This is a genomic window from Kitasatospora sp. NPDC049258, from assembly GCF_040678895.1.
GTDB lineage: Bacteria > Actinomycetota > Actinomycetes > Streptomycetales > Streptomycetaceae > Kitasatospora.
This window is the reverse complement of the sequence record NZ_JBFAQT010000042.1, coordinates 1-55,924: the sequence shown is the minus strand read 5'-3', so window position 1 is coordinate 55,924 and position 55,924 is coordinate 1. Positions and strand designations below refer to the sequence as shown.

The 55,924-nt window shown below is 74.4% G+C and carries 49 protein-coding genes (1 of these 49 cut by a window edge); 18 read left to right on the top strand and 31 right to left on the bottom strand.

The window, feature by feature from the left end:
• A protein-coding gene (locus AB0K43_RS26570; protein WP_363644004.1) for an MFS transporter crosses the window boundary here: on the bottom strand, positions 1-1,171 show its 5' portion. It extends 122 nt beyond the left edge of the window; only the first 1,171 of its 1,293 coding nucleotides appear in the window; the start codon lies at positions 1,169-1,171; the stop codon falls past the left edge of the window.
• Positions 1,172-1,331: 160 nt separating this feature from the next.
• Between AB0K43_RS26570 and AB0K43_RS26565 the strand changes: the two genes are divergently transcribed.
• Complete coding sequence (locus AB0K43_RS26565; RefSeq protein ID WP_363644002.1) at positions 1,332-1,892, top strand: MarR family transcriptional regulator; 561 nt, start codon at positions 1,332-1,334, stop codon at positions 1,890-1,892.
• Positions 1,893-1,958: 66 nt separating this feature from the next.
• On the opposite strand, the gene AB0K43_RS26560 is transcribed toward AB0K43_RS26565, so the two are convergent.
• From AB0K43_RS26560 to AB0K43_RS26515, 10 genes are all read right to left on the bottom strand, one after another.
• Positions 1,959-2,474 (bottom strand): nuclear transport factor 2 family protein, encoded by a 516-nt coding sequence (locus AB0K43_RS26560; protein WP_363644000.1) that lies wholly within the window; start codon positions 2,472-2,474, stop codon positions 1,959-1,961.
• A 285-nt stretch (positions 2,475-2,759) separates the two neighbouring features.
• A complete protein-coding gene (locus AB0K43_RS26555) occupies positions 2,760-4,574 on the bottom strand; it encodes a glycosyl hydrolase family 18 protein (RefSeq protein ID WP_363643998.1) in 1,815 nt (604 codons plus the stop codon).
• A gap of 301 nt (positions 4,575-4,875) precedes the next feature.
• Positions 4,876-5,385 carry a hypothetical protein gene (locus AB0K43_RS26550; protein WP_363643996.1) on the bottom strand — a complete coding sequence of 170 codons (510 nt, stop codon included), beginning with the start codon at positions 5,383-5,385 and terminating at the stop codon, positions 4,876-4,878.
• 532 nt (positions 5,386-5,917) lie between these two features.
• Complete coding sequence (gene cspC / locus AB0K43_RS26545; protein WP_363643994.1) at positions 5,918-6,127, bottom strand: cold shock-like protein CspC; 210 nt, start codon at positions 6,125-6,127, stop codon at positions 5,918-5,920.
• A gap of 108 nt (positions 6,128-6,235) precedes the next feature.
• The gene (locus AB0K43_RS26540) at positions 6,236-6,799 is read right to left on the bottom strand and encodes a DoxX family protein (protein WP_363643992.1); all 564 of its coding nucleotides are present in this window, start codon (positions 6,797-6,799) and stop codon (positions 6,236-6,238) included.
• Positions 6,800-6,996: 197 nt separating this feature from the next.
• The gene (locus tag AB0K43_RS26535) at positions 6,997-9,828 is read right to left on the bottom strand and encodes an ABC transporter permease (protein WP_363643990.1); all 2,832 of its coding nucleotides are present in this window, start codon (positions 9,826-9,828) and stop codon (positions 6,997-6,999) included.
• The gene (locus AB0K43_RS26530; RefSeq protein ID WP_363643988.1) at positions 9,825-10,547 is read right to left on the bottom strand and encodes an ABC transporter ATP-binding protein; all 723 of its coding nucleotides are present in this window, start codon (positions 10,545-10,547) and stop codon (positions 9,825-9,827) included. The genes AB0K43_RS26535 and AB0K43_RS26530 overlap by 4 nt, the downstream gene beginning before the upstream one ends.
• 166 nt (positions 10,548-10,713) lie before the next feature.
• Positions 10,714-11,322 (bottom strand): bifunctional 4-hydroxy-2-oxoglutarate aldolase/2-dehydro-3-deoxy-phosphogluconate aldolase, encoded by a 609-nt coding sequence (gene eda / locus AB0K43_RS26525; protein ID WP_363643986.1) that lies wholly within the window; start codon positions 11,320-11,322, stop codon positions 10,714-10,716.
• Complete coding sequence (locus tag AB0K43_RS26520; protein WP_363643984.1) at positions 11,319-12,911, bottom strand: D-aminoacylase; 1,593 nt, start codon at positions 12,909-12,911, stop codon at positions 11,319-11,321. Before AB0K43_RS26520 ends, eda begins: the two co-directional genes overlap by 4 nt.
• Positions 12,911-14,164: an alanine racemase gene (locus AB0K43_RS26515; protein ID WP_363643982.1), complete on the bottom strand. Its 1,254-nt coding sequence runs from the start codon at positions 14,162-14,164 to the stop codon at positions 12,911-12,913. Before AB0K43_RS26515 ends, AB0K43_RS26520 begins: the two co-directional genes overlap by 1 nt.
• 123 nt (positions 14,165-14,287) lie before the next feature.
• Here AB0K43_RS26515 and AB0K43_RS26510 point away from each other — a divergent pair, with 123 nt between their 5' ends.
• Genes AB0K43_RS26510 through AB0K43_RS26500 form a run of 3 tightly spaced genes read left to right on the top strand, consistent with a single transcriptional unit; the run spans position 14,288 to position 16,480 of the window.
• A complete protein-coding gene (locus AB0K43_RS26510; RefSeq protein ID WP_363643980.1) occupies positions 14,288-15,310 on the top strand; it encodes a sugar kinase in 1,023 nt (340 codons plus the stop codon).
• Positions 15,307-16,059 (top strand): IclR family transcriptional regulator, encoded by a 753-nt coding sequence (locus AB0K43_RS26505; RefSeq protein ID WP_363643978.1) that lies wholly within the window; start codon positions 15,307-15,309, stop codon positions 16,057-16,059. The genes AB0K43_RS26510 and AB0K43_RS26505 overlap by 4 nt, the downstream gene beginning before the upstream one ends.
• 19 nt (positions 16,060-16,078) lie before the next feature.
• Positions 16,079-16,480 (top strand): RidA family protein, encoded by a 402-nt coding sequence (locus tag AB0K43_RS26500; RefSeq protein WP_363643976.1) that lies wholly within the window; start codon positions 16,079-16,081, stop codon positions 16,478-16,480.
• A gap of 10 nt (positions 16,481-16,490) precedes the next feature.
• Here AB0K43_RS26500 and AB0K43_RS26495 read toward each other — a convergent pair whose 3' ends face one another.
• Positions 16,491-16,925 (bottom strand): Lrp/AsnC family transcriptional regulator, encoded by a 435-nt coding sequence (locus AB0K43_RS26495; protein WP_363643974.1) that lies wholly within the window; start codon positions 16,923-16,925, stop codon positions 16,491-16,493.
• Between the two features lie 181 nt (positions 16,926-17,106).
• Here AB0K43_RS26495 and AB0K43_RS26490 point away from each other — a divergent pair, with 181 nt between their 5' ends.
• Positions 17,107-17,937 (top strand): tryptophan 2,3-dioxygenase family protein, encoded by an 831-nt coding sequence (locus AB0K43_RS26490; protein ID WP_363643972.1) that lies wholly within the window; start codon positions 17,107-17,109, stop codon positions 17,935-17,937.
• On the top strand, positions 17,934-19,166 hold the full coding sequence (kynU, locus tag AB0K43_RS26485) for a kynureninase (RefSeq protein WP_363643970.1): 1,233 nt from the start codon (positions 17,934-17,936) through the stop codon (positions 19,164-19,166). The genes AB0K43_RS26490 and kynU overlap by 4 nt, the downstream gene beginning before the upstream one ends.
• On the opposite strand, the gene AB0K43_RS26480 is transcribed toward kynU, so the two are convergent.
• The 4 genes from AB0K43_RS26480 to AB0K43_RS26465 form a co-directional block, all read right to left on the bottom strand.
• Positions 19,141-22,239, bottom strand: a complete 3,099-nt coding sequence (locus AB0K43_RS26480) for a TIR-like protein FxsC (protein ID WP_363643968.1) — start codon at positions 22,237-22,239, stop codon at positions 19,141-19,143. The two genes, kynU and AB0K43_RS26480, sit on opposite strands and share 26 nt — an antisense overlap.
• Positions 22,229-23,236 (bottom strand): MoxR family ATPase, encoded by a 1,008-nt coding sequence (locus AB0K43_RS26475; RefSeq protein ID WP_363643966.1) that lies wholly within the window; start codon positions 23,234-23,236, stop codon positions 22,229-22,231. Before AB0K43_RS26475 ends, AB0K43_RS26480 begins: the two co-directional genes overlap by 11 nt.
• A 68-nt stretch (positions 23,237-23,304) precedes the next feature.
• Positions 23,305-25,182, bottom strand: coding sequence for a trypsin-like peptidase domain-containing protein (locus AB0K43_RS26470; protein WP_363643964.1), 1,878 nt, complete (start codon positions 25,180-25,182; stop codon positions 23,305-23,307).
• An 8-nt stretch (positions 25,183-25,190) separates the two neighbouring features.
• Positions 25,191-25,568 (bottom strand): CU044_2847 family protein, encoded by a 378-nt coding sequence (locus AB0K43_RS26465; protein WP_363643962.1) that lies wholly within the window; start codon positions 25,566-25,568, stop codon positions 25,191-25,193.
• 158 nt (positions 25,569-25,726) lie between these two features.
• On the opposite strand from AB0K43_RS26465, the gene AB0K43_RS26460 reads away from it, so the two are divergent.
• Positions 25,727-26,218, top strand: a complete 492-nt coding sequence (locus AB0K43_RS26460; protein ID WP_363643960.1) for a F0F1 ATP synthase subunit B — start codon at positions 25,727-25,729, stop codon at positions 26,216-26,218.
• 88 nt (positions 26,219-26,306) lie between these two features.
• On the opposite strand, the gene AB0K43_RS26455 is transcribed toward AB0K43_RS26460, so the two are convergent.
• Positions 26,307-27,683, bottom strand: coding sequence for a choice-of-anchor A family protein (locus AB0K43_RS26455; protein ID WP_363643958.1), 1,377 nt, complete (start codon positions 27,681-27,683; stop codon positions 26,307-26,309).
• Positions 27,684-27,958: 275 nt separating this feature from the next.
• Here AB0K43_RS26455 and AB0K43_RS26450 point away from each other — a divergent pair, with 275 nt between their 5' ends.
• From AB0K43_RS26450 to AB0K43_RS26440, 3 genes are all read left to right on the top strand, one after another.
• On the top strand, positions 27,959-28,654 hold the full coding sequence (locus tag AB0K43_RS26450) for a 4'-phosphopantetheinyl transferase superfamily protein (RefSeq protein ID WP_363643956.1): 696 nt from the start codon (positions 27,959-27,961) through the stop codon (positions 28,652-28,654).
• A 134-nt stretch (positions 28,655-28,788) separates the two neighbouring features.
• Positions 28,789-29,280, top strand: a complete 492-nt coding sequence (locus tag AB0K43_RS26445; protein WP_363643953.1) for a DUF2269 family protein — start codon at positions 28,789-28,791, stop codon at positions 29,278-29,280.
• Between the two features lie 28 nt (positions 29,281-29,308).
• Positions 29,309-30,529, top strand: coding sequence for a damage-control phosphatase ARMT1 family protein (locus AB0K43_RS26440; RefSeq protein ID WP_363643951.1), 1,221 nt, complete (start codon positions 29,309-29,311; stop codon positions 30,527-30,529).
• Between the two features lie 122 nt (positions 30,530-30,651).
• Here the strand turns inward: AB0K43_RS26440 and AB0K43_RS26435 are convergent, their stop codons facing one another.
• Both AB0K43_RS26435 and AB0K43_RS26430 read right to left on the bottom strand, forming a co-directional pair.
• Positions 30,652-30,867 (bottom strand): DUF2277 domain-containing protein, encoded by a 216-nt coding sequence (locus AB0K43_RS26435; protein ID WP_363643949.1) that lies wholly within the window; start codon positions 30,865-30,867, stop codon positions 30,652-30,654.
• 40 nt (positions 30,868-30,907) lie between these two features.
• Entirely contained in the window at positions 30,908-31,885 is a 978-nt protein-coding gene (locus tag AB0K43_RS26430) for an Lrp/AsnC family transcriptional regulator (protein ID WP_363643946.1), read from the bottom strand.
• 97 nt (positions 31,886-31,982) lie between these two features.
• Here AB0K43_RS26430 and AB0K43_RS26425 point away from each other — a divergent pair, with 97 nt between their 5' ends.
• A complete protein-coding gene (locus AB0K43_RS26425) occupies positions 31,983-32,768 on the top strand; it encodes an inositol monophosphatase family protein (protein WP_363643944.1) in 786 nt (261 codons plus the stop codon).
• A gap of 357 nt (positions 32,769-33,125) precedes the next feature.
• Here the strand turns inward: AB0K43_RS26425 and AB0K43_RS26420 are convergent, their stop codons facing one another.
• From AB0K43_RS26420 to AB0K43_RS26400, 5 genes are all read right to left on the bottom strand, one after another.
• Positions 33,126-34,013, bottom strand: coding sequence for an amidohydrolase family protein (locus tag AB0K43_RS26420; protein WP_363643942.1), 888 nt, complete (start codon positions 34,011-34,013; stop codon positions 33,126-33,128).
• Positions 34,010-35,635: an acyl-CoA dehydrogenase family protein gene (locus tag AB0K43_RS26415; RefSeq protein WP_363643940.1), complete on the bottom strand. Its 1,626-nt coding sequence runs from the start codon at positions 35,633-35,635 to the stop codon at positions 34,010-34,012. Before AB0K43_RS26415 ends, AB0K43_RS26420 begins: the two co-directional genes overlap by 4 nt.
• A 16-nt stretch (positions 35,636-35,651) precedes the next feature.
• Complete coding sequence (locus tag AB0K43_RS26410; protein ID WP_363643938.1) at positions 35,652-36,269, bottom strand: TetR/AcrR family transcriptional regulator; 618 nt, start codon at positions 36,267-36,269, stop codon at positions 35,652-35,654.
• A 124-nt stretch (positions 36,270-36,393) separates the two neighbouring features.
• Positions 36,394-37,227 (bottom strand): serine protease, encoded by an 834-nt coding sequence (locus AB0K43_RS26405; protein ID WP_363643936.1) that lies wholly within the window; start codon positions 37,225-37,227, stop codon positions 36,394-36,396.
• A gap of 116 nt (positions 37,228-37,343) precedes the next feature.
• On the bottom strand, positions 37,344-37,982 hold the full coding sequence (locus AB0K43_RS26400) for a TetR family transcriptional regulator (protein WP_363643934.1): 639 nt from the start codon (positions 37,980-37,982) through the stop codon (positions 37,344-37,346).
• Positions 37,983-38,077: 95 nt separating this feature from the next.
• Here AB0K43_RS26400 and AB0K43_RS26395 point away from each other — a divergent pair, with 95 nt between their 5' ends.
• Together AB0K43_RS26395 and AB0K43_RS26390 are read left to right on the top strand one after the other, a co-directional pair.
• Positions 38,078-38,230 (top strand): hypothetical protein, encoded by a 153-nt coding sequence (locus AB0K43_RS26395; protein ID WP_363643932.1) that lies wholly within the window; start codon positions 38,078-38,080, stop codon positions 38,228-38,230.
• 103 nt (positions 38,231-38,333) lie between these two features.
• The gene (locus AB0K43_RS26390) at positions 38,334-38,549 is read left to right on the top strand and encodes a DUF4190 domain-containing protein (protein ID WP_363644010.1); all 216 of its coding nucleotides are present in this window, start codon (positions 38,334-38,336) and stop codon (positions 38,547-38,549) included.
• A gap of 30 nt (positions 38,550-38,579) precedes the next feature.
• On the opposite strand, the gene AB0K43_RS26385 is transcribed toward AB0K43_RS26390, so the two are convergent.
• Positions 38,580-40,475: an RICIN domain-containing protein gene (locus AB0K43_RS26385; protein WP_363643930.1), complete on the bottom strand. Its 1,896-nt coding sequence runs from the start codon at positions 40,473-40,475 to the stop codon at positions 38,580-38,582.
• A gap of 403 nt (positions 40,476-40,878) precedes the next feature.
• Between AB0K43_RS26385 and AB0K43_RS26380 the strand changes: the two genes are divergently transcribed.
• Entirely contained in the window at positions 40,879-42,291 is a 1,413-nt protein-coding gene (locus AB0K43_RS26380) for an RICIN domain-containing protein (RefSeq protein WP_363643928.1), read from the top strand.
• Between the two features lie 390 nt (positions 42,292-42,681).
• Here the strand turns inward: AB0K43_RS26380 and gcl are convergent, their stop codons facing one another.
• A complete protein-coding gene (gene gcl / locus AB0K43_RS26375; RefSeq protein ID WP_363643926.1) occupies positions 42,682-44,463 on the bottom strand; it encodes a glyoxylate carboligase in 1,782 nt (593 codons plus the stop codon).
• Positions 44,464-44,762: 299 nt separating this feature from the next.
• Between gcl and AB0K43_RS26370 the strand changes: the two genes are divergently transcribed.
• Together AB0K43_RS26370 and AB0K43_RS26365 are read left to right on the top strand one after the other, a co-directional pair.
• Entirely contained in the window at positions 44,763-45,512 is a 750-nt protein-coding gene (locus AB0K43_RS26370) for a protein phosphatase 2C domain-containing protein (protein ID WP_363643924.1), read from the top strand.
• A gap of 194 nt (positions 45,513-45,706) precedes the next feature.
• Entirely contained in the window at positions 45,707-45,919 is a 213-nt protein-coding gene (locus AB0K43_RS26365) for a hypothetical protein (RefSeq protein ID WP_363643922.1), read from the top strand.
• 132 nt (positions 45,920-46,051) lie between these two features.
• On the opposite strand, the gene AB0K43_RS26360 is transcribed toward AB0K43_RS26365, so the two are convergent.
• The 3 genes from AB0K43_RS26360 to AB0K43_RS26350 all read right to left on the bottom strand — a co-directional run bounded on the left by AB0K43_RS26360 (position 46,052) and on the right by AB0K43_RS26350 (position 50,652).
• Complete coding sequence (locus tag AB0K43_RS26360) at positions 46,052-47,968, bottom strand: BTAD domain-containing putative transcriptional regulator (RefSeq protein ID WP_363643920.1); 1,917 nt, start codon at positions 47,966-47,968, stop codon at positions 46,052-46,054.
• A gap of 368 nt (positions 47,969-48,336) precedes the next feature.
• Positions 48,337-49,749 (bottom strand): hypothetical protein, encoded by a 1,413-nt coding sequence (locus AB0K43_RS26355; RefSeq protein WP_363643918.1) that lies wholly within the window; start codon positions 49,747-49,749, stop codon positions 48,337-48,339.
• A gap of 675 nt (positions 49,750-50,424) precedes the next feature.
• The gene (locus tag AB0K43_RS26350) at positions 50,425-50,652 is read right to left on the bottom strand and encodes a hypothetical protein (RefSeq protein ID WP_350636869.1); all 228 of its coding nucleotides are present in this window, start codon (positions 50,650-50,652) and stop codon (positions 50,425-50,427) included.
• Positions 50,653-51,095: 443 nt separating this feature from the next.
• On the opposite strand from AB0K43_RS26350, the gene AB0K43_RS26345 reads away from it, so the two are divergent.
• Complete coding sequence (locus AB0K43_RS26345; RefSeq protein ID WP_045694210.1) at positions 51,096-51,299, top strand: cold-shock protein; 204 nt, start codon at positions 51,096-51,098, stop codon at positions 51,297-51,299.
• A 209-nt stretch (positions 51,300-51,508) separates the two neighbouring features.
• Positions 51,509-53,029: a DEAD/DEAH box helicase gene (locus AB0K43_RS26340; RefSeq protein WP_363643915.1), complete on the top strand. Its 1,521-nt coding sequence runs from the start codon at positions 51,509-51,511 to the stop codon at positions 53,027-53,029.
• A gap of 527 nt (positions 53,030-53,556) precedes the next feature.
• Here AB0K43_RS26340 and AB0K43_RS26335 read toward each other — a convergent pair.
• Positions 53,557-54,183, bottom strand: a complete 627-nt coding sequence (locus tag AB0K43_RS26335) for a hypothetical protein (RefSeq protein WP_363643913.1) — start codon at positions 54,181-54,183, stop codon at positions 53,557-53,559.
• 90 nt (positions 54,184-54,273) lie between these two features.
• Positions 54,274-55,924, bottom strand: a 1,651-nt coding sequence (locus AB0K43_RS26330) for an RHS repeat-associated core domain-containing protein (RefSeq protein ID WP_363643911.1), incomplete at its 5' end; no start/stop codon positions are given.

The window sequence follows — 55,924 nt, the reverse complement described above, 5'->3', positions numbered from 1 at the left end:
AGGCGGCCATCGCGGCCAGGTACAGCGGCCAGGTGCCGGAGCCGACCAGCAGCACGCCGACGGCGGGGCCGACCGCGATCGCGATCTGCTTCACCAGCGCGTACCCGGCGTTGTAGGTGCCGAGCAGCCGGGTCGGGGCCAGGTCCGCGACGATCGGGCCCAGGGTGGGCGCGAGCAGCGACTCCCCGACGCCGAACAGCGCGTAGATGGCGACGATGGCGACCGTGGCGGCCATCGTCTCGGTCCGGATCAGCCCGGCGACCAGGGCCATCGCCCAGGCGGCCAGCCAGACCACGCCGGCGGCGGCCATCGCGGTGGTGCGCCGACGGCGCTCGGTGATCCGCACCACGAACATCTGCAGCAGCACGATGGTCAGCGCGTTGGCGCCGATGGCCAGGCCCAGGGTGGACGGCGCGGTGCCCACGGTGTCGGTGGCGAAGGCCGCGACCCCGGACTCGAACTGGCCGTAGCAGGTGAAGAAGATCAGACCGGCCAGCAGGCAGAGCCGCAGCATCGCCTTGTCGGCGACCAGCGCGCGCAGCCCGCTGGGGGCGTCCCGGCGCGCCGGCTCGGCCTCCTCGACGGCGGCCGGGATCCGGGCGGTGCCGGTGACGGCGGCCAGACCGAGGAAGGTGAGCGCCTCGATGGTGAACAGCCGGGTCAGGCTGGCCGGCTCGGCCACGTCCACGATCTGCCCGCCGACCAGCGCGCCGATGCCCATGCCCAGGTTGACCAGGGTGAACTGGAGCGCGAAGGCCCGGTGCCGGGTGGCCCGGGGCGAGCTGCGGACGATCATCGTCGCCAGCGCCGGCTGGCAGGTGGTGACCCCGGCGCCGAACAGGAACGAGGCGACCAGCAGCCCGGGGGTGCCGGTGGCCTGACCGAACGAGAAGGCCCCGACGGCGGCCAGCGCGGCGCCGGCCAGCAGCACCGGGCGCGGCCCGTACCGGTCGATGCCGCGGCCGGTGAAGGGCAGCACGGCGAGCGCGGCCAGCGCGAAGACGGTGAACACCATCCCGGCCGCCACCGAGCCCAGGCCCCGCACCTGGTCCACGTAGACGAACATGTACGGCATCGTGAAGCCGCTGCCGAACGCGCTGAGCGCGTTGCCGATCTGGACGCGGCGCAGCGGGCCGCCCGCCCCGTAACGCTGCTGCCTCTGCTGCTTCACCGTGCCGGTCACCGTGCACACCCCTTTGCTTGAGACTTCGGACCTGTCGTGTTTAGGCCAGAAGATTTAAGAGCTAAACTTTAGGCCTGAACTCTAAGCCTCCAAAGCTTGAGACGTCAAAGGCTTAACGGCTGCAGGGTTGCGTGGGACAATGGCCGGTATGAGTGCACGCAGACCCGCGCCGCCGGACGACGGCGAGCTGGGCATCGCCGAGCAGGTGGCCGTCTACCAGCGGGAATTCCCGACCGTGGACCCCCAGGTGGAGACCATCGTGTCCACCCTCTCCCGGCTCGCCCGGCGGATGAACGTCGCGTACAGCAGGCAGCTGGCTGTGCTGGGAATCACGTCCGCGGAGTGGGAGGTGCTCAAGGCCCTGGTGATCTCGGGCAGCCCGTACCGGCTCGGCCCCGGCGAGCTGGCCAAGCGGCTCGGGCTGACGCCGGCCGCGATGACCCACCGGATCGACCGGATGGTCAGCGACGGCCTGGTCACCCGGGACCGGGACGAGGCCAACCGGGTGCGCGTGATCATCGAGCTCACCGAGACCGGCCGCGACAAGTGGCTGGAGCTGATGCGGATGGCCGCCGTCTTCGAGGCCGACCTGCTCCAGGACATCACCGCCGAGGAGCGCCCGGCGCTGTCCGCCATGCTCGGCCGGATGCTCCGCCGCATCGAGGTCACCCAGCCCGACGCCCTCGGCCGCACCGAGGACCTGGACTGACCCCGGCCGAGCACGGCCGAGGGCCCCGGACGTCCCGTCCGGGGCCCTGCGTGTCCCGCCCGCCGGTCAGTGGCCGGGCGGGGTCCAGTCGGCGGGCAGGCCGGACTGGGTGAGGAGCGTGGCGAGGCTGTAGCGGTCCTGGTCGGAGGTGATCCGGCAGCTGCCCCGGTCGACCTCGAGGAGGGTGGTCATCGGCACCGCGAAGGGCTTGGGGGCACCCTTGAGGTGGCCGGCGTAGACGGCGTCGACGGTGATCCGGCCGCCGTCGCGGTGGGTGGCCCGCACGGTGACGTGGACCTGGTCGATGATGCTGTCGGCGCGGGCCTTCCACCCGGAGATCTCCTGGGGGCCGCGGAAGGTGATGCCCACGGCCTCGTCGGTGTAGGTGCCGTCGGTGGTGAACAGGGCGCCGAGCGCCTGGGGGTCGGTGCCGTTCCAGGCGCGGGCCCAGTCGGCGACGATCCTCGGCGGGCGGCGGGCGGCCTCCTGCGCGGCGTGGGCGGTCGTGGCGGCGCCGACGGTGGCACACACGGCGGCGGCGGCGGTCAGCGCGATCATGGCGCGGGACGGGCGGACGGTCATGGTGGTGCTCCTTCGGGTGCGGGCGCGGGCGCGTCGGAGGCGACCGGCACGGCACCCAGACTCGGGCCGGGCGCTGTCCACATTCCAGGCACCACCGGGGCGGGGGCTGTTCGATGCTGTCCACGCCCGTCCACCCGGCCCTGCCGGGGCGTCACGTGCCGTGCCCGGATCGACGGCCGCGAACGTACGACGCCCGGCCGGGAGACCCGGCCGGGCGTCGGTGCGACCCGCTCATGACCCGGTCGAACCGGCCACGTGGAGGCTTGCTACGGGGTGATCGGTGGTTCAGCAGGGGCCGTTGTCGGTCCAGACGCCCCACTGCCCGCTGAGGCTCGGGTCCTCGTTGGTGGTCCACCACTTGTTGGTGTAGCTGTGGCCCTTCCAGCTGACCTTGGTGCCGGCCGTGGCGTACACGGTGGCGGCGTTCCAGCTCGGCGCGGCGCAACCCGGCGTGCTCGGCGAGGCCGAGGCCGAGGTCGACGGCGAGGAGGACGGCGAGGCCGAGGTGCTGGGCGAGGCCGAGGAGGACGGCGAGGAGGACGGCGACGGCGAGGCCGAGGAGGCGGACGGCGACGGGGACGGAGCCGCCGGGCAGTCGGCCGCGGAGCCGTTGGTGGCGGTCACCATCTTGTCGAACAGGGCGGTCTTGGTGCCCATGTCGTACAGCGAGAAGGCGAAGGCGCCGCCGAGGCCGTTGCAGTGCGCGTAGTCGAGCTTGGCCTGGATGGACCTGGCGTCCTCACCGCTCCAGAAGGTGGTGCCGTCGTAGAAGTAGGTGGCCTTCGCCTGGTCGTCCCAGAAGGTCTTGGACGCGTTGTCGACGAAGCCCGCGAGCTCCTTGTACATCTGGATGCCGGCGACGCTGCCGGACATCGGCGCACCGGCGGCCGGCCCGGCGGCGGACTGGAACAGGCCGTTCTTGCCGTTGTTCGGCACGCCGGTCCAGCCGCGGTAGTAGAACGGCACCCCCATGTTGATCTTGTTGGCGGGGAAGCCGCCCGGAATGCCGTACTGCGGGTCGCCGACGGTCCAGGCCTTGATGGCGGCGTCGATCGAGTACTTGCCGGTGCCACCGGGGATCGGGGTCATCGGGTCGTTCGGGCCGGAGTAGAGCGGGGCCTGGTGGTTCGTCGGGCCCTGCGCCTCCCAACCGCCGTGCATGTCATAGGTCATGACGTCCAGGAAGGTCAGGTACTGGCCGACCTTGTCGGTCTCGATGTTCTTGATCTTGTCCTGGCCGGCCCCGACCGCCGCGGCGAGCGCGTAGGTCTTGTGGTCGGCGGCGCCCTGCGCGTCCAGCTGGGTGCGGAACTCGCCGAGCAGCTTGGTGAAGTTCTGCTTGTCGCTCGCGCTCTCGTGGTTGCCGAGGTGGCCGCCGCCGCCCGGGTACTCCCAGTCGATGTCGATGCCGTCGAAGACACCCGCGGCCGAGCCGGCGCCGCCGTAGCCCGCGTCCACCGGCAGGTTGCCCTTGATGAACATGTCGAGGCAGGAGGAGACCAGCTTCTTGCGCGAGGCGTCGGTGGCCGCCGCGTCGGAGAAGTACTTGGAGTAGGTCCAACCGCCGATCGACAGCAGCACCTTGAGGTTGGGGTTCTTCGCCTTCAGCTTCTTCAGCTGGTTGAAGTTGCCCGCGATCGGCTGGCCCCAGGCGTCCGCGACACCGTCGACGGAGATGTCCGCGCCGAAGCTCTTCTGGTAGTCCGCGAACGCGTCGGCCGCACCGTCACCCGCGTTGGGGTTGTTCTCGTCCTGCGAGGCAGCCTTGGTGGCCTCGAAACAGGAGAGCGTGGTGGGGTTGATGTTGGCGAAGTCGTAGATCAGGTAGTCCAGCTTCCCGGCCACGCCGGTGTCCTGGATGGTCTTCGGGTAGTACGCGTTGCCGTAGATCGACCACTGGTCGAAGTAGGCGACCTTGATGCCGCCGCTGGTCGCGGGGGCGCCGGTGGAGTTGGTGGGCGCGGCCTGGGCGGTGGCGCCCGAGGTCAGGGCGAGGGCCGTGCCGAGCAGTGCGGAGGCGGCGGTGCCGGCCACCAGAGCCGTCAGGCTCTTGGGCCGTCGCCGGCGCGCCGGCTGGGGCGCGGGGACGGAACGAAGCATGGCTGCGTGACTCCTGGTCGTGGGGGATCCCGCCGTGCCCCCGGGGTGTGACATCCGGGGTGGGGCCGGATGGTCAGGGGCATGACAGTGGAATCGAGCGGGGCCTTCGGTACTGCGTCAACCGATCGTGCCGGTGCCCGGATGAGCCGAACCGGCGCCGGAGGTCGAGACCTCCGGCGCCGGCCCAGGGGCTCCCTGCACCTGGGCATAAAAATGGACTAGACCAACTCCCCCGTCAAGAGCCAGATTTGCCCCTTGAGCCGCCCTTAAGGTTCCACCGATGCCGCCATAGGGGTGCCGGTCAGTAGCGGAGGGCCGAGGCGACCTCCGCCGTCACGTTCCCGGAAAGGGTCCGGTTGCTGGTCGCGGTGGCCTGCGCGGTGCCGCCCGCGGCCACGTCGGGGACGGTCAGCACCACCACGTCCAGCAGATTGCCGCTCTGGTCGTTGAAGTTGACCTGGATCGTGTACTTGTACGCCTGGGACCCGCCGTTCGTCACCGTCAGCGGCACCTGCAGGTGCCCGTCGGAGGCCGAGGTCACCCCGCCGAGCGAGATGTCGCTCTTCGCGTCCAGCCCGCCCTTCACGCTGGCCAGGGCCGAGGAGGCGGCCGCCGCCGCGGAGGAGGCGGCGGAGGCGGCCGCCGAGGCCGCCCCCGAGGTGGCGCTGGAGGCCAGGCTCCCGGCCGCCGAGGCCGCGGCCGACAGCCCGGACTGCAGCACCGAGGACACCGCCGGCGACGGCGAGCTCCCCGAGGAGCAGCCCACCAGTCCCGCACCGCCCAGCACGGCCGCCGCCACGGCCACCGCCACCGCCCTGAGCCGGGGCCCTGAGCCGATCCGAGGCCTTGAACCGATCCGACCACCCGGCACGATCCGACGCTGCATGACCACTCCTCGCTCGGCTGCCCCCGCCCCACCACCGTTGGCCCGCCCGGCCGCCGCGGCCACCCGGCAGGGCGGTTCGGGTGATCGGCCGGGCCGGGCGGGGCCGCCCGGGGCGCACACCATGGCGCGGACGGTTCGGCGGCCGGCGGAGGGGTACGGCGGTGGTGCGCGCGAGCTCGGCGAGCTGGAGGCGGAGCTCATGGACCGGCTCCGGGACCGGGGTCGCCCGGCCACCGGCCCCGGCTCGTACGACTGCTCCGGGCTCACGCTGAAGGCCTTCGCGGCTGCACCGACCTGCACCACGTCGGCATCTACCTGGGTGACGGCAGGCTGCTGCACGCCCCCCGCACCGGAACGAGCGTCGAGATCGTCGGCGTGGACGTGAGGCCGTACGCCGGCGCCGTCCGCCACTGACCGCGGCGGGCCGGGCGGGCGCGGGGGCCGCGGACGGCGGAGGTCAGACGGCGACCACGTTCACCGCGCTGGGGCCCTTCTGGCCGTCCTGGATCTCGAACTCCACGTTCTGCCCCTCGGCGAGGGTCTTGAAGCCGTTGCCCTGGATCGCCGAGAAGTGGACGAACACGTCCTTGCTGCCGTCCGCCGGGCTGATGAAGCCGAAGCCCTTCGCCTCGTTGAACCACTTGACCTGGCCCTGGATCTTCGCCATGTCGCTCTCCTCGTAGGCTTGTTGGCATGGCCCTGCGGCCGCACTGGGGTGATCATGCCCAGCGGGGCCCCGGCTAACCCGGGGCCCCGGACCGCGCGCGCGGCCGCCTCAGGACAGCCCGGTGCCCGCCTGGTCGGCGGCCTCGTCGGCGGCGCGGGCCGCGCGGCGGCGCACCACGTCCTGACGGCGCGCCACCACGGCGACCGCGCCCAGCGCGGCCGCGGTGAAGGCCAGCAGTCCGTGCCACGGACGGTCCACGGCGTGGCCGAAGGCGTGGTCGAGGGAGTAGCGGCCGGCGCCGGCGACGCCGAGCGAGAGGCCGCAGGCGCCCAGCAGGGCCGGGTACTCGAAGCCGCCGCTGGTGACGAAGAAGCCCGCCGGGGCGTGCACCGAGATCGCCCCGGCCATGGTGCCCGCGACGATCGACCCCGCGACCGGGGTGGCGAGGCCCAGCACCAGCAGCGCGCCACCGCCCGCCTCGCCGAGACCGGAGGCGATGGCGCTCTCCCGGCCGGGTTCGAAGCCCATGTGCTCCATGGCTCGGGCCGTGCCGTCGACACCGCCGCCGCCGAACCAGCCGAACAGCTTCTGCGTCCCGTGCGCGATGAGCACCCCGCCGACGGCGGAGCGCAGGGCCAGCAGGCCGAGGTCCTTGCGGTTCAGACTGGTCATGGTGACGCCCCTGGGGTCCGGTGACGCGGCTGACGCCGCGTTCGAGCTCAATCCCAGCCCAGCCGCCCCGCACGCTCGACCCGGGGACGCCATCCGGGCGAATCCCGCCCCGCGCCGGACGCGCCGGCACGCCGAGCGGGGGCTGGTCGGCCCACACCGACCCGCCCCCGTTCACCCCTTGGCTTACCCGCCCCGGATCAGTCCGTCCGGCGGGCCAGCACGACCCGGGAGCGGGTGAATCCGGCGGCAAGCGCCCAGGAGAGCAACGGCAGGCCCACCACCACGACCGCCAGGTACGTCCACGGCACCACCAGCGGGTGGGTCCCGAGGTCGATCGCACCGGTCGGGTCGACGAACGGCACCTTGCCCAGGTTCTGCACCCGCTGGATCGCGGCGGCGGGCACGAATCCGGCCGCCGCCCCCAGCAGGACGCCGATCCCGGCGATCACCGCGCACTGGAAGCCCGACAGCCTGCGCCGGATGCCCGGCGCGGCGCCGACCGCGGCCAGCGTCGCCAGGTCCCGCTGGGAGTCCGCGGCCGCCAGTCCGGTGGCGATGCCGGCGGCGGCGACGGCCACCACCGAGGCCGCGACGGCCAGTCCGAGCACCACGACGCTGTCGCTGCCGGACCGGTAGCCGGTCTCGACGGCGAAGATGCTGTGCGCCCCCGCCGTGGTCACCGCGGCGGCGCCGCGCTGCACGGCCTCCGGGGTCGGCGGCTGCGCCGGTCGCCACACCGAGCCCGCGCTGCCGAGGTCAAGGCCGGCCTTGGCCACCGCGGCCGGCGACAGCACCGCCCGCGCCACCGGCAGCTCGGCCTTCACCGCCACCGCCGGGAGGGTGATGGTGCTGGTGGTGTTGCCCTCGGGCCCGTTGGCCCCGAAGCGCACCAGCCCCAGGGTGACGGCGCCGTCCTTGACCAGACCCGGATCGAGCACCACCACCTTGCCCTCGGCGAGGGCCCGGGCGGCCTCGGGCGAGTCGGCGCCGAGGAAGTTGTGCAGGACGGCCGCGTCACCGGCGATCAGCTCGCCGAAGGTGTAGGCGGGCGCCCTGCCCTCGTGGCAGCGCGGATCGGTCGCGAGCAGCCGCTGCGCCTCCTCCGCCGAGATCCGGGTGCCCCAGCCGTCCTCCTTCTGCCCGCCCAGCGCCGGGCAGGCGCTCCCGGCGGCCGTCCGGAGCGTGATGCGGCCGCAGAAGCTGCCGGGCTTGCCGTCGCAGACCCCGTAGTCGACGGCGTTCAGGTCGGCGCGCGTCCCGAGGCCGGTGAGCGCGTGCTCGACCGCGCCCCGCAGGTCGCCCTTGTCCCGGCTGTCGATCTGCAGGGTGACGGCGCCGGCCGGCGCGGACGGGACGTACTGCTCCCGCTCGCCCGCCTCGCTGCTGCTCTGGAAGGTCAGCACCGCCACCGCACCGGCCACCGCGGCCATCACCGCCGCGACCGCGGGCGCGGTCCGGCTGCGGTGCCGGGTGGCGTCGCGCAGGGCCAGCCGGGGCCCGAGCGGCAGGAACCGCGCGAGCCGGCCGAACAGCGTCACCAGGTACGGCGTGCAGGCGACCAGGCCGAGCTCCGCGAGCATGGAGCCGACCGTCACCACCCTGGTCCGCGCGCCGCTGGTGGCCCCGAGCAGCGCGAGCGCCGTGCCGGCCAGCACCGCGGCGGCGCCGAGCAGGGTGAACCACCGCGCCGGCGGCCGGATGGTGCCACGGCCGGTGAGGGCCGCCACCACGTGCTGCCGGGCCGCCTGGAAGGCCGGTACCACTGCCGCGAGCAGGCCGGTCAGCACACCGATCGCCAGGATCACCAGCAGGTCGGCGGGTTCGAGGCCGAAATGGCCGAACCTGGCCCCCGTCCTGGCCTCCAGCCAGGGCCTGCCGAGCGCGACCGCGACGACGCCGAGCACCATGCCGACCGCCGCTCCGGCGCCGCCCAGCACCACACCGCCGGCCAGCACCACGGCGCGGATGTGCGACTGGTCGCCACCGCCCGCGGCGATCAGCCCGAGCTGCCGGCGGGAGCGGCGGGCACCGACCGCGAAGGCCGGGCCGGCCAGCAGAACGATCTCCAGCAGCGCCATGCCGACCACGGTCGCCAGCACCGTGGTGCGGTTGAGCCCGTCGGCCTGCTCCGCGCCGAGCGTGTCGGGGTGGTCGCGGTAGAGCGGGACGGCGCTGTCCGGCGGCGGGTCGGCGAGCACCGCACGGGAGGCGACCGAGAAGCCGTACTCGTTGGCCCGCTGGACCGCGTCCCAGCCGAATTCGGCGTGCCCGGGCAGCGAGACCAGCCAGCTCGGGGTGTCGGGCTCGCCGGTCCGCTCGGTCGGGTCGGAGCCCGCCGCCAGCAGACCCGAGAGCTCGCCGGGGCGGCCGATCAGCCGGTCGGCGTCGAGCGCGCCCGGGTACTCGACGGCCGCGGTGATCCGCAGCGGGCGGTCGGTGCCCACCAGGGTGGTGGTCCGGCCGACCTCGAGGCCGGAGTCGGCGAGGAAGGCCGTGGTGGCCGCGACCTCGTACGGGGCCTGCGGCCAGCTGCCGCCGCGGAGCGTCACCAGGCCGGCGGCGGCCGGGTCGGTGAGGTCCACGCCGTAGGTCTCCACCGCCAGCTGGCCGTGGGCCGTACTGGTGCCGACGGAGTTGGCGGACCTCTCCACCGGCACCACCCGGGCGCCGGCCGGCAGGGCCTGGCGGATCAGCTGGTCCAGCGGCTCGGCGGCCCGGGCCTTCTCCTGCTCGGTCGGGGTGGGCTTCGGGCCCGTCCGGGAGACCACCGAGACGTTGCCGAGCGTGTTCGGGGCCTGCTGCACGCGCCAGCCGCGCTCCACCACGGTCAGGTACGCGTCGGAGGCGCCCATCAGCCGGGTGGCCTGCTCCTGCGGGGTGGGCCGACCGCTGCGGGCGGTCACGTCGGCGGCCGTCACACCGAGCACCGGCAGCGCGATCATGGCGAGCACCAGGGCGCTGCGGCCCTTGGCCCGCAGGGCGTCGCGGCGGGCGATGCGCAGGGCCGCCCGCCAGGCGGAGATCCTCATCGGCGCGCACCCCCGCCGACCGTCTCCTCGACCAGCCGGCCGTCGCGCAGCAGGACCACCCGGTCCACCCAGGCCGCGTGCCGGGCCTCGTGGGTGACCATCACCGCGGCCGCCCCCGCGTCGCAGCGGGCGCGCAGCACCCCGAGCACGGTCTCGCCGGTGGTGGAGTCCAGCGCGCCGGTGGGCTCGTCGGCCAGCACCAGGCGGCGGTCACCGATCAGCGAGCGGGCGATCGCCACCCGCTGCTGCTGGCCGCCGGACATCTCGTCCGGGAAGCGCTCCCCGAGCTCCGCGATGCCCAGCTCGTCGAGGGCGGCGAGCGCCTCGGCGCGGGCCCGGCGGGCGGGCACGCCGTCCAGCTCGCGGGGGATCCCGACGTTCTCCAGCGCGGTCAGGGCCGGGATCAGGTTGAAGTCCTGGAACACGTAGCCGATGGCGCGCCGGCGGACGGCCGCGACGGCGCCCTGGCTGAGACCGCCCAGCGGCCGGCCCTCGATCACCACCTCGCCGGAGCTCGCCCGGTCCAAGCCGCCGGCGAGGGTGAGCAGCGTGGACTTGCCGGAGCCGCTCGGCCCCATCACCGCGACGAACTCGCCCGCCCGCACCTGAAGGTCGATCCCCCGGAGCGCGTGGACCTCCGCGGCCCCGCGGCCGTGCACCCGGGACACCGCCTGCAATTGCAGGACCGCGCCCCCGGACTCCCTGTGCTGTGTGGTCACTGTTTCCGCTCTCCCTCGTGCCGGCGCTGCTCGCGGCCACCCCCCTGGGTGCCGGCCGCGGGGCCGAGGGGGACCTCGACCGGGGCGCATACCGAGTATGTATACCGGGTATGCGCCCGATCGACAAGCGCCCCCCGGCATCGGCCGGGGGGCGCGATCGGGCGGATCAGCCCAGGTCGGCGACGAAGGCGCGGGCCCGGCGGGTGATCTCCGGCCAGTCACCGGCGGCGACCAGGCCGGGCGCCACCACCTCGCTGCCGGCACAGACCGCGATCGCTCCGGCGGCCAGGAAGTCGGCCGCGTTGGCGGCGCCGACGCCGCCGGAGGCGATCAGCGGGGTGTCCGGGTAGGGGCCGCGCAGGTCCTTGAGGTAGCCGGGGCCGAACGCCCGGGCCGGGAAGATCTTCACCGCGGCGGCGCCCAGGTCGACCGCCGCCGCCACCTCGGTCGGGGTGAGCGCGCCGAGGATCACCGGCACGGGCGCGGCCGCCACGGCGGGCCGCAGCCCGGGGGTGACCAGGTACTCGGCGCCGGCCTCGACGGCCTGCTCGACCTGGACGGCGGTCAGCACGGTGCCGACGCCGATCCGGCAGCCGGTGCCGGCGGCGGTGGCGCGGCGCAGATGGGCGGCCACGTCGGGGGTGGTGAAGGTGAACTCCACCCAGCGCACACCCCCTTCGGCGAGGGCGGCGCACAGGGCGGCGGCATCGGGTATCGCGGGGGCGCGGACCACCGCGACCACCCGGTCGGCGGCGAGCTGTCCCAGCAGGGTCATCGGGTCTCTCCGGTCGGTCGGCGGCGCAGGGTGCGGCCCGCGCGGGCGCCGGTGGGGCGGGCGTCGTCGATCACCGCGGTGCCGTTGACGAAGACGTACGGGATGCCGGCGGCGGGCTGCTTCGGGTGCTCGAAGGTGGCCGTGTCGCGGACGGTCAGCGGGTCGAACAGGACCAGGTCGGCGGCGTACCCGGGGCGGATCGCCCCGCGCCGACGCAGGCCCAGCCGGCGGGCCGGGCGGCCGGTCATCCGGGCCACCGCCTCCTCCAGCGTCAGCACGCCCAACTCCCTTGCGTAGTACCCGAGATAGCGCGGGAAGGTGCCCCAGGCCCGGGGGTGCGGGCGGGCCCCCGTGAGCAGTCCGTCGCTGCCGGCGGTGTGCGCCGGGTGGCGCATGATGGCGCGGACGTTCGCCTCGTGGCCGACGTGCTGGAGGATGGTGGTGCCAAGCCGGTCGGCCAGCAGCAGGTCGAGGAAGGCCTCGGTCGCGCCACCCTCGCCCGCGAGTTCGGCGACGCTGCGCCCGACCCGGTCGGCCAGCGCGGGGTCGCGGACCCCGGAGATCTGGACGGTGGCCCAGTCGGCGACCACGCCGTGGCAGCCGTCGCTGCCCTGCTCCTCCATGGCGATCCTGATCCGCTCCCGGGCGGCCGGGTTGCGCAGCCGCTCCAGCGTCCGGTCCGGGCCGCCCTCGGTGGACCAGGAGGGCAGCAGCGCGGCCAGCGTGGTGGAGCCGGGCAGGTAGGGATAGCTGTCCAGGGTGAGGTCCAGGCCGTCGGCCAGGGCGGCGTCCACCAGGGTGAGGAACTCCTGTGCGCGGCCCCGGTTGACGCCGAAGTTCATGGTGGCGTGGGTGAGGTGGAGCGGGGCTCCGCTCTGCCGGGAGACCTCGATCATCTCGGCGTAGGCCTCCAGCGCACCGGCCCCGTAGGAGCGGGTGTGCGGGCAGTGGTAGCCGCCGTGCTCGGCCACCACCCGGCACAGCTCGGTGAGTTCGGCGGTGGGGGCGTACCCGCCGGGGGTGTAGGTGAGCCCGCTGGACAGGCCGACGGCACCCTCGCGCAGGCCCTGGGCGAGCAGCCGGCGCATCCGGGCGAGCTCGACGGCGGTGGCGGGGCGGTCCTCCCAGCCGACCACCAGGGCCCGCAGGGTGCCGTGCGGCACCAGGTAGCAGGCGTTGACCGCCGGCCCCGAGCGCTCCAGCCGCTCCAGGTACTCGCCGACCGTGCGCCAGTCCCAGGCGAAGCCGTCCGGATCGCCGTTCCAGCCCGCGAGTTGGCGGCGCAGGCGCTCCAGGGTGGGCGCGTCCACCGGGGCGTAGGACAGGCCGTCCTGGCCGAGCACCTCGCAGGTCACCCCCTGGCTCACCTTGGCCAGGTGCTCGGGCTCGGTGAGCAGGGCCAGGTCGGAGTGGGCGTGCATGTCCACGAAGCCGGGGGCCAGCACCAGGCCGTCCGCGTCGATGGTGCGGGTGGCCGGGGCTCCGTCCGGCACGGTGATCACGCCCGCGGTGACGGCCAGGTCCGCCCGGCGGCGTTCGGCGCCCGTCCCGTCGATGATCCAGGCACCCCGGATCAGCAGGTCGGGCATCAGAAGAAGGTCCTCATCAGGTCGACCACGCGCGGGAGTTCGGCGTCCGCGGAGTCCAGGACGGGGATCAGGGTCCACTTGTCGAAGGCGGTGCAGGGGTGCGAGACGCCCAGCCGGACGATGTCGCCGATCCGGACGTCCGCGCCGCGCAGGAAGGCGTGCTGGTCGTTGAGCGCGCTCACGGTGCCGGTCGACGGGCCCCGGCCGCGGACCAGTTGGGGCACCGGCAGGCCCAGGTCGTACGGCAGGTCGCGGCGGCCGCCGTCCAGCAGGGCGAGGCCGGGCTCGGGCTGCGAGACCACCCGGGCCCAGCCGTGCAGGGCCGCCCGGAACGGGGTCGCGCCGGCGGTGCGGCCGAGCGGCGAGATGCCCCGGTAGAAGCCGTCGTCGTGGGCGGCGTAGGCGCCGGAGCGGACCACCACCTGCGTGCGGGCGTCGGCGAGCGGGGCCAGGTGGTCGGCGACGGTGTCGAAGAAGGCGCTGCCGCCGGCCGTGATCCAGACCTGCTCGGCCTCGTACAGCTCCTCCAACTCGCCGTGCAGCTCGACCAGTCGGGCCAGGTAGCCGGCGACGGCGGCGACCGATTCGGCGGAGCCGTCGGGGCCGAGCGGGCCTTCGTAGCCGCTGATCCCGGCCAGCCGCAGGCCCGGGGCGGCCCGCACCGCGCGGGCCACCTCGACCGCCTCGGCGACGGTGCGGGCTCCGGTGCGGCCGCCGGGGGCGCCGAGCTCGACGCAGACGTCGACCGGGGCCGGGGCGCCGCGCAGGGCCCGCTCCATCAGGGCGACCGACTCGGTGGAGTCCACCCAGGAGGCGAACCGGAACTCCGGGTCCGCGGCCAGCTCCCCGGACAGCCAGCGCAGCCCGGCCGGGTCCAGCAGCGCCCCCGCGAGGTGGATCCGGCCCAGGCCGAAGGCCCGGCCGACCCGCAGCTGCGGCAGGTTGGCCAGGGTGACGGCGACCGCTCCGGCGTCCAGGTGGCGCTGCCAGAGGGCGGGCGCCATCGAGGTCTTGCCGTGCGGTGCGAGGGCCACCCCGGCCCGCTCGCACCAGGCCGCCATGGTCCGCAGGTTGTGGTCGAGGGCGCCCGCGTCGAGGGTGAGCAGCGGGGTGCCGAGGTCGTCCAGGGTGGGGCCGGTGGCCAGGTACTCGGCGACGGTGGCGCCCCAGGCGGCGGCCGGGGCGGCCTTGAACCGCCAGTCCAGCCGCTCCTCGGCGAGCTCCGCCACCCTGGCGCGATCGATGAGCGGCACCGGGACCACCCTCCTGTTGCGATATTCGCAACGGTCGTTGCATCAGCTGTGGAGGTGATCTAACCTCAGGTCCAGACCAGTGGTCAACGACCCTGCCCCACCGCACCCGCCAGGAGCCGCCCGGTGACCACCCCTGCCGCCGTCTGCATCGGCGAGTCGATGGCCGTGCTGCTGCCGGAACGGACCGGACCGTTGGAGGAGGCGGAGACCTTCCGGCGCGGCTTCGGCGGCGCCGAGTCCAACGTCGCCTGCGCGCTGGCCGCGCTCGGCGTGGGCGCCGCCTGGATCAGCCGGGTCGGTGCGGACGGCCTGGGCCGCAGCCTGGTCGCGCAGATCGCCGCGCACGGGGTGGACACCTCGGCGGTGGCCGTCGACCCGGAGCGCCCCACCGGGCTGTACCTGAAGGAGACCGGCTCCGGCCGGGACCACCCGCACGACCTGGGCGCCGGCCGCAGCCGGCTGCACTACTACCGGCGCGGCTCCGCGGCCTCCGCGATGGGCCCCGAGATCCTGGCCGACCCCGCCGCCGCGCCGCTGCTGGACGGCGCCGGCCTGATCCACCTGACCGGGATAACGCCGGCCCTGTCGGACAGCTGCCACCGGCTGGTGCGCACCCTGCTCGCCGTACCGGGCAAGCGGATCAGCTTCGACCTCAACTGGCGGCCCGCGCTGTGGGCCGGGCGGGACCGGCAGGCGCTGCGGTTCCTGATGAACGGGTCGCACCTGGTGCTGCTCGGCGCGGACGAGGCCCGCGAGGTGCTCGGCACCGACGACCCCGAGGGCCTGCGCCGGCTGCTGCCCCGGCCGGAGGTCCTGGTGCTCAAGGACGACGGGCACCGCTCGACCGCGATCGCCCGGGACGGCTCCACCCTCGCCGAGCCCGCGCTGCGGGTCGCGGTGCTCGAGCCGACCGGGGCCGGCGACGCCTTCGCGGCGGGCTACCTCGCGGGCGTGCTGCGCGGTCTGCCGGAGCGGCAGCGGCTGCGGCTCGGCCACCTGTCGGCCGCCTCGGCACTGACCGTCCGGGGCGACCTGGGCGTCCTGCCGCCCCGCGAGGTGCTGGACCGGCTGCTGGCCGTGGACGAGGCCGGCTGGGCCGCGGCCCGGGTCGACCAGGACGGCTTCCACCCGGGCGCCGCCCCGTGAGCAGCTCGACGGTCGCCCGGGCGATGCTGCTGCTGGCCGAACTCGGCCGGGGCGAGCGCACCTTGGAGCAGCTCGCCGCCGTGCTGGACGCGCACAAGAGCACCGCGCTGCGGCTGCTGCGGCCGATGGAGGAGGCCCGGGTGGTGCAGCGCGACGCCGCGCACCGCTACCGGCTCGGCCCGCAGCTGTTCGCGCTGGCCGGCCAGGCGCTGGAGCAGCGCGGCGTGCGGGCCGTGGCGGCGCCGCACCTGCGCGAGCTGAACGCGGCCACCGGCCAGACCGTGCACCTGGCCGCCTACGAGGGCGGCGAGGTGGTCTACATCGACAAGTACGACTCCCGGCACCCGGTGCGGATGTACTCCCGGGTCGGGCTGCGCGCGGCGCTGCACAGCGCGGCCGTCGCCAAGGTGCTGCTGGCCGACCTGCCGCCGGCCGAGCGCCGCCGGGTGGTGGCGCAGATCGAGTTCACCCCGTTCACCGCCCGCACCCTGACCACCCCCGCGGCGCTGCTCGCGGAGCTGGAGCGGGTGGCCGCCCAGGGGTGGGCGCAGGACCACGCGGAGCACGAGCCGTTCATCAACTGCGTGGCCGCGCCGGTCCGGGACGCCACCGGCCGGGTGGTCGCCGCGGCCTCGGTGTCGGTGCCGGACGTGCTGCTGCCGTACGAAGGGGTGCTGGCGCTGCTGCCGCAGCTGCTGGCCACCGCCACCGCCATCTCGGCCGACTGCGGGCACGCCGCGGCCGGCTGACCGATCGACAGGAGTGCAGATGAAGACCGAGGTCCGTACCGACGGCGCCCCCGCCCCCGCCTGGGTGTTCTCCCAGGGGGTCCGCAAGGGCCCGCTGCTGCAGGTCTCAGGGCAGGGCCCGCAGGATCCCGCCACCGGTGGGTACCTGCACCCGGGGGACGTGAAGGCGCAGACCCGGCGGACCCTGGAGAACGTCCGGGCGGTGCTGGAGGCGGGCGGCGCGACCGTCGAGGACGTGCTGATGTTCCGGGTCTACCTGACCGATCGCGCCGACTTCGGGCCGATGAACGAGGTGTACGGGGAGTTCATCGCCGAGCACCTCCCGGAGGGCGGGGTGAAGCCCTGCCGCACCACCGTCTTCGTCGAGCTGCCGCACGAGGCGATGCTGGTGGAGATCGACGCGCAGGCGTACATCGGCTGACCCGGCGCGGTCAGGGCGCCACCACCGGCGCCCACGGGACGGGGCTGGAGAGGATCATCGAGCTGGCCGGCTGACCGTGGCCGGCCAGCCGGTCGATCAGCCGCTCGAAGGCCGCCATGTCGGCCACCCCGATCAGCAGGGTGCAGCAGGCGCCGCCGGTCACCCGGTGCAGCTGGAAGACCTCGGGCCAGGTCGGCACCTCGGGGTCGCGGAGCAGGCAGCGCGGGCCGTAGCACTGGATCGACACCAGGGCCATCACCGTCACCCCGGCCCGGGCCGGGTCGACGTGCGCGTGGTAGCCGGCGATCACCCCGTCCGCCTCCAGCCGCCGGACCCGCTCGGCCACGGCCGGGGCGGAGAGGTTCACCCGGCGGGAGAGCTCGTTGTAGGAGAGCCGGGCGTCTGCCTGCAGCTCCGCCAGCAGAAGGCGGTCGACGGCGTCCATCGGGGCTCCCTGGATCAGCTGTTTCGGTTCGGAAGGCGGAACCGGCCACAGGCCTTTCGTCCACAAGGCTGACAGCGCGATCGGATGCCCGTCGCCCATTCAAGAGCAGCCTGTGCCGCCGCACAATAGGTGCCACCCCGCCGCCAGGCGGGCGATTCACGGCGTTCCAGGAGGAACCAGCATGAATGGGGACGTCGCCGACCGGCCGAACCTCTCCTTCGACCCCGCGCAGGAGCCGGGCACCGGCACCCCGTACGCCCGCTACGTGCACCTCGACCTGCTGCACAGCCTGCAGCAGCCGCGCAGCAAGGTGGCCGCGGAGTACTCGTTCATCATCAGCACCCAGGTGATGGAGCTGCTCTTCGACCTGCTGCACCACGAGTGGACGGCCGCCCGGTACGCGCTGCGCGAGGACGACCTCACCGCCGCGCTGGCCGCACTGCGCCGGGGCACCCACGTCCAGGACGTGCTGGTCGCCTCCTGGGACCTGCTGGCCACCATGACGCCCGCCGAGTTCAACGGCTTCCGCTCGGTGCTCGGCGAGGCCTCCGGCTTCCAGTCCGCCGCCTTCCTGCGGCTGGAGTTCATGCTCGGCAACAAGAGCGAGTCGCTGCTGAGGATGTACCAGGACTCGCCGGCCACCCACGCCGACCTGAGCGCCGCGCTGCGCTCCCCCAGCCTGTACGACGAAGCGCTGGCGCTGCTCGACCGGCGCGGCGTCGCGGTGCCGCACACGCCCGCCACCACCCGGCACCGAGCCAGCGAAGAGGTCGAGCAGGCCTGGCACACGGTCTACCGCGACCCGGAGCTGGCCGAGCTGGCCCGGCTCGGCGAGGCCCTGCTGGACACCGCCGAGCGGGTCACCCGCTGGCGCCAGCGGCACTACGCCGCCGTCAAGCGCTCGATGGGCAGCAAGCCCGGCACCGGCGGCTCCAGCGGGCTGAAGTGGCTGAAGCAGGCCGCCGACCAGGACGTCTTCCCCGAACTGTGGAACGTGAGGAACGCACTGTGACCCACACCCACACCCGCACGAGCTGCGCGGCCCTGGACGCCGCCGACCCGCTGGCCGGGCTGCGCGCCGAGTTCGCGCTGCCGGCCGGGGTGCTCTACCTGGACGGCAACTCGCTCGGCGCACTCCCGCGTGCCACCTCCGAGCGGGTCCGCCGGATGGTCGAGCAGGAGTGGGGCGAGGGCCTGATCCGCAGCTGGAACGAGGCCGGCTGGTACGAGCTGCCGCAGGGCCTCGGCGAGCGGCTCGCGCCGCTGCTCGGCGCCGCCCCCGGGCAGGTGGTGGTCTGCGACTCGACCTCGGTCAACCTGTTCAAGGTGCTCGGCGCCGCGCTGCGGCTGCGGCCCGGCCGGCCCACCGTGCTCGCCGAGCGCTCCGCCTTCCCCACCGACCTCTACATCGCGCAGGGCGTCACCTCGCTCTTCGACGGGGTGGAGCCGACCCTGCTGCCGAGCGCCGCCGACCTGGACCGGCTGCTCGACGACCGGGTCGCCGTCGTCGTCCTGTCGCACGTGGACTACCGCACCGGCGAGCTGCTGGACATGGCCGCGATCACCGAACGGGTCCACCGGGCCGGGGCGTTGATGATCTGGGACGTCTGCCACAGCGCCGGCGCGATGCCGGTCGAGTTCGACCGCTGCCAGGTCGACTTCGCGGTCGGCTGCAGCTACAAGTACCTCAACGGCGGCCCGGGCGGCCCCGCCTTCCTGTACGCGGCCGAGCGCCACCAGGCAGCCGCCAGGCAGCCGCTCAGCGGCTGGTTCGGCCACGCCCGGCCGTTCGCCTTCGAGCCCGGCTACGAGCCCACCGAGGGCATCCGGCGCTTCCTCACCGGCACCCCGCCGCTGCTCGGGATGGCCGCGTTGGAGGCCAGCCTGGACGTCTGGGAGAAGGTCGACCTGCCCGCCGTCCGGGCCAAGAGCCTGGCCCTGAGCAGCCTGTTCCTGGAGCTGGTCGAACCGCTCGGGCTGCCGACGGTGACCCCGCTCGAACCCGCCCGCCGGGGCAGCCAGGTCTCGCTGCGCCACCCGGACGGGTACGCGGTGATGCAGGCGCTGATCGCGCGCGGGGTGATCGGCGATTTCCGCGCCCCCGACCTGCTGCGGTTCGGCTTCACCCCGCTCTACCTCTCGTACACCGACGTCTGGGACGCCGCCCGGCAGCTGGCCGAGGTGCTGGAGAGCGGCGAGTGGCGCGAGGACCGGTTCAGCTGCCGGGGGGCGGTGACGTAGCGAAGGCGTTCTCCAGCGACTCCCAGGAGAGCGGCCGGGCGGCCGGGATCCGGGTCTCGTGCGCGACCTGCACGATCCGCACCGCCAGCCGGTGCACGGTCAGCTCGTACTGGCCGCGCCCCCGGCCGGTCCGCAGCAGCGAGTAGAGGCCGCCGGCCTGCTGGTCGGCCCCGGATCCGCCGTGCTCCAGGCCCAGCCGGCGGGCCGGGTCGGGCAGCAGGGCCGGCTCGGTGGGCTGCCACTGCACCGGCACGATGCCGCTGGACCAGCCGGCGGCCGCGCGCGGCGAGCGCTCGGCGCGCCGGGCGAAGCCGTACCACTCCCGGCCGCAGCGCTCGTCGGCGAAGTAGCGCGGCGAGCAGAGCGGGACGAACACCCGGCAGCCGGCCAGCGCCTCGGTGATCTGCCAGCGGGCCCAACTGTCCAGCTCGGCGCCGCGGTCGGCGAAACCGGCCGGCACCGCCGCCGGCAGGTCGGTGAGCTGCAGCACCTCCTCGCTCAGGTCGTCGAAGAGCTGCTCCACCCAGCGGTCGGCGGCCGCGCCGCGCGAGTAGCTCAGGAAGAAGTACGGCCGGGGCGTCTCCAGCGGCTGGGTCTCGCGGCGCCGGGTGCCCGAGTGCGAGGGCGGGCCGGCCACCGGCCCGCGGCCGATCGGGAGCGCGGCGTTGCGGGAGAGCGGGAAGGACCGCCCGCCCTCCGGCTCCCGTACCCCGAACGACGGCGCGGGCTGTTCGAAGAGCGCCATCGAGATCACCTGACTCGCCGTCACCTCCCGTGGCAGCGAAGGATCGCCCAACCGGAGAGCGGCGGCCAGGCAGCCCGCGACCGAGCGTTCGGCGGCGTCCCGCACCCCCATCACCAGGTGCGCGTCGACCTGCACGGCCGGGGTCGGCGCCGGCTCCGCCGACGGCTCGGTGAAACCGTCCAGGATCAGCAGCCGCTTGGCCGCCCCGGAACCGGCCACCAGCCCCGCCACCGTCTGCCAGCCGACCGCGCCCGGCCGCTCCACCGCCGGCTGCCCCGGCTCCGCCGCCACCGCCGGCGCCGGACCGCCGAGGTGCACGATCAGCGCGTCCTCCGCCTCCTGCGCCGCCCGCCGCAGCGCCCGCAGGAAGCCCTCCGGGTCGTCCTCGCCGAGCCAGATGTTCCGGCGGTCCATCCCCACCAGGTACGGATCCGCCAGCGCCTCGGCCAAGCCGGCCAGTTCGCGCAGCGCGCGGTACTCGTCCGGGCGGCGCGGCTCCCTGGCGTCCAGCCGGGAGGTGGTGAGCAGCAGCACCGCCCGGGAGCGCTCCGGATCGGGCAGGCCCTCGGCGGCGGGGGCGGCGAGCGGGGGGTGCGGCGCCGGGCCGTGCGGCTGTGCGCCCCGGCCCCCGGCGTCATGGCCCGCGGCGTCCCGATCCGCGGCGTCATGGCCCGCGGCGTCATGGCCCGCGGGGTCGTGGCCCGCGGCGTCATGCCGCTCCACCGGCGCGGACGGCGCGTCGAACGGCCGCAGCTCGGTGCCGGCCCGCGCCCCGAGCAACTGCAGCGCCTCCGGGTCGACCAGCGCGAACGGGCGCTGCTCCAGCAGGGCCGCCACCCCGCCGCGGTCGGTCGGGGCCAGCGCCGGGAACGCGGCCCGGCCCGCCGCCGGCCACGCCGGGGCCCCGGTCAGCTCGCCCCCGATCCGGGTCAGCAGGTCGATCGCCTGGTGCGCCGTCGACCGCGGCACGGTGCCCAGCAACACCTCCCGCACCCCGGCCCGGAAGTCGAAGTACCCCTGCCGGCCCGGCTGTTCCCGCAGCAGCCCGCTGACCACGATCTCGGCCAGGTGCTGCGGCTGCGGACGGGCGAAGCCGGCCCGCTGGAGCAGCCGCATCACCGGGAGCGCCGGCGTGGTCAGGGCGGTCAGTCCGGCCAGCGCGAAGGCCTCCCGGGAAGCCGTCGAGCGGAACCGCAGCACCAGCTCCTCGGCCGTCAGCCGGTCCGGCTCCGGGCCCTGCTCACCCTCGGCCGCGCACCGGTTCGCACCGACCAGCAGCGCCGCGCCGAACACCCGCCCGCCGGTCGGACTGCCCACCAGCTGCGCCCAGTTGGCCAGCCAGTCGGCCGAGGGCTCCAGCACCGGCAGCGCCACCGTACCGGGCGGCCGCCCCGCGCCCACCGGCGCGAAGCCGTACCCCACGGCCGGCTGGCCGGCCTCCGCCGCGGTGAACTCGCCGGCCGCGGCCGGCACCGCCGCCAGCGGCCAGAGCCGCTCGGGCAGCGGCTGGACGACCGCGACCGGCACCCGGCGGGCCAGCCCCAGCAGGGTGCGGTGCCAGCGGTCGCCGGCCGGCCCGGGCCGCCACTGCGGGCCCATGCAGTCGCTCAGCACCAGGACGGCGCTGCGCCCGTCGGTCGGCCGGCAGTCGCCGAGGGTGCCCGCCGCGCCGAGCCGGGCGGTCACCACCGTGCGGAAGGCGCCGGTCTGCTGGAGCACCGCCCGCAGCTCCCGCGCCAGCGGCCGCCAGATCGCCATGGTCGGGCCGCAGTCCAGCACCAGGTGCACGTCGAGCCAGCGCTCGGTGTCCGGGCGCAGCACCGGCAGCCAGCGCAGCGCGGCCGGCTGCCGGCGCCCTTCGGGGCGGGGGGAACGCAGCGCCTCGGCGAGCCGGTCGGCGGTGGCGGCCTCGTCCAGCAGCCGGCGCCGGGGGTGCGGGACCCGCCGCTTGAGCGGGCGCAGGGCCCGCTGGAGCATCAGCGGACGGGCCAGCATCGGCGGGCTGGCGGCGGCGACCGGCGCGGCGTCGGCGAGCCGGTCGGCGGGGTCGTCGGAGGGCAGGTGCAGCGAGGCCCGGGTCGGGGCGGACTCCTTGCCCCCGGCGGCCGTCCAGCTGTCGCCGCCGGTGCCGCCGGCGCCGGTGCCGTCGTGGTCCCGGCCGTCCTCGCCGGCCGGCGCGGCGGGCTCCGGCTCGGGGTCGGCGCCGGCCTCCGCGCTGCGGGCGGCCAGCCAGAGCAGCTCGGCCAGTTCGACCGGCCCGGGCTCGCCGAGGCCGAGGCCGGTGAGCAGGGCGGCCAGCCGGTCGAGGCCGCCGGTCTCAGAAGACATCGTCGTCCCGGCCCCGGCTGAGGTAGGGCATCACCTGGGCGGCCAGCGCCGCCCGGTCGGCGGCGTCGGCCAGCTCGGGCCGGGAGGTGAGGTAGATGGCGTTCAGCAGCTGGTCGGTGGCCAGCTCGCCCTCCTCCCGCCGGGCGAGGAAGACCTGCACCAGCTCGTCCACCAACTCGGCGTCGGTCTCGGGCAGATGGGATTTGACGATGGCCTCCAGCTCGGGGCCCTGCGGGCGGCGCAGCTCCAGCACCACGCAGCGGCGCAGGAAGGCGGCCGGGAACTCGCGCTCGGCGTTGCTGGTCAGCACGGTGAACGGGAAGGCCCGGCAGCGCACCCGGCCGCCGCGGATCGGCGCCCGGGTGCCGCCGTCCGCCGTCAGCACCCGCGCCTCGGGCTGCTGCGGCGCGGCGCGGACCAGCTCGTCGATCTCGTACTGGCCCTCCTCCAGGACGTGCAGCAGGTCGTTGGGCAGGTCCAGGTCGCCCTTGTCGATCTCGTCGATCAGCAGCACCCGCGGCTGCCCGTACGGGAGCAGCGCGGTGCCGAGCGGGCCGAGCCGCAGGTGCTCGTCCAGGTCGGAGGAGCGGGCGTCCGGGCCGGCCTGGTTGGCCGCGTAGAGGCGGGACAGCGGGTCGTACTGGTAGAGGCCGTCGCGCAGGCTGGAGCGGCTGGTGATGTTCCAGCGCAGCACCGGCCCGAGGCCGAGCTCGCGGGCGACCGCGTACGGCAGGCTGGACTTGCCGCCGCCGGGCGGCCCGGTGACCAGCAGCGGCCGGCGCAGGTGGAGGGCGGCGTTGACCAGCTCGACGGTCTCCCGGGTGGGGCGGAAGGTCTGCGCCCGGTGGCCGACCGGGGTCGGGCCCAGGCCGGCCGGGCCGGTCGGCGGGGCGAGCACGGGGCCGCCGTCGAAGGCCCGCCAGGGCGGCGGGGCGGGCAACTCGGCGATGCCGTCGTGGGGTTCGACGGCGCCACGGTAGATCCGCTTCAACGGCATGGGCATGTGCTCCTGGTCGGGTGTGCCTTCACTGGTCGGCGTCGGGCGGTGCGGGAGCCCGGCGTCCGTCATGGGTCGGTGCTGCGCAGCGGCGGGGCGGTCGGGACGGTGCGGAACGGACGGGCCGGGCTCGGGACGACCTCCGGGTCCTCCCAGAGCAGCACCAGGTCGGCCGCCCAGTGCCCCTGAGGATCGTCACTCTCCTCCACCCGGTGCCGCAACTCCTTGACCCGGCGCGGCAGATCGGCCGGGCCGACATCGGCCAGTTCGGCCGCCAGGGTGGCGAGGAACCGCTCCCCCGGGCAGCCGCGGGCCGGGGTGTGCTCGGCGGTGCACGGGCAGCGGGCCCAGAGCACGGCGGGCGCACCGGCCTTGAGCGCGGCGGCCAGCAACCGGTCGTACGGGGCGCCGCGCGGCGGCCCGGGGAAGGCCGGCAGCTCGGTCCGCTCGGGCGGGCGCAGGTGGTGGTAGAGCTTCTTGTGGTCCGGCGGCTCGGCGCACCCGACCTGGTGCAGCCGGGTGGTCCGCCGGTCGCGTGACACCGCCCACTTGCGCTCCAGCTGGAGCCGGTCCACCGGGTCGGCGCGGCGCTGCTGGTCGACCACCACCACCGCGTGGTCGGCGCCGAGCGGGCCGAAGTCGGTGTCCCGGGCCCAGCTGTGGACGGCCTCGGTGAGCAGCCGGCGCGGCACCGCGAAGACCACCAGTTCGGCGCCGTCCGCCTCCAGCAGGCCGAGCTCGTGGTCGATCCGCTCCCGGACGAACTTGCGGATCCCCGGGCCGAGTCGCAGAGCGGCCCGGCTGTGCGGGTCGACCGGACGGCCGGCCCGCACGGCGGAGACGGTGACGTGGAACATCGCCCGGCCGGCGCCGCTGGGGATGATCTCGACCAGGATCGGGCGCCAGCGCTCGGCCGGCCGGACCGTCGCGGGCACGGCGGGCACGGCGGGCACGGCAGGCGCGCCGGTCGGGGCGGACCCGGCAGGCACGGCGGGCGCGGGGCCGGCCGGGGCCCAGTCGGCCAGCCAGCTCCGCAGTTCGGGGCCGAGCGGACCGGCCGTCGCCGCCTCGGCCGTCAGCGCCACGAAGGCCAGCACGGGATGGGCCCGGCCGGGCGGCGCCAGGGTCTCGGTCAGCAGGTACCAGCAGGCCTCCCAGAGCGTGCCCGGCCGGCTGGGCGGCTCCAGGCAGCCGAGCGGACCGACCGCCGCGCGGTACAGCTCCAGCGGGTCGGCCGGCGGCGTCTCACCGACCAGCAGCAGCCGCAACTCCCGTACCGCCGGGGCCGGCAGCGGCAGCCCCGGCAGCCGGTCGGCGAGCTGCGGCACATAGCCGGCGATCACCTCTCCGGGCAGCATCCGCCCGAGCCGGACGGTCGGCCGGCCGCGGTCGCCGGGGCTGCGCACGATGCCCACGGTGTCCTGGGCGGCCGTCACCATCCCGACCACCTCGCCGGTGTCCGCGAGCACCACCGGACCTCCGCTGAAGCCCGGCGAGAGCGGCATCCCGGTGCCCTCGTGCTCCAGTTGGAGCAGCTCGCCGCCGATCCGGAAGCCGCCTCTGGTCAGCCTGACCTCGCTGCTGAGCCCGCTGTCGTGGCCTACCGGGAAGCCGTAGGCGGTGAGCGGCTCGGGCCGGCGGGCCCAGCGGTGCGGCGGGGCGAAGGTCGCGGGCTCGGCCACCTGCGGCGGCACCGGGCGGTCCAGCAGCAGCACGGCCACGTCACCGCCGCCGGCCGGGCGGCTCGGCCAGGGGCCGCGCAGCATCACGGTGGCGGGCAGCGCGGGGTGGTCGGGCCGGTTCACCAGCCGGACGGTGGCGCGCTCGGCACCCTGCACCACGTGGGCGCAGGTGAGCACCTCCCGCTCGGAGATCAGTATCCCCGCCCCGACGGTCGGGGCGGCCTCCGCGGTGTCGATCCGGACCAGCCAGCGGACTTCCGGCATCGGCGGGCTCAGGGCCGGTCCGCTGCGCCCGAACTTCCTTGGCCCCAGGAGAGTCTGACGGTCAGGTGGGCCTCGCCGCCGGTGCGCGCGATCAGGGCGCCGGCCTCCGCGGTCAGCCGGACGCCGAACTCTATCTCCACCGCGTCCGGCCGGAGGCTCTCGTCGCGGAAGACCGCCAGCGCGGACCGGGCGGCCGCCCGGACACCCTCCAGCGCCTGTTCGAAGCCGGCCGTGGCCTGCCGGACCGGGCCGGCCGCGCCCCGGCCGACCGGCTCCATCCCGTACGGGGCCTCGTCCGCCCCGGGGTAGCCGGTCGGGGCCGCCGCGGCGGTCTCGACCCGGATCACGGCACCCTCGGCGGTCAGGAACTCGATGCAGTCCGGCACGGCACGCCCCCCAGGGATAGCTGCGATGGTCCTACCGGGCCAGTGGCGATCGTTGCCAGCCTGCACCCGGCGGGGAGCGCTCAAACCCGATCCGGGCGTGAGCTGTCTCCCTCTTGTTCACAGGACATGACAGTAGGCCAGCGGCTACCGTCGACACCATGGGACCTCTGAAGCCTGACCCGGCCGAACTCCTCATCGGACTACTGGTGTTCTTCGTGACCTTCGCCCTCCTCGGCAAGGTGCTGCTGCCCCGGGTCGAGCGAATACTCGCCGAGCGGCGGGACGCCACCGAGGGCCGGCAGGAGCGTGCCGAGCAGCTGCGCGCCGAGGCCGAGGACACCCTCGCCGCGCTGCGCCACGAGATCAGCACCGCCCAGCACGAGGCGGCCCGGATCCGCCAGGAGGCCACCGAGCAGGGGCTGGCCCTGATGGCAGAGATCCGCGCCGAGGGCCAGCGCGAGCGCGCCGAACTGGTCGCCGCGGCGCGTGCGGCGATCGCCCTGGACCGCGAGCTGGCCGAGATCGAACTGCACGCCCAGGTGGGCGATCTGGCGATCGAGCTGGCCGGCCGGGTGGTCGGCGAATCGCTCGCCGACCTCGCCGAACAGCGACGGACCGTCGAGCGGTTCCTCGACTCGCGCGGGGCCTAGAGACACACCGGGGCCGGCCGGCCCCAGGTGGGTCCGGCCGGCCTCAGGTCAGCTGTGTCGGCCCCGGGTCAGCGGCGCCTGCCGGGGGTCAGCTGTGTCGGCCCTTGCGTCGCCAGGCCAGGAACAGCGCCGTCCCGCCGGCGATCAGCAGTCCGCCCGCGGCCGCGCCGACCGGCAGCAGCCGGGCCGTGCCGGTGGACGGCAGCGGGCCGTGCGAGTGGCCGGTGGAAGGGCTGGTCACCGGCGCGCTCGTGCTGTGGCTCGGGTGCGCGCTGCTGGCGGAGGGAGAGGGCGAGCTCGACTCCGACTCCGACGGGCTGGGCGAAGGCGTCGGGGAGACCGACTCCGACTCGCTGGGCGAGGGCGACGGGCTCTCGCAGTCGGGCAGGTCCCCGTTGAACGGGTAGTTGTGGATCTCCACGCCGGTCTGCGGGGAGTCGTGCAGCAGGCTGCCGGCCAGGTAGACCCGGCCGTCCAGCCCGGGTGTGGACAGCGTGGTGGTGCCGGCCGGGTTGCCGCCGAGCACCGAGCCCTGGAACTGGGCGCCGCCGGTGATCTTCGCGGTGGTCGCGGTCGGGAAGTTCCACATCAGCTTCGGACCGAGCCCGGTGAGCTGGTCCCCCGGCAGCGCCGAGCCGGTGTTGGTGTTGATCAGCGCGTCCGGCGCCATCAGGTTGACCAGCACGGTCGCGCCGGCCGGGATGCCGGTGAACACCAGGTCGACGGCCCGGTCCGCGGTGCCGATGCTGCCGGGCACGTCGAAGACCTGCCGCGCGCTGGTGTTGTCGCCGGCGAAGGTCACGGTGAAACCGTCCGAGGTCACCGTCCCGGTGGTGGTGGCCGCGGCGACGCAGGTGGACAGGTCGGTGACCAGCGGGCGCAGGTAGGCGTACCTGTCGCTCGCCGCGTCGTCCTGGATCGACTGCCCGTTCGGCGCGATGCTCACGGTGCCGCTGGTGGCGCCGCGGTGGCGCACGTTGCCCCAGGCGGAGGGGGCCGCGGGGAAGGCGGGGTCGCCCTCGCCGACCAGCAGGGTGGTCCCGGTGCCCACGGTGAGGGTGCCGCCGGTGGTGACGAAGTCGGTGCCGTCCGGCGGGGGCACCCGGGAGCCGACCCCGGCGACGCCCATGTTGTAGGAGCCGCCGCCGGTCTTGTCGACGCTGATGTCACCGAGCACGACGATCTGCCCCTCGGCCTCGGCCGCCCGCCCGCGCACGGCGAAGCCGCCGCCGGTGAAGACGCTGATGGAGGCGTCCCGCCCGGCGAACGGCCCGTTGTTGTGGCCGGGGAACGGGTTCGGGCAGGCGGCGCCGGTGCAGGCGCCGAGCGGCGGCGGCAGCGGCGCGGCACTGATCAGCGCGGCCGCGCCGAACAGTGGGACGGCCAGTCCGGCCGCCAGGGCGACCCGCCCGGGGGTGGTCGTGCGGCGCCGCGGCGCGGCGGGCGTACGGGTCCGTGCTACCACGGCTGTCTCCGATCGGCTGGGGTTCGAACAGTGGGCCCTCATCACCCAAGACCGTCCGGACGGGGACCGCTCCGCACCACGCCCCGGCCCCCGGCGGATTCATCCGGCCGGCCCCGTGACGGTCCGTCAGTTCCGTCGCCGCCCACCGGGGCGGCCCGCCCCGGGCCGCCGCCGCAGCTCACCGGCGGCGATACCACTCACCGATGCGATCGGGGAACAGCCTTGGCGGGCGGGTAGGTTGGTACCCGTAGGAAGAGGGTCAGGGGAGGAGCGGGATGCCGTACGGGACCGACGGGCCGGCGCCACTGGCGATCGTGGCCACGACCGCGGAGGTGCTCGGGCACCCCGACGCCAGCCGGCAGCTGCTGAACCCGATCGAGCGGGAGCGCGCCGACCGGTTCCGCAAGGAGTCCACCCGGCGGGACTTCATCGCCGCGCACATCCTGGTCCGGCTGTGCGCCGCCCGGCAGCTCGGGCTGCCGCCGGCCGCGCTCGCCTTCGAGCAGCACTGCCCCGGCTGCGGGCTCACCGGCCACGGCCGGCCGCGGCTGGCCGACCGGCCCGAGATCTGGCTCAGCCTCTCCCACACCGCGGGCGTGGTGGCCGCCGCGGCCGGCCGGGTGCCGGTCGGCATCGACGTGGAGGTGCTGGACCGCCCCGCGCCCGACCCCTCGCTGCTCGCCCGGGTGCTCACCGAGGCCGAGCGGGCGCAGGTGGCCGCGCACCCCGACCCCGGGCACGCGTTCCTGCGGCAGTGGGTGCGCAAGGAGGCCCTGGTCAAGATCGGCCGGGCGCACCTCGACACCCTCGCCGAGGTAGACCTCTCCGCCCTCCCCCCGGGCCTGCCGGACGGGCCCGCGGACACCGTGCACGCCTTCGAGGACCTGCACATCCTCGACCGCACCGACCGGCTGCGCGGCGCCCTGGTCGCGGTCGCCAGCCCGGTGCCGGCGGTGATCGGGACGGCCTGACCGGGGCGGCCCCGACCGGTCCCGCCCCGGCCACGACCCGGCCGCCGGCGGATCGACAAGCGGGTGTTAGCGTCCCTGTGGCCCGCCGGCGGGCCCTCGGTGGCACCTCCCGCGCGCGTAAGGATTCCCGCACCATGGCCAAGTTCCTGCTGAGCCTGCACGTCCTGGCCTCGGTCCTGTTCATCGGCCCGGTGGCGGTCGCGGTCAGCATGTTCCCGGCCCGCGCGCGGGCCGCCCTGGCGGCGGGGGCGGGCCCGGAGCAGGCCACGGCGGGCGCCTCGGTGCGGCTGCTGCACCGGATCACCAACGTCTACGCGCTGCTCGGGATCGCGGTGCCGATGCTCGGCGTCGGCACCGCCCAGGTGATGGGCATCATCGGCCAGCCCTGGCTGATCGTCTCGATCGTGCTCACCGCGCTGTCCGCCGGCACCCTGCTGCTCTTCGTGGTGCCCGCGCAGCAGGCGACGATCGACGCCCTGGACGCCGCCGACCCGGCCGGGGACGACCGGGCCCGGGCCGAGCGCGGCCTGCGGCTGCTGCCGATGACCGCCGGGGTGTTCAACCTGCTCTGGGCGGTGGTGGTGGTCATGATGGTGATCCGCCCCGGTTCGACCACCGGTGCCTGACCGATCCCCTTCCCCGACGGGCCCCATCGTGCCGACCGCACCCGTGATCCACAGCGACCTCCCCGGCTCCTTCGCCTGGACGGTCTTCCACGAGCGGCACCCCGAGCTGGTCCGCCGGGTGCTCGCCGCGCTGCCGTACGGGCCGGTGGAACGGGCGGCGGTCGAACGGCTGCTCGCCGAGAGCACCACCGGCGTCCTGGAGCCACTGGACCCGGGCGCCCACGACCACGCCGAGTGGCTGGCCCGGGGCGAGGGGCTGTGGGGGCGGCCGTGGGGGCAGGCGCCGTTCCTGTGGGCCGAGAGCTACTTCTACCGGCGGCTGCTGGAGGCCACCGGCTACTTCCGGGCAGGCGCCTGGCAGGGGGTCGACCCGTTCGCACCGTTCAAGGCCGCCGAGTTGGCGAGCGCGGCGGTGGACCAGGAGCTGGCCGCCCTCCGGGAGCTGCCCGAGGCCGGCCGGGCGGATGCGCTGCTCACCTCCGCGCTCTGGGGCAACCGGGCCGACCTCGGCTTCCAGCTCACCGCGGGGGCGGCCGGCGGGCCCGGCGGTTCGGGGGTGCTGGTGGACCGGCGGGCCGCGCTGTGGGGCGCGCTGGAGCGGGGCGCCGGCGGGCGGGTGTGCGTGGTGGCGGACAACGCCGGGCGGGAGCTGCTGCCGGACCTCGCGCTGATCGACCACCTGCTGACCACCGGGCTGGCCGGCACCGTGGACCTGTACCTGAAGCCACAGCCGTACTTCGTCTCCGACGCGACCACGGCCGACCTGCTGGCCACCCTCGAACGGCTGCGCACCGGCGCCGGCCCGATCGGCCGGCGGCTGTGGCGGGCGATGAACGACGGCACCCTCACCGCCCGCACCCACCCGTTCTTCTGCGCGCCGCTGCCGTTCCACGACCTGCCGGCGGAGCTGCGCGCGGAGTTCTCCGGCGCCACCATGACGATCCTCAAGGGCGACCTCAACTACCGCCGCCTGGTCGGCGACCGCCACTGGCCCCCGACCACCGGCTTCGCCGCCGCGGTCGACCACTTCCCGTCCCCGGTCGCGGCACTGCGCACGCTGAAGTCGGACGTGGTGGTGGGCCTGCCCGCGCCCCTGGTCGCCGACCTCGACCGCACCGGCGAGCCCTGGCGCACCACCGGCCACCACGCCGTCCTCCAGGTCCACCCGGCCGACGGGCACCGCCGGCGGCTCGGCGGGCCGGGTCAGGCTCCAGGTGGAGATGCCGGGCCCATCGGCCCTGCGGCGTGAAGGCGCTCGCCAACGGCACAGTGGTAGCACCGCGCGATGACCCCGTCCCCCGAGGCTATCGGGCCGTCGTCGCGCCTCAGCGGTGGGATGGCCGGCGCTGGGGGACCACCCCGCCGCTGCGGCTAGCCTGTGGCGCCCCGCACTTCCAGGCCGTCGAGCAGCCGGGCGGTGGCCGCCGCGACGGCGTCGACCGCCTCCTCGAAGACCGCCCGGTTGTGGGCGGCCGGGGCGCGGAAGCCGGAGATCTTGCGGACGTACTGGAGCGCGGCGGCCCGGATGTCCTCGTCGGTGACGTCGAGGGCCATCGGCGGCCTGAGGGTCTTGATGCTGCGGCACATGCCTCCAGTCTGCCGCGCGGCGCCCGCGGGGGGCACGGATTCAGGGCAGCCGCGGCAGCAGCACGCCGGCCCGCTTCACGGCCCGGGCCACGATCGCGGTCTCGGCCCGGTTGACGCCCAGCGGGCCCAGGGTCTCGGTGGTGAACCGGTAGAGCCCGGCGTGGTCGGCGCAGAAGACCGTGGCCATCAGGTTGGCCGGGCCGCTGGTGGCGAGCACGCCGTGCACCTGCGGGTGCCGGGCCAGCGCCTCCCCCACCGCGGCCAGCCGCCCGGGCGGCACGTCCAACCACAGGTTGGCGTCGACCGCCATACCGAGCAGCCGCGGGTCCACCGTGGCGTGGGTGCGCAGCAGGCCGCCGGCCGCGAGCCGGTGCAGCCGGCGGCGGACGGTCGACTCCGGGGCCCCGAGCAGGGTGCCCAGCGCGGCGTGCGACTGCCGGGCGTCCACGGCGAGGGCGGCCAGCAGCCGGTGGTCCAGGGCGTCCGGCTCCGGCGCCGGGGTGCTCGCGGGCGGCGGGGCGAGGGCTGCCTCCTGGGCCGGGGTGAGATACCCGGCACGCCAGTGGCCGGCGTCCGCGAACAGGTGCAGCACGGCGTACGGGACGGTCTCCAGCACGGCCCCGGTGGCGGGCAGTTGGGCGTGCAGCAGGCGGTCCCGGGCGCCGCCGTCGCCGAGCACCACGGCGCCGATCTCCTGGCCGCCCAGCATCACGTCGACGAAGGGCACGTCCGGCCGGGCGGCCAGCGCGTGGGCGATGGTGTCGACCTTGCCCTTGAGCACCCGCACCCTCAGCAGCACCGCGCCGACCGCCGAGTCCCGGGCGTCCGGCATCAGCACCACCCGGACCACGCCGGCCCCGGTGAGCCGGGCCAGCCGGCGGGTGACGGTCCGGGCGGAGACCCCGAGCACCTCGGCGATCCGGCCGGTCTCGGCCCGGCCGTCCACCTGGAGGGCGCAGACCAGCCGGCGGTCCAGCTCGTCCAGCACGGTGGCGGGATCCGCAGCTCCGGTGTCCATGGTGTCCGATCTCCGCAGGATCAGGTACGGCAAGGGCCGGTACCGGCCGGGATCACGATAGTCCTCGTCCTGCCGAAGAACGAGCAGGAGGACGGACATGGACATCATCACCGGGCTGGTCGAAGCGGTGCGGGAGGTCGGCGGACGGCTCGCGGAGCGCCAAGCCACCGAGCCGGTGCCCGCCGTGACGGTCGCGGACGCGCTGGCGGCCTTCGCCGCGGTCGACGGGCCGGCCGCCGGGCTGCTGCGCGAGCGGCTGCACGCGCTGCGGCCGCGGGCGGCCTGGTGGGAGGACGAGCTCACCGACGCCGTGCCCGGCGACGGCGAGTGGTGGGTGTGCGACGCCATCGACGGCGCGGTGCAGTACCTGAGCGGGCTGCCGCACTGGGCGGTCACCGCCACCCTGCTGCGGGACGGCGAACCGGTGCTGGCGGTGGTGCACGCCCCGCTCCAGCGGGTGACCTACACCGCGGCGGCGGGCGCCGGCGCCCGGCTGAACGGCCGGCCGATCGCGCCGCCCGCCCGGGCACTCGCCGCGGCCGTGGCCGCCACCGGCCAGCCCCCGCTGCTCGCCCGGGACGCGGTCGCGCTGCGCCGGGCCGGCGAGTCGCTGTCCGCGGTCGTGCCGCACGTGCTGGCCGTGCGGAACCTGGGGCCGACCGCGCTGCAGGTCGCCCAGGTCGGCTCGGGTCACCTCGGCCTGTTCTGGGAGTACGGCTCGGACGTCACCAACCTGCTCCCCGGCGCGCTGATCGCCCGGGAGGCGGGCGCCGCGGTGACCGATCCGCGCGGCCTGCCGTGGACGCCGTGTTCGGACGGTTTCGTGGCCGCGGCGCCGAGCCTGCACCGCGAACTGCTGGACGTGCTCGCCACAGTGGGCTGAACGCGCCGTGGCCGGCCCGGTGATCCGGGCCGGCCACGGCGGTGGTGGGTCGGCGCAGCGGCGGCTCAGGGGTGCACGTTGAGGCAGCCCTGGCCGGCGTAGTACCAGCTCGACCCGTTCTTGATCCACAGCTTCACGCAGTAGGTGCCCGCGCTCACGTTGCCGTCGACCGCGATCGAGCTGCCCTTGTGGGTGCCGTAGCTGTCGTTCTCGTCGGCCCAGTGGCCGGCGGGCCTGGTGTGCTCCAGGTGACCGGTCCTGCGCCCCGGTCGCGAAGAACAGACCGCCGAGCATCAGGGCGAACGCCGTGAGGATCGTGGTCAGTGCCCTGGTCGAGCGGGCGCAGGGCGGGCCGGGTCATGGCGCGCCCGGCGGCAGGCCGAACAGGCGTGCGGCGTTGTCGTGGCAGACCGCCCGCAGCCAGTCCGCGCCAAGCCCGAGGCGGGCGAGCGCGTGCAGGGCGTGCGGGTAGCCGTAGGGGATGTTGGGGAAGTCGGTGCCGAGCAGGATCCGGTCCTGGAGTGCGGCCAAGCGCGGGAGTTCGGCCGGCGGGAAGGGCGCGGTCAGCTCGGTGAAGTCGGTGAACACCATGGTGGTGTCCAGCCGGACGTGCCGGTGGCGCTCGGCGAGGTCGAGGAAGTCGGCGTACTCCGGCAGCCCCAGGTGCGCGACGATCAGCCGGAGCTCCGGGTGCCGGGCGAGCACCGCCCCGATCGGGCCCGGGCCGGTGTGCTTCCCCGGCGCCGGGCCGGAGCCGCAGTGCACCACCACCGGCGTGCCGGCTTCCGCCAGCAGGCCCCAGACCTGGTCCAGCAGCGGGTCGTTGGGGTCGTACCCGCCGACCTGGACATGCGCCTTGAACACCCGCGCCCCGCCGTCCAGCGCCGCCGCCACGTACCGCCCGGCGCCGGGCTCGGGGAAGAAGGTGGCGGTGTGCAGGCAGTCCGGCGTCCGGGCGGCGAAGTCGGCCGCCCAGGCGTTCAGCCAGGCGGCCATCTCCGGCTTGTGCGGGTACAGCATCGCGGTGAACGCCCGCACCCCGAACTCCCGCAGCGTGTCCACCCGTTGCCGCTCGTCCTGGCGGTACGCGATCGGCCACGGCCGCCCGGTCAACGGCCCCGCCGAGTCGAAGTACGCCCACACCTTGGCCAGCACCCGCTCCGGCATGAAGTGGGTATGGACGTCGATCAGGCCGGGCAGGCCCAACCCGCGCCAGAACGACCGGACTTCGGCGCTCTCCGTCACAGCCGGACCCGGCCCAGCACGGCCGCGGTGTCGACCCCGACCGGCAAGGTCCCGAAGGCCGCGCCGTGGTCGCCGCCGAGCCGGGAGGCGCAGAAGGCGTCGGCCACCGCCGGGTCGCCGTGGCGGACCAGCAGCGCGCCCTGGAAGGCCAGGGCCATCGACTCGACCAGGCGGCGGGTGCGGTACTCCACCTCGGTGGTGTCCCCGAGCTGCTTGCGCAGCGCCGCGACGGCGGCGTCGAGCCGGTGGTCGGCGCCGGCCGCGAGGTCGAGCTCGCCGAGCAGGGCCTCCACCGTCTCGGGGCCGCGGGCCATGGCCCGCAGCGCGTCCAGTGCGGCGACGTTGCCGGAGCCCTCCCAGATCGAGACCAGCGGCGCCTCCCGGTAGAGCCGGGGCATCCCCGACTCCTCGACGTAGCCGTTGCCGCCCAGGCACTCCAGCGCCTCGGCGGCGTGCGCCGGCCCGCGCTTGCAGACCCAGTACTTGGCGACGGCCAGGCCGAGCCGCCGCACCAGCACCTCGTTCTCGTCACCGCCGAGCGCCCGGTCGGTGGCCTCCGCCAGCCGCATGGCGACGGCGGTGGCGGCCTCGGACTCGACCACCAGGTCGGCCAGCACGTTGCGCATCAGCGGCTGGTCGATCAGGGCCGCGCCGAACGCCCGTCGGTGGGTGGCGTGGTGGACGGCGCGCAGCGTGCCGTAGCGCATCCCGGCGGCGGCGCCGATGGTGCAGTCGAGCCGGGTCATGTTGACCATCTCGATGATGGTCCGCACCCCGCGGCCCTCCTCGCCGACCAGCCAGCCGACCGCGCCGTCGTACTCGATCTCGGCGGAGGCGTTGGACTTGTTGCCGAGCTTGTCCTTGAGCCGCTGCAGCAGCAGCCGGTTGCGGCCGCCGTCCGGCAGCACCCGCGGCAGCATGAAGCAGCTCAGCCCGCCGGGCGCCTGGGCCAGGGTCAGGAACAGGTCGGACATCGGGGCGGAGGTGAACCACTTGTGCCCGGTCAGCCGGTAGGTCCCGTCCGGCTGCGGGGTGGCGGTGGTGGTGTTGGCCCGGACGTCGGAGCCGCCCTGCTTCTCGGTCATCGACATGCCGGCGATCAGGCCGCGCTTGGCGTGCGGCTCGCGCAGCCCGAAGTCGTACTCCCGGGAGGCGAGCAGCGGCTCCAGCGGCTCGGCCAGAGCCGGCGTGGCCCGGAGCGCGGGGACGGCGGCGTAGGTCATCGAGATCGGGCAGGTGTGTCCGGCCTCGACCTGGCTCCAGACGTGGAACTTGGCGGCCCGCGCGGTGTGCGCGCCCGGCCGGTCGTCCCGCCAGGGCGCGGCGTGCAGGCCGTGGCCGACGGCGACCCGCATCAGCTCGTGCCAGTACGGGTGGAACTCCACCTCGTCGATCCGGTGGCCCCAGCGGTCGTGGGTGCGCAGTACGGGCGGGTTCTCGTTGGCCAGCCGTCCCCACTCGGCGGCCTGCTCGGAGCCGGCCAGCACCCCGAGCTCGTGCAGCTCGGGCTCCGCCCAGCCGGCCCCGGCCCGGTGCAGGGCGGCCAGCAGGGTCGGGTCCTCGGCCACGTCGTGGCCGTACGGGGCGGGCACCTGGTTGGTGACCTCGTGGGTGGCGGGCATCAGGCTGCTCCTCGGCTCATCGGGCGGTACCTGGGGGCTGGTCTCCGAGCGCGCGGAGGGTGAAGGAGACCAGGGCGGGGATCACGTCGTCCGGCTGGCCCCCGCCGGCGGCCAGCGGGCCGACCAGCGCCTCGCCGACGGCGCCGACCAGGGCGGCGGCGGTCAGCGCGGCGTCCTGCGGCGGCAGCAGCCCGGCGGCGAGGGCCTCGGAGATCTGGGCGGCGAACAGGTCGCGGAAGGCGCGGCGGAACACCAGCCGCTCGGCGTCGACCACGGCGTCCGCCGGTTCGGCGAGCAGGGCGTAGGCCAGCCGGGGCGCCTTGAGCGCGCGGCGGGCGAAGGTCTCCACCACGGCCGCGACCCGGGCCTGCGGGCCGCCCGCCCGGGCGGCGGCCTCGGTGACGGCCTGGAGCTCCCGGCCGACGGTCACCCGGAACAGCTCCACGGAGAGCTCGGCCTTGCCGGCGAAGTGCTGGTACATCGAGCCGGTGGCGATCCCGGCCCGGTGGGCGACCGCGGCCATCGAGCAGCCGCCGTAACCGCGTTCGGACATCAGCTCGACGGCGGCGAGCAGCACCGCCTCGCGCTGGGCGTCCAGTCGGGCCTGTACGGCGGGGGTGCGTCGGTATGCCACACCAAGAATTGAACCATTGATTCAGCTCTTAGCACAGGGGGCCGGCCGATCGGCGGCCGCGAAGGTGTGCCCAGGGCCACCCGCCGGAGGGGGTGGGCGGGTGGCCCTGGCGCAGCGGGGGCCGTTACGGCCGGGGCAGGACGCAGCCCGCGAGGGTCAGGTCGAGCCGGTTGCCGGGGGCGAAGCAGGCGGGGATGCCGTACGTCTCCTCGGCGTAGTTGATGCCCTGGCGGACCGTCACCTTGCCGCTCTGGTCCACCTCGCACGGGTTGTTCTCGGTGCAGCGCTCGCCGTCCTCGTTGCCGGTGTTGTTCACGGCCGTCACCAGGCCGGTGCTGGTGTCGATGACCGGCGAGCCCGAGGTGCCGCCGATCGTGTTGCAGCTGGAGGTGTAGCGGACCGAGTCCTTCCAGGTCCAACTGCCCTCCTTCAGCCGGTAGACGAAGCCGTCGACACTGCAGGAGTAGGTGCGCTTCCAGTACCCGGAGACCACCTTGATCGAGGCGCCCTGGGTCGGGTGGTTCGGCGAGATGGTCAGCGGGGCGATCCCGTACTTCGTCTGGATCGCGGCATAGGTGCTGGTCAGCTGATAGATCGACACATCGGTGTCGGTCATGGTGCCGTAGACGATCTTGTTGGCGCGCACCGTGCCGAGGCTGCCGCCGGTGGCGCTCAGCAGGGTGAAGCCGCGGCTGGAGGAGCGGTTGACGACCACCTGACCCGGGCCCGGCATGCCGGTTTCCAGGCAGTGGCCGTTGGAGAGGATCAGGGCCGGGTCGGAGGCGGCGGAGTTGGGGAGCCGCACCAGCGAGCCGGAACAGTTGCTGAGCGCCACCGTGCCCGCGTAGGTGACGGCGGCGGACGCGGGGGCGGCCGAGGCGGGCGCGGCGCCGGCCAGGGCGGTGGCTCCGGAGAGCAGCAGCGCGGCACAGGACGCGCCGATGAGCGGCTTCTGCATGAGAGTGCCTCTCGGTGGGGGTCCTCAAAATTTGGCGTGAGCATGACGACATGTCAAGGGCGCCGCATCCAAAGACCTCACCAAGAACCCCGCCCCGCCGAGCCCCCGACGCAGCGTCAGCCCTCCCGCCAGTGACGGCGCCCCACGCTGATCAGCCGCAGCCGGGTCCGGGCCGTGCGGGCGAGCTCCGCCTCCCCCTGCGGCCCCACCTCCAGGAACGCCGTCGCGGTCATCACCAGCAGGTCGACGTACAGCTCCGCCAGCATCCGCACCTCCCCCGCCGGCCAGCCCTCGGAAACCGGCTGCAGGGCGAGCGCCTCGGCCACCTCGTCGGCGAAGCGCCGCAGTTCGGCCGCGATCGCCTCGCGGACCTCCCGCACCCCGCCGTGCCGCTCGCGGGCCAGGAAGCGGACGTACGCGCGGTGCTCCCGGACGTGCGCGGCCACCACCTCCACCGCCCGGTCGATCAGCGCCTCCGGATCGCCCTGCCCGCCCTGCTCGGCGAGCGCCGCCCGGATCATGCCGTGCAGGTTGGCCAGCGACTCCTCGACCAGCACCACGCCCAGCGCCGACAGGTCGGGGAAGTGCCGGTAGAACCCGGCCGGTGACATCCCTGCCGCCCGGGTGACCTCGCGCACCCCGAGGCCGCTGAGGTTCTGCTGCTCCAGCAGGCGCAGCCCCGCGTCCAGCAGGGCCCGCCGGCTCTGCTGCTTCTGGGCCTGCCGGACCCCCGTACCGCTCTCACTGTGACTCACATCATTCAGTAAACAACTGTTTGCCGAGTCTGGAAAGGGTAGATTGGAGATGTCAGCGAACAACTGTTAGCTGAATTAGCCTCAGGAGGCCTGCCATGCTCCTCTTCGCCCTCGCCGCGCTCGGCCTGCTGGCCGGCGCCGCGGTCCACACCTCGATGCCGGTGTTCCTGGTCGCGGCCGGCGCGATCGCCGCCTGGCTGCTGCTGTTCGGTGCCCGCGAGCACCTGCCCCGCCTGTACCGGCACTGACCGCCGCCGGGTCGACCGACCGCCCGGTCGACCGCCGAATCCAAGGAGTCCCGCCGTGCACGCCGTGAAGAACCTCACCCGCCGCCAGGCCGAGGCCGACCAGATGGCCGTCGCCTCCTTCGTGCTCGGGCTGCCGGGCCTGCTCGTCCTCAACCTGATCCTCGGCCCGATCGCCATCGTGCTCGGCGGCCTGGCCCTGCTGCGCGGCACCGCGCGCCGAGGGCGGGCCCTGCTCGGGCTCACCCTCGGCGTGGCCGACCTCGCCGTGCTGGCGGGTGCCCTGGCCGCCGGCCACGGCACCCTGCTCCAGCTCGGCTGAGCCTGCTCCGCCGGCCCCACCGGCCCCGGCTCAGCCGGTCGGGGCCGTCCACTTCTGATTGGCCGCCCCGGTGCAGGTCCAGATCTGGGCCCGGGCGCCGTTGGCGGAGCTGTTGTCCGTCACGTCCAGGCACCTGCCCGCCGCCGGGTTGACGATGTCGTGCGAGCCGGCGGAGTAGCTCCACCGCTGCGCCCCGGTGCCGTTGCAGTCCCACAGCTGCACCTTGCTGCCGTCCGCGGTGGCCCCGCCGGAGACGTCCAGGCACTTGCCGAGCGCCCGGACGGTGCCGTCGGCGCCGAGGGTCCAGCGCTGGGCGGCCGAGCCGTTGCAGTCGTAGAGCTGGACGGCGGTGCCGTTGGCCGTCGCACCGGCCGCCACGTCAAGGCACTTGCCCGCCAGGCCCGTGACCGGGCCGCTCGCCCCGCCGCCGCTCTGGCCGCCGCTCCAGGTGAAGGTGGCCGAGGTCTTCGCGGGCAGGCCGTAGGTGAAGTTCTGCCCGCCCCAGTTCACCCGCAGGGTCTGCGCCGAGCCGCTGTCGTTGTAGGCGATCAGGGCCTTGGAGCCGTCCGGGTTCTGCCAGGCCACGTTGGGCACCGCCGAGTTGGCGGTGGAGGCGATCCGGTACGCACCCGGCTTCACGAACTTGGTGAGGTGGCCCATCGTGTAGAACTCGACCGTGTAGTCGACCTGGCCGCTGCGGGCGTCGCCGTCGTGCACCGTGACCAGCCCGGTGCAGGTGCCGCAACCGCCGTAGTGCGGGCCCATGTTCTGGTCCACCGCCAGGCTCCACTTGGTCACCGACTTCCCCCAGTTGCGGGTGTAGTCGATGATGTTGCGCATGTCCTCCTGCTGCTGGTCGCCGATCCAGGTGCCGCCGGAGTGCTCGGTGTCGAAGGCGTCCAGCGCGGGGTACCGGTCGTGCACGGTGGTCTGCGCCGAGACGTCGCCGCCGTAGCCGTGCCAGGCGATGCCGCCGAAGTTGGGGTGGCTGCGGATCGCCGGGTCGTCCACGGTGGGCGCGGCGTAACCGGCGTACTGGTCCCAGTTCCAGTCCAGCGCGAGCACCTTGGTGGCCAGGCCGGCGCCCTGCAGCGCGGGCAGCAGGTCGGTGCCGGTGAAGTACCGCAGGCCCGGGCCGTTCCAGCTCATCGACGGGTAACCGCCGCAGCAGGTCGGCTCGTTCTGCACCGTCACGTAGTCCACCGGCACGCCCTGCGCCTGGTAGGCCTGCAGGTACTTCACGAAGTACTGGGCGTACGCGCCGTAGTACTCCGCCTTCAGCCAGCCGCCGTCGAGGCTGCCGCTGTCCTTCATCCAGGCCGGCGCGGTCCACGGTGAGGCCATCACGGTGAGCGCCGGGTTGAGCTGGCGGGCCTGCCTGGTCAGCGGCAGCACGTCGGCCAGGTCGTGCGCGACGGAGAAGTTCGCCAGCGCGGGGTCGCTCTGGCCGGCCGGGCGGTCGTCGTAGGTGTAGCCGTACCGGGCCAGGTCGGAGGAGCCCATCGGATTGCGGACGAAGGACAGGCCGATCCCGTCGGTGGGCGAGAAGAGCGCCCGCAGGGTGGCGTCCCGGGTGGCGGCGCTCAGCGCGCCGCTGCTGTTCAGCAGCCAGGCCGCGGTGTCGGTGAAGGAGGCGCCCCCGCCGGTGAACTGCTGGTAGCGGGTGGACTCATCGACGGTGATCTGCTGCCCGCCACTGCCGGCGCCGGCGGTGAAGGCGGTCGAGGGCTGCTGCTGGAGGCCGCGGGTGACGTGCCGTCCGCCGGCGTCGTCGGTGCTGGTGAGCCAGATCGAGACCGGTTCTCCGGCCGCCTGGGCCGGACCGGCGCCGGCGGCCAGCAACCCGGAGGCGGCGAGCGCTCCGGCCAGCACGGCGACAGCCGTACGACGCCTGCGGGACGGATGGGCAGAGGGGGGCCTGGGCATGTCGGCTCCGCCTTTCGGGTGGCCGAGAGGTCGGCGGGTGGGGGTGGTGGCCAGCAGAACGGGCTGCGGGGTGGGTGGGCAGCCGGTGGCGCGGTGCGATTCAACTCCTGGACACGTCAAGGCGTCAAGGTTTTGGTCTGAACCAGTTGTCGTCAACTCGTGAAGACAGAGCTGGGAGCTGCTGCGGGGTTTTCGTTCGGGAGTTGACGGAATGACAGTTAGGAAAGGTTCCCATCGGTAACCCTTGACGGCCGCCCCGACGGCTAGTTGACTCCGGTCCCACGCCGAGCGGCGCCACAGCGGATCGCGGCCTCCCCCGCCCCTCGGGCGACCTGCATGACGCTCCGTCAGCACCGGCTGTCCGTACCGCCGATCCCCCCACCCGGTCCTCAGGAGGACTCCCATGCCACGCCTCTCGCGTCCGGCCGCCCTGGTCGCACCGCTCGCCCTGGCCGCCGGCACCCTGCTGGCCGCGGCCCCGCAGGCGAGCGCCGCCGCCAACCCCGGCCCCGGCTTCCCCGCGCAGTACGCCGCCCCCTACGTCGAGACCTGGAACTCCCCCGCCGCCCTGGCGAACGCCCGGGCCGCCACCGGCCTGAAGTACTTCACCCTCGCGTTCGTGATCAGCGACGGCAGCTGCAACGCCACCTTCAACGGCAACACCCCTGTCTCGGACGCCGGTTGGACCTCCGCCGTGAACAGCCTGCGGGCCGCCGGGGGCGACGTGATCGCCTCCTTCGGCGGCGCGGCCGGCACCGAACTCGGCCAGGCCTGCACCTCGGTGAGCAGCCTCAAGGCGCAGTACAAGAAGGTCGTCGACACCCTCAACCTGACGAAGATCGACCTGGACATCGAGGGCGGCGCGCTGGGCGACACCACCGCCAACGACCGCCGCAACCAGGCCCTCGCCCAGCTCCAGCAGGAGTACGCCGCGGCCGGCCGCAACCTCGCCGTGCACTACACCCTGCCGGTCAACCCCACCGGCCTGGAGGCGAATTCACTCAGCCTGCTCGACAACGCCAAGAGCCGCGGCCTGAACGTCGGCGTGGTCAACATCATGACCATGGACTACGGCCCCAGCCTCGACATGGGCAGGGCCGCCACCGACGCCGCCACCGCGCTGCACACCCAACTCGGCCGGATCTGGACCACCAAGACCTCGCAGCAGCTCTGGGCGATGGAGGGCAACACCCCGATGATCGGGGTGAACGACAGCACCAACGAGGTCTTCACCACCGCCAATGCCGCCACCGTGGAGAGCTTCGCCGCGAGCAAGGGCATCCAGCTGCTCGCCTTCTGGGCGCTCGGCCGCGACAAGGCCTGCGCCACCGACGGCACCCTGTCCGACTCCTGCAGCGGCACCCCGCAGAGCGCGTACCAGTTCTCCCGCACCTTCAACGCGATCACCGGCGGCACCACCACCCCGGGGCAGCCCGCCGGGCAGATCACCGGGTACGGCGGCAAGTGCGTGGACGTGGCGGCCGCCGCCACCGCCAACGGCACCGCCGTCCAGCTCTACGACTGCAACGGCACGGCCGCGCAGAACTGGACCGCGGCGTCGGACGGTTCGCTCCAGGCGCTCGGCAAGTGCCTGGACGTGACCAGCGCCGGCACCGCCAACGGCACCAAGATCCAGCTCTGGGACTGCAACGGCACCACCGCCCAGAAGTGGCAGCCGGGCACCGGCACCACCCTGGTCAACCCGGCCTCCGGCCGCTGCCTGGACGCCACCGGCCCCAGCTCCGCCAACGGCACCCGCCTGCAGATCTGGGACTGCTCCGCCGCGGCCAACCAGCAGTGGCACCTCCCGACCTGACCCGCCCCCACCTCGGCGGACCGCCCGCCGCGCCGATCAGCCGAGGGAGGGACAGCTGCCGGCCAGGTGCTCGCCGATCTGCTGCCGCATGCTGGGGTGGATGTCTCGTACCGGTCGAGGTCCGCAGGCAGGGATCCAGCGCACGCCGTCGGCCTCGTGGGTGACCGTGGGCTCGCCACCGATCGGGCGCGCCCCAGGTAGGCGTTCTCGTACTGCCGGCGGATCTCGGCGTCGGTGCACGGCCCGGGCGGCGCGGTGGCTCCGGGAGCAGACGCCGAAACCCCTTGCCGGCACGAGGTCCTGGCGGCGCCGCCCGTGGCCGGGGGCGGAACAGGTGTGGCCCGGCGGCGCGCGGGGCGCCGGCGGGCCACACTGCGGGCTCCGGGTCGGTCAGACCGCCAGGGGCTTGATGGCGGTGGGGGCGTGGCCGGGCTCGGTGGCCAGCTCCTCCCACTCGTTGATCGCGTCGATGCCGGCGCCGCCCATCGAGATGTTGGTGACCCGCTCCAGGATGGCCTCGACCACGACCGGGACGCGGAACTCCGCGGCCAGCTTCTTGGCCTCCTCGAAGGCCGGCAGCAGCTGGTCCGGCTCGGTGACCCGGATCGCCTTGCAGCCGAGGCCCTCGACGACCTTGACGTGGTCGACGCCGTAGACGCCCAGCTCCGGCGAGTTGATGTTCTCGAACTCGAGGTTGACCTGGAAGTTGATGTCGAGGTTGCGCTGCGCCTGGCGGATCAGGCCCAGGTAGGCGTTGTTGACCAGGACATGGACGTAGGGGATCCGGTGCTGGGCACCGACCGCCAGTTCCTCCAGCATGAACTGGAAGTCGTAGTCGCCGGAGAGGGCGACCACCGGGGTCTCGGGATCCGCGGTGGCGACCCCCAGCGCGGCCGGGATGGTCCAGCCGAGCGGACCGGCCTGGCCGCAGTTGATCCAGTGCCGCGGCTTGTAGACGTGCAGCATCTGCGCACCGGCGATCTGGGACAGACCGATGGTGGTGACGTAGCGGGTCTCCGGGCCGAAGGCCTTGTTCATCTCCTCGTAGACGCGCTGCGGCTTCAGCGGCACGTTGTCGAAGTGGGTGCGGCGCTGCAGCTGGGCCTTGCGCTCCTGGGTGGAGGCGGCCCAGGCGCTGCGGTCGGGCAGCCGGCCCGCGGCCTTGAGCTCCTTCGCCACCTCGACGAACAGCTCCAGCGCGGCCTTGGCGTCCGAGGCGATGCCGAAGTCCGGGGCGAAGATCTTGCCGAGCTGGGTCGGCTCGATGTCCACGTGGACGAACGTGCGGCCCTTGCGGTAGACGTCCAGCGCGCCGGTGTGGCGGTTGGCCCAGCGGTTGCCGATGCCGAGGACGAAGTCCGACTCCAGGAAGTTCGCGTTGCCGTAGCGGTGCGAGGTCTGCAGGCCGACCATGCCGGCGTTGAGCGCGTGGTCGTCGGCGATGATGCCCCAGCCCATCAGGGTCGGGATCACCGGCGTGCCGGTGAGCTCGGCGAACTCGACCAGCAGCGCGGCGGCGTCGGCGTTGATGATGCCGCCGCCGGCGACGATCAGCGGGCGCTCGGACGCCAGCAGGAAGCCGATCGCCTTCTCGATCTGGGCCCGGGTGGCGGCCGGCTTGTAGACCGGCAGCGGTGCGTACGTCTCCGGGTCGAACTCGATCTCGGTCAGCTGGACGTCGATCGGCAGGTCGATCAGGACCGGGCCCGGGCGGCCCGAGCGCATCAGGTGGAAGGCCTGCTGGAACACACCTGGGACCTGCGCGGCCTCCAGCACGGTGGTGGCGGACTTGGTGACCGGCCGGGCGATCGAGGCGATGTCGACGGCCTGGAAGTCCTCCTTGTGGAGCACCGCGGTCGGCGCCTGCCCGGTGATGCACAGGATCGGGATGGAGTCCGCGATCGCCGAGTACAGGCCGGTGATCATGTCGGTCCCGGCCGGGCCCGAGGTGCCGATGCAGACACCGATGTTGCCGGCCTTGGCCCGGGTGTAGCCCTCGGCCATGTGCGAGGCGCCCTCGACGTGCCGGGCGAGCGTGTGGCGGATCTCCCCGGAGGCCTTGAGGGCCGCGTAGAAGGGGTTGATGGCAGCGCCCGGCACGCCGAACGCGACCTCGACGCCTTCGCGCTTGAGGATCTCCACTGCCGCGCGGGCGGCTGTCATACGAGGCATCGGGTTTCTCCTGCGTCCGGCCCGAGATGGTCGGGGGCTCTTCCGTCCGGTGGGCCGCCAGCTGCTGGCATTTCCACAATGCGGAAGAATAGTTTTGGTATGCGAAAGCAAAGTAAGCCGAGCCCCGCGCGGCCGTCAAGGGGGGCCGACCCGCGCCCACCCCCCGCACCCGCCGTCGACCGCTGGTGGGGGCGGACCGGCCGTACCCGCACCACTGGCCCCGGGCGTGGGCCGCAGCGCGGCGGGCCCCACCCGGCCACAATGGGGACACAGGAAGCCGTCGAGCGGGGACGAGGACAATGGCCCATATCGCGGTGAGTGCGCTGAGCCACGAAGGCCTGGTGCGCGAGCACAACGAGGACAGCCTGGCGATCGGCCCGTGGACGCTGTGCGCGACGGTCACCGAGAGCCCGCAGACCCTGCTCTTCCCACTCGGATCACCGTGTCTGGTGGCGGTCGCGGACGGGCTCGGCGGCCACCCCGGCGGCGAGGTCGCGAGCGCGCTGGTGGCCCGCCGGCTGGCCATGATCGGCCCGGGGCTCACCGAACCGGAGGCCGTCCGGGAGGCCGTACTCGCCTGCAACCAGGAGGTTTTCGAGGCCACCGAGCGGACGCCGGAGCTGATCGGGATGGGCACCACCCTGGCCGGCCTGGTGGTCACCGCGACCGAGGTGATCGTCTTCAACGTCGGCGACAGCCGGGTGTTCGACGCCGCCGACGGGAGCCTGCGCCAGCTGAGCACGGACGACAGCCCGCCGCCCCCACCGGGCCGCCGCACCACCAACATCGTCACCCAGACCCTGGGCGGCGCGATCTCGCCCCGGACGGTGCTCCCGCACGTCACCGCCCACCCGCTGCCCGCCACCGGCGCCCGCTACCTCGTGTGCAGCGACGGCCTCACGGACCCGGTGCCGGAGGAGGAGATCACCGAAATCCTGGCGGGCCGCAGCGACAGCGAGGCGGCCTTCGAGCTGTGGCGGGCCGCGATCGACGCGGGCGGTCCGGACAACATCACGCTCGCCCTGGTCTCCGTCCACCCGGACGACTGAGGGCGAGCAGGACGAGTAGGACGAGTAGGACGAGCCGGGTCGCGCAGGGAGGAGCGGGGCGGCCGAGGGCGGCCCCGGGAGGCCCCGGGGCACGGCGCGTAGAATTCGGACCGGGCCGCAGGGCCTGATGCAGCATCACCTGCGCGCGGTCGAGGCCCGGCCCGCGCAGCGGCCGACCGAGGGGGAGTTCAGACATGACCGAGGTACGGATACCGTCGGCGGCCGCCGAGCACGACCCTTCGCCGCAGCCGGGATCACCGCCGGGATCACCGCCGGCACCCGTCGCCGCCCCGGGCGAGGGCGGCCGCTGGCAGGCGGCCCGCCGCGCGGCCGCCATCCTGCTGGGGGCCCGCAGTCGCCGGCCGGTGCCGATCGGCCGCCCGATCCAGGAGAGCGACTACCGCTGAGCCCCGAGGTGCGCTTCACCCTTCGCGCGGCGCCGCCCACCCCGGCCCTCGACCGGGTGGCACCTCCGCCCCCCTGAACGGCCTGACCGACTGACCATCAGATTTCGTCGCCCTTGCGGCAGTTGGGTGCTCCTAGGCCGCCCGCACGTCCGACGGGCTGCAGGAGGGGCACCACACGTCCCGCTGCCGCTGTGCGGGCACCTTCGGCGCTCCCGCCGGGCGCTCGGCCACCGTGACGGCGCAGCCGGTGGCCAGGCCGTGCGGCCGCACCGGGCCGTGCCGCAGGCTCTGCTCGCGGGCGAAGGCCCGCACCAGGTGGTCGTAGCCGAACCGCCCCGGCGCCGGGGCGGTCAGCAGATGCGCGTCCACCAGTTGCTCCAGGAGTTCCTCGGTGCGCTCCGGCGACTGCGCCAGCACCGCCGCGGCGATGCCCAGCCCGACCTCCGGCCGGTCCGACCAGGCCAGCAGCCGGAAGGCCCGGGCCGCGGCGGGCGACAGCAGGGCCTGACTGGCGGCGAGCGCGGCGCGGACGTCGATCCCGCCGATCCGCAGCTCGTCGAAGAGCCGGCTGCCGTCGGCCAGCCGGTCGGCGAGGTCGCGCACGCTCCAGGACGGCCGGGCGACCAGCCGGGCCGACGCCGCCCGGACCGCCAGCGGCAGCCGCCCGCAGGCGGCCACCAGCTCCGCGACCGCCGCCGGCTCGGCCGCGGCCCGCTCCGGGCCGACGATCCGCTCGAACAACCGCCGGGCCTCGGCCTCCTCGGGCAGCGTGAGCCCCACCTGGCGGGCGCCCGGGAGATCGGCCAGCAGGCGCCGACCGGTCACCAGGGTCGCCGCGGCGGGGTCCGCCGGCAGCAGCGGACGGATCTGGGCGCTGTCCAGCGCGTCGTCGAGCACCACCAGCAACCGGCGACCGGACAGCACCGATCGGTAGAGCGCGGCCCGCGCCCCCAACCCCGGCGGGATCGCCGCGGCCGCCACTCCCAGCGCGAGCAGGAAGGCCTCCAGCACCTCGCCCGGCGCCGCCGGTTCGGGGCCGGTCCCGCCGAGCTCCGCGTAGAGCACGCCGTCCGGGAACTCCGCGCGCGCCTCGTACGCGGCGCGCACGACCAGCGCGCTCTTCCCGATTCCCGGCTGGCCGGAGACCGCGACGACCGGCGGGCAGTTGCGCCGCGGCACCAGGAATCCGGAAATGCGCCGGAGCTCGACCGCCCGGCCGGTGAATTCGGCGATGTCCGCCGGCAGCTGGAAAGGCACCGCCAGAGGTTCGACCACCATCCGATCGACGCCATTGGTGCCCACCGCGGTGGCCGATTCCTCCTCCCGGAGAATGATTCGGTGCACCTCGCGGATTTCTGCTCCGGGCTCCACCCCTATTTCCTCCACCAGCGTCCGGCGGACCTGCTGGTAGGCGTTCAGCGCCTCGGTGCGGCGGCCGCTGCGGTGCAGCGCGGTCATCAACTGCGCCCAGAAGCGCTCACGGCCCGGGTGTTCGGCGGTGAGTGCGCGCAGCTCCGCGACGACCGCCTGGTGACGGCCGAGCCGGAGCTCCGCCTCCATCCAGGCCTCCACCGCGTCCAGGCGCCCCTCGTTCAGCCGGTCCGCCTCGAACTGGTGCAGCGCGTCGGACGGGACGTCGATCAGAGCCGGCCCCCGCCACAGGCCGAGCGCCGAGCCGAGCAGCTCGGCCGCCCGCTCGTACGCGCCCTCGCGCAGGGCGGCCACACCCTGCGCGCGGAGGCTCTCGAACCGCCAGGCGTCCAGCTCGGAGGGGTCCAGCTCGATCAGGTAGCCGCCCTCGCGGGTGCCGATCCGCTCACCGGCCGCGCCGAGGCTGCGACGCAGCCGCATGACGTAGTTGCGCAAGGTGGTGGCCGCGCTGGGCGGCGGGGAGAAGTTCCAGATGGTGTCCGCCAGTACGTCCGCCGGCACCACCTGCCCGGGCCTCAGCAGCAGCGCGGCGAGCAGCACCCGCTGCTTGGCGGCCGGGACGACGTGCTCGCCCGAACCATCCCGGACCAGCAGCGACCCAAGAACGCAGAACTCCATCTACCGGCACTCCCTCCGGCGTCGCTTCCCGGGTTCCCGGGGTGCGGATCACCGTCGTCGATCAACACCTCCGTTTCTATCGATCCGTCAGGTTGTCCAGCGCGTACGAGCGGTCCGGTCAATCAATGACGGACAATTGACGCCCGAAATGGTCAGCTTCGCCCGGGGATGCGCCGCGGGTGAGCGCCGGGTGCGCCGCGAGTGCACCACTGAGGCGCCACCGAGGCGCCGGGGGCGCACCGAGGGATGGCCCGCCCCCGGCCGCCCACTCCGCGGGCCCCGGCCGCCCCCGCCGCGGGCCCGCACACGACGACGGGCCCGCGGGCGGCTCGGCCCTTCCGCTCAGCCCTACGACTCAGCCCTTCGGCTCAGCCCTTCTTGGGGAAGCTGCACGCGGCGGCCTGGGCAGCGGCGAGCTGCTCGGCGTCGAGCGCCAGCGGCTGCGGGTCCCCCTCGCCGCCGGGCCGCAGCAGCTTGGCGTCGACCACGCCGGTCGGCCCCTCGCCCCCCATACAGGCGACCGCGACCACCGGGACCTCGGGCTTGGTCGCCAGCTCCGCGCGGAGCGGCTCCAGCCGCCACGGCTCGACGAAGGAGGCGAGCGCGTCGTCGGTGAAACCGAGCTGCTGCCAGCTGGGCACGGGAGCCTGCGGCGCTCCGGTCGCGAAGAATCCGGCGTAGCCCACGATCCCCAGGTGCGATCCGGTCGCCTTCAGATAGATCGCATCCGCTCCATCGGCCGGTCCGGAAATGCCCAGGGATATCGCGGAAGGCGGCGGAGCGCCGCCGTCGCAGGACTCGACGCCCATGCCCTTGGGGGGATTTCCGTGAATGACCCCCGAGGAGATCACCCCGCCGCCGCGGACCTTGAACCAGCGCATGTCGGGAGTGTTCGAGAAGGCGTCCGTGATCACCTCGCCGAGGCAGAATCCGGTGAACTCGGCCTGGCAGCCGGGCGGATACTGCTGCAGGGTCGCCGAGTGCGTGCCCGCGCCGGCCCGGACCCTGGTGGTCGGGAGGTAGGTCGTCCCCGAGAACAGCCCCGGCCCGCCGTAGTCCGCGCACGGGGGCACCACCGTCGCGCTCGGCGTCGGGCTCGGCGTGACGGAGGCCGTGGACTCGGCCGACAGTCGCGGGATCAGCACGGCCAGGACGCCGGCAGCCACCGCGAGCCCGACGGCCGTGGCCAGCACCGGCCAGCGGCGCGAGCGGCTCGCCTCCACCGCGTCGGCCTCCCCCTCGGACGGCGAGGACAGCTCCGCGGCACCGGTGCTCAGCTCCTCCGGCCCGGGCTCCGACTCAGCCCCCGGCTCGGCGGGGCGGCCGGAAGCGGGCGCCGAGGCGGCCTCCGGCGCGGAAGCCGGCGCATCCGCCGGTGTGCCGGCAGATGCGCCGGCGGGCTCGACGGCACCGGTGTCGACCGGTCCGGCGGTGAGGTCCTCACCGGGCTCGGCGCCGGAGTCGGCGCCGGGCTCGGGCGCAAGCTCCGACGGCGAGCCCTCGACCCGCTCGCCCGCCAGCCGCCGGTCCAGCTCGTGCCAGCGCCGCTCCCAGAGCTCGACGTCACCCCCGCAGGCCCCGACGTAGGCGAGGGTGACCTCCAGGCTGGGTTGCCGTACGCCACCGGCGGCGTCGCTCAGCGTGGTGGCGGCGAAGCCGGCCCGGCCGGCCAGCACTCGGTAGGTGGGGCTGCCGGCTTCCTCGCGCACACCTCTCAGGTCGTAGGCGAACGCCTGCAGTGGACCTTCGGTCGGATCGATGGGGCGGGGCTTGCGAGCCAACGCTTCTCCTAGCCTCTTCTCGAACTCGCCGTGGCGGTGCGAGGGCCGGGGAAACCCGTCCGCACGGCGCAACCTGACCAGGGCAACCTACAAGTCGCCGTATCAGGCCCGTTGCACGGGCCGGTTCCTGACACACCCGCAGCCCGCCTGCAACCCGCCCGCAACCCGCCGTCGGCCCGTCCGGGCCCGGAAACGACGAGGGTGCGCCGGTGGGACTGAGTCCCACCGGCGCACCCTTGGACCGGACGGCCGGCCAGCCGTGGTTCGTACCGGATCCCTCGAGGGCACCGCCCTCGGCTCCGCCGTACGTACCGGAGGCCCGCAGCCGGGCCCCCTTGTCTGAACTGCCCACTCCCCCGTGGTGTCAGGCCGGACCGGTCGATGACCGCCCGGCTGTCCGCCGTCCCCGTCGTGGCGGCGTGCTGCCGGATCGCCCCGTGCCGACCGGTCGCCGCACCGCCGTGACACATCCTGGCGGAGCGGCGTATCGCGACCGTCGCGCGGTCGTATCCCGTTGACCGGGCGCGACCCGAGCAGCGGACCGGGCGCGCCGCACCCGCTCGGCGCGGGGAACCGCCGCACCGTCCCGCGCGGGGGCGCAGCAGGGCGGCGCGGGGGCGCACCGCCCGGGGCGTCCGGGCGCGCGGCCCGGACGTCGTCAGAGCGTCAGAGCCTTCAGAGCTTGAACAGCTGCGCGAACGGCTGAACCAGCCGCTCCTGGCGCGAGCCGAAGTCGACCAGCACCGCGATCTCGCCGTCACCCTCGACGGCGATCGCCCGGCCGAGGCCGTAGCGATCATGCGAAACCCGGTCTCCCACGGCGAACCGCTTGGGGACCGGCGGGACGGGAGCCTTGAAGGGACTGGTGGGCAGGTGTCGCCGGGCTGCGGCTGAATTCGTCATCTTCGCCAGTATGCGCCCAGCTGAATCAGACCGCGCCATACGCGAGGGCATCGGAGTTGAATAGTTATCCGGATCATGCACCCCGGAGGGTGAACGTCGGACGACGCCGAAGATCGCTGACGCACCGTCAGGCAGGAGCCGATCCGGCTCCCCCGCCCGCGCTCCCCGGCCCGGTGACCCGGCCCGGCGCCCGCCGGGGGGCCACCTGCGGACGGGCGGCCGGAAAACTGGTGGCCCGGCGACCACCCGTTCCGGCCCGCGGCCTGCTACAGTCGGTACCAGTTGCAGTTTTGGTTCCCATGAACTTTGTGTGCGCCTGTTGGCTTGTGACCGACAGGCGCATTTTTGTTTCCCGGCTCTTTATTCCCGGGCGGGTCATCATCGCGGCGACGCGAAACCTGCGCAGTGTGGGTTTCGACAGTCCCCTGAAGGAGATTCTTTAAATGGCTAATGGCACTGTGAAGTGGTTCAACTCGGAAAAGGGCTTCGGCTTCATTGAGCAGGAGGGTGGCGGCCCGGACGTCTTCGCCCACTACTCGAACATCAACGCCAACGGCTTCCGTGAGCTGCTCGAGGGCCAGAAGGTCGAGTTCGACGTCACGCAGGGCCAGAAGGGCCCGCAGGCGGAGAACATTCGCCCCCTCTAGTTCTTAACGCTGCACCGGCACCCGCCCATGCAGCCGGGGCCCGCACCGCGCACTTGCACGGTGCGGGCCCTTTTGGCATGTCTGCGGGGCGCTGCGTCGAACGCCGCCCCGCCGCCGCCCGTTTTCCGGCCCGTTCTTGCGATGTCCCGGCGCCCACGCGCGCCGTGGAACCTTCCCGGGAGACGTGCCGCCCCGAGGAAGGTCTTCATATGGTCAGTTCCAACCGTTCGTCTTACCGGGGTTCCGGCTCCGGCTCGCGCGCCGGCGCACGTTCCGGCTCCCGCTCCGCCCCGCGCTCCGGCGGCGGTACGGGCCACCGGCCCCGCCCGGCCGGTCAGAGCGGCGAGTTCGCGCTCCCCGTCAGCACCACCCCCGCACTGCCCGCGGTCGAGTCCTTCGACGAGCTGGACATGCCGAAGGCCCTGCTGGCCACGCTGACCCGGCAGGGTGTCACCGCCCCGTTCCCGATCCAGGCCGCCACGCTGCCGAACTCGCTGGCCGGCCGGGACGTCCTGGGCCGCGGCCGCACCGGCTCCGGCAAGACCATCGCCTTCGGCCTCGCACTGCTGGCCCGCACCGCCGGCCGCCGCGCCGAGCCGCGCACCCCGCTGGCCCTGGTGCTGGTGCCCACCCGCGAGCTCGCGCAGCAGGTCACCGAGGCCCTCACCCCGTACGCCCACACGCTGCGGCTGCGGATCGCGACCGTGGTCGGCGGGATGTCGATCGGCCGCCAGGCCCAGGCGCTGCACCGCGGCGCCGATGTGGTCGTGGCCACCCCCGGCCGGCTCAAGGACCTGATCGAGCGGGGCGACTGCCGGCTCGACGAGGTGGCCGTCACGGTGCTGGACGAGGCCGACCAGATGGCCGACATGGGCTTCCTGCCGCAGGTCACCGAGCTCCTCGACCAGGTCGCCGAAGGCGGCCAGACGATGCTGTTCTCGGCCACCCTGGACCGCAACGTCGACCGCCTGGTCCGGCGCTTCCTGAAGGACCCGGTCACCCACTCGGTGGACCCGTCCGCGGCCGCCGTCAGCACCATGGAGCACCATGTGCTGCACGTGCAGACCTCGGACAAGAACGCCGCGATCACCCACATCGCCGCCCGCGACGGCGGTGTGATCATGTTCACCGACACCAAGCACGGCGCGGACCGGCTGGTGCAGGACCTGCTGGCCAGCGGGGTGAAGGCGGCCGCGCTGCACGGCGGGAAGTCCCAGCCGCAGCGCACCCGCACCCTGGAGCAGTTCCGCACCGGCGCGGTGACCGCGCTGGTGGCCACCAACGTGGCGGCCCGCGGCATCCACGTCGACGGGCTCGACCTGGTGGTCAACATCGACCCGCCGGGCGACCACAAGGACTACCTGCACCGCGGCGGGCGTACCGCCCGGGCCGGCGAGTCCGGCACCGTGGTCACCCTGGTGCTGCCCAACCAGCGCCGCGAGATGGCCCGGCTGATGGCGACCGCCGGCATCACCCCCAACTCCGCCCGGGTGCACTCCACCGACGAGGAGCTGGCCCGGATCACCGGCGCCCGGGTACCCAGTGGCATCCCGGTGGTGATCCCCGACCCGGTGATCGAGCGCCCGCGCCGCTCGGCGAGCGCCAACCGCAACCGTCGCAGCCGTACCGGCGGCCCGGCGCACCCCGCCCGCAGCGGCGCGTCCGTCGCCGGCGGCTCGTCCGGCTCCCGTCCGGGCACCGCCCGGCGCGGCGGCGGCCAGGCCCGCTGACCCCGGCTCGCACCACGGCTGCGACCGCCCCTCCTGCGCCCCGGACCCGCTGCGGTCCGGGGCGCTCCGGCGTCCGAGGCCGATGCCCGGCGCGACCGGGCGGCCCGGCTCAGGCACGTCGTCGAGCAGCACCCGGCCTCGGCGGGGCGTGCCCTTGCCCTTCTCGTCCCCCACCCGGTCCCCGTCGTTGACCCCGCAGTCGATTCTCAGCACGTCGTCGTGCCAGACCCGGTGCGCCACCACCTTGTCCGCGTCGTGGCGCAGATGCGGATCACGGGCCGGCCCGAGGCCGCAGCCACGCAGCCGCGCGGGCAGAGTGCAAGGTCCGGGCGGTGCCGGCCGACCAGCGGTTCAGCACCGACGCCCGCCGCCCCGGCTTGCCGTTCCGCTCCCCCGGGCAGCGTGAACTGGCCACCGCCGAGCCGAGTTTCATCAGGACGGACGACCCCGAGCACGCCCGGCCAGTTGGTGACATCCGTCACGCGGTGGGGGGAGGACCGGACGGTCCTCCCCCCACCGCAGGAGCGTTACTCCCGACCGGCCAGCCGGGCCCGGACCCAGGGCGCGAAGTCCCGGTGCCCCTCCCCCTCCGGCCGCTGCCGCAAGGCCTCCTCGACCACCTCGACCGGCGCGTCGTCCACCATCGCGATGATCTGCCGCTCCAGCGGCGAGGCGAGCCCCTTCATCCGCGCGATCCGCGGCGTGCGGCACTCCTCCAGCAGGTTGCCCCGGTCCAGCAGGTGCAGCAACTGGGGGACCGCGGTGGTGCGCAGCGCCTGGGCCAACTGTGCGCCGAAGCCCACCTCGTCCGTGCGCGGGCCGAACATCCAGGTTTCCGGATCGTCCTCCGGATCCCGGGCGAGTTGTTCGGGCGGCGGGCACGACCAGCGCAACAGCCAGCCGGAGTGCTCCGGCGGCCCGAGGTACTGAGGTGCGGTCTGCCTGCGGATCCACTCCCAGTGGGCCCGTGTGGTGAGCGCGAGCTCGATGCCGAAGGTGACCGTCACCGGGTCCAACGGGAACTCGGCGAACGCGACGAAGGCCACGTCACCGCGGTCCGAGGCCCGGCGGAAGCTGCGCCCGGATCGGCGGAAGCCGGCCAGCCTCAGCTCGGGTGCGGCGTACTGCCGAATCAGGGTGTCCAAATAGCTCAACAGGTCCTCCTGTCCTTTCCACGGCTCGGGATCCGGCCTGTCACACGCAGGCCGGATCCCGTCCATCAGATCACCGAGTGGGCCGACCGGTCACGCCGCGAGATCGAACAGCGCCGAGGCGGCCGCCACGGTGGCGACGGCACCGGCGGCCGCCGCCTCCTCGGGCAGCGCCGCCACCACGCCGGCGGCGCCGATCACGACGAACGGCACCACCAGCAGCGCGCCGGGGCCTCCGACACTGGGGCCGAGCGGGCGGGTACCCAGTCCCGGCTGGTAGACCGTACCGGCGTACTCGCCGGGGCCTGGGCCGGGGCTCGGGCTCGGGACCCGCTGGGCCGCCTGCTGGGCGGCGACGGCGGCCGGGCTGGAGGTCGAGATCCGCTTGAAGTCACGGTCGTTGGGCTTGCCGTAGATCACCGCGCCCTCGGCCGGGCCGATCACCTTGTCACCGTTGGCGTGCACGTCGTACGGGCCGCCGATGGTCCAGCCCAGCACGGCCTTCTTGCCGTCGGCCTTCAACCTGCTCACGTACCACTGGGCCTCGGGGACGGCGCTTGCGGCCTCGCTGGCGGACTTGACCTCCCAGACGTAGTAGACGTCGGCGTCCGCGTCGTACCCGAGGATGTCCACCAGGCCGTAGGTCGAGTCCGCCTGCTTGTAGTTGGGGTACATCCGGTCCTTGTTGGCCCCGTCGATCCTGTTGTACTTCGTCTCGACCGTGAAGTTCTTCACCCCCATGCTCTTGACCTGCTTCTTGATCTCATCCACGGCGACGGCGACGGCCTGGTTGTGCCGGGTGGTCCGGTCGTAGCCCTGGGAGGCCGCGCGCCGGGCCTCGGCCGCCGCGGCCATCTCGTCCGCGATCTGGGCGAACAGTTTGGTGAGGTTGGACCAGAAGTCGGTGCCGCTGTTGGCCCGGGTCCGCGAGGCCCGCTCGTCCGGGTCGTAGAGACCGCCCGGGTCGGAGCGGTTGACCGGGTTGTTGTGCGAGTAAACGTAGCCGTTCCACTGCTGCGGGTCGTCGACGTCCAGGATGAGGTCGACGCTGATGAAGCGGCCGGTGGCCGGATCGTAGTCGCGGGCGCCGAGGTGGGTGAGGCCGGTGGCCTCGTTGGTGCCACCGACGAAGCCGCGGTTGCCGGACCAGGAGGTCGGGGCGGTGCCGCGGGCCTCGCCGAACGGGGTGGTCCGACGCTGGTCGACCGCGCCGGTGGTGGCGTCGATGTTGAGCTCGGCGGTGCCGTGGTGGTCCGCGAGCTGGAAGACCACCTTGCCGTCGTCGGTGCGGACGGCGGTGGCGGTGCCGATGGCGTAGTAGCGGGTGGCGACCGGCTTGGCGGCGCCCTTGACCAGCTTCAGTTCGCTGTTGCCGAGGTAGAGGGTCCAGTTCTCGGCGGCCGGGGCGGCGGAGTCGGCGGTGTGCGCCAGGATCCGGTTGCCGCCCGCGTCGTAGACGTAGTCGGTGGCCTTTCCGCCGTCGGTGACCTTCTCCAGCTTGCCCTCGGTGTTCCAGGTGAGGGTCTGGTTGCCGGTCGGCTTGAGATGACGCCCGGTGGTGTTGCCGCCGGTGTCGTAGTCGTAGGTCTGGGTGACGGGCGTGCCGGTGCCGCCGGTGACGGCGCTGGTGCCGGTGAGCGAGTGCGGACGGGCGGCGGTGGCCGCCGGGTAGGTGTAGGTGGTGGTGGTGTCCTGGGCGGTGTTGCCGGCCGGGTTGTGGTCGGTCTCGGTGGCCCGGGTGCCG

What these genes read in the sequence shown, in the direction of transcription:
- AB0K43_RS26360 (WP_363643920.1), bottom strand. Translation starts at nt 47,968, where the DNA reads ATGGAGTTCTGCGTTCTTGGGTCGCTGCTGGTCCGGGATGGTTCGGGC.
- AB0K43_RS26435 (WP_363643949.1), bottom strand. Translation starts at nt 30,867, where the DNA reads ATGTGCCGCAGCATCAAGACCCTCAGGCCGCCGATGGCCCTCGACGTC.
- AB0K43_RS26345 (WP_045694210.1), top strand. Translation starts at nt 51,096, where the DNA reads ATGGCTAATGGCACTGTGAAGTGGTTCAACTCGGAAAAGGGCTTCGGC.
- AB0K43_RS26390 (WP_363644010.1), top strand. Translation starts at nt 38,334, where the DNA reads ATGGCCGTCGCCTCCTTCGTGCTCGGGCTGCCGGGCCTGCTCGTCCTC.
- AB0K43_RS26385 (WP_363643930.1), bottom strand. Translation starts at nt 40,475, where the DNA reads ATGCCCAGGCCCCCCTCTGCCCATCCGTCCCGCAGGCGTCGTACGGCT.
- AB0K43_RS26370 (WP_363643924.1), top strand. Translation starts at nt 44,763, where the DNA reads ATGGCCCATATCGCGGTGAGTGCGCTGAGCCACGAAGGCCTGGTGCGC.
- gcl (WP_363643926.1), bottom strand. Translation starts at nt 44,463, where the DNA reads ATGCCTCGTATGACAGCCGCCCGCGCGGCAGTGGAGATCCTCAAGCGC.
- AB0K43_RS26340 (WP_363643915.1), top strand. Translation starts at nt 51,509, where the DNA reads ATGGTCAGTTCCAACCGTTCGTCTTACCGGGGTTCCGGCTCCGGCTCG.
- AB0K43_RS26460 (WP_363643960.1), top strand. Translation starts at nt 25,727, where the DNA reads ATGGGACCTCTGAAGCCTGACCCGGCCGAACTCCTCATCGGACTACTG.
- AB0K43_RS26490 (WP_363643972.1), top strand. Translation starts at nt 17,107, where the DNA reads ATGAATGGGGACGTCGCCGACCGGCCGAACCTCTCCTTCGACCCCGCG.
- AB0K43_RS26500 (WP_363643976.1), top strand. Translation starts at nt 16,079, where the DNA reads ATGAAGACCGAGGTCCGTACCGACGGCGCCCCCGCCCCCGCCTGGGTG.
- AB0K43_RS26470 (WP_363643964.1), bottom strand. Translation starts at nt 25,182, where the DNA reads ATGCCGGAAGTCCGCTGGCTGGTCCGGATCGACACCGCGGAGGCCGCC.
- AB0K43_RS26495 (WP_363643974.1), bottom strand. Translation starts at nt 16,925, where the DNA reads ATGGACGCCGTCGACCGCCTTCTGCTGGCGGAGCTGCAGGCAGACGCC.
- AB0K43_RS26425 (WP_363643944.1), top strand. Translation starts at nt 31,983, where the DNA reads ATGGACATCATCACCGGGCTGGTCGAAGCGGTGCGGGAGGTCGGCGGA.
- AB0K43_RS26415 (WP_363643940.1), bottom strand. Translation starts at nt 35,635, where the DNA reads ATGCCCGCCACCCACGAGGTCACCAACCAGGTGCCCGCCCCGTACGGC.
- AB0K43_RS26430 (WP_363643946.1), bottom strand. Translation starts at nt 31,885, where the DNA reads ATGGACACCGGAGCTGCGGATCCCGCCACCGTGCTGGACGAGCTGGAC.
- AB0K43_RS26520 (WP_363643984.1), bottom strand. Translation starts at nt 12,911, where the DNA reads ATGCCCGACCTGCTGATCCGGGGTGCCTGGATCATCGACGGGACGGGC.
- AB0K43_RS26560 (WP_363644000.1), bottom strand. Translation starts at nt 2,474, where the DNA reads ATGACCGTCCGCCCGTCCCGCGCCATGATCGCGCTGACCGCCGCCGCC.
- AB0K43_RS26350 (WP_350636869.1), bottom strand. Translation starts at nt 50,652, where the DNA reads ATGACGAATTCAGCCGCAGCCCGGCGACACCTGCCCACCAGTCCCTTC.
- AB0K43_RS26535 (WP_363643990.1), bottom strand. Translation starts at nt 9,828, where the DNA reads ATGAGGATCTCCGCCTGGCGGGCGGCCCTGCGCATCGCCCGCCGCGAC.
- AB0K43_RS26450 (WP_363643956.1), top strand. Translation starts at nt 27,959, where the DNA reads ATGCCGTACGGGACCGACGGGCCGGCGCCACTGGCGATCGTGGCCACG.
- AB0K43_RS26540 (WP_363643992.1), bottom strand. Translation starts at nt 6,799, where the DNA reads ATGACCAGTCTGAACCGCAAGGACCTCGGCCTGCTGGCCCTGCGCTCC.
- AB0K43_RS26405 (WP_363643936.1), bottom strand. Translation starts at nt 37,227, where the DNA reads ATGCAGAAGCCGCTCATCGGCGCGTCCTGTGCCGCGCTGCTGCTCTCC.
- AB0K43_RS26475 (WP_363643966.1), bottom strand. Translation starts at nt 23,236, where the DNA reads ATGCCGTTGAAGCGGATCTACCGTGGCGCCGTCGAACCCCACGACGGC.
- eda (WP_363643986.1), bottom strand. Translation starts at nt 11,322, where the DNA reads ATGACCCTGCTGGGACAGCTCGCCGCCGACCGGGTGGTCGCGGTGGTC.
- AB0K43_RS26445 (WP_363643953.1), top strand. Translation starts at nt 28,789, where the DNA reads ATGGCCAAGTTCCTGCTGAGCCTGCACGTCCTGGCCTCGGTCCTGTTC.
- cspC (WP_363643994.1), bottom strand. Translation starts at nt 6,127, where the DNA reads ATGGCGAAGATCCAGGGCCAGGTCAAGTGGTTCAACGAGGCGAAGGGC.
- AB0K43_RS26480 (WP_363643968.1), bottom strand. Translation starts at nt 22,239, where the DNA reads ATGTCTTCTGAGACCGGCGGCCTCGACCGGCTGGCCGCCCTGCTCACC.
- AB0K43_RS26365 (WP_363643922.1), top strand. Translation starts at nt 45,707, where the DNA reads ATGACCGAGGTACGGATACCGTCGGCGGCCGCCGAGCACGACCCTTCG.
- AB0K43_RS26565 (WP_363644002.1), top strand. Translation starts at nt 1,332, where the DNA reads ATGAGTGCACGCAGACCCGCGCCGCCGGACGACGGCGAGCTGGGCATC.
- AB0K43_RS26555 (WP_363643998.1), bottom strand. Translation starts at nt 4,574, where the DNA reads ATGCTTCGTTCCGTCCCCGCGCCCCAGCCGGCGCGCCGGCGACGGCCC.
- AB0K43_RS26380 (WP_363643928.1), top strand. Translation starts at nt 40,879, where the DNA reads ATGCCACGCCTCTCGCGTCCGGCCGCCCTGGTCGCACCGCTCGCCCTG.
- AB0K43_RS26395 (WP_363643932.1), top strand. Translation starts at nt 38,078, where the DNA reads ATGCTCCTCTTCGCCCTCGCCGCGCTCGGCCTGCTGGCCGGCGCCGCG.